The sequence below is a fragment of the Paraburkholderia dipogonis genome (assembly GCF_046027395.1).
In the GTDB taxonomy this organism is placed as follows: Bacteria; Pseudomonadota; Gammaproteobacteria; order Burkholderiales; family Burkholderiaceae; genus Paraburkholderia; species Paraburkholderia dipogonis_A.
The window spans coordinates 115,343-173,013 of the sequence record NZ_JAQQEG010000005.1 but is presented as its reverse complement, the minus strand read 5'-3'; the positions used below and the strand labels follow the sequence as shown (position 1 = coordinate 173,013).

43 protein-coding genes (1 of these 43 cut by a window edge) are annotated in these 57,671 nt (G+C 61.2%); 22 read left to right on the top strand and 21 right to left on the bottom strand.

The window, feature by feature from the left end; genetic code table 11:
- Positions 1-639: 639 nt before the first annotated feature.
- A complete protein-coding gene (locus PQR32_RS07460; RefSeq protein WP_408223802.1) occupies positions 640-1,320 on the bottom strand; it encodes a response regulator transcription factor in 681 nt (226 codons plus the stop codon).
- 233 nt (positions 1,321-1,553) lie between these two features.
- Between PQR32_RS07460 and PQR32_RS07455 the strand changes: the two genes are divergently transcribed.
- The 3 genes from PQR32_RS07455 (at position 1,554) to PQR32_RS07445 (ending at position 8,595) form a co-directional block, all read left to right on the top strand.
- Entirely contained in the window at positions 1,554-7,148 is a 5,595-nt protein-coding gene (locus tag PQR32_RS07455) for a trifunctional serine/threonine-protein kinase/ATP-binding protein/sensor histidine kinase (RefSeq protein WP_408223799.1), read from the top strand.
- A 209-nt stretch (positions 7,149-7,357) separates the two neighbouring features.
- Positions 7,358-7,726, top strand: a complete 369-nt coding sequence (locus PQR32_RS07450; protein ID WP_408223796.1) for a response regulator transcription factor — start codon at positions 7,358-7,360, stop codon at positions 7,724-7,726.
- 653 nt (positions 7,727-8,379) lie between these two features.
- Positions 8,380-8,595, top strand: coding sequence for a hypothetical protein (locus tag PQR32_RS07445; protein WP_408223793.1), 216 nt, complete (start codon positions 8,380-8,382; stop codon positions 8,593-8,595).
- Positions 8,596-8,745: 150 nt separating this feature from the next.
- Here PQR32_RS07445 and PQR32_RS07440 read toward each other — a convergent pair whose 3' ends face one another.
- The 6 genes from PQR32_RS07440 to PQR32_RS07415 form a co-directional block, all read right to left on the bottom strand.
- Positions 8,746-10,383, bottom strand: coding sequence for a gamma-glutamyltransferase family protein (locus PQR32_RS07440; protein ID WP_408223790.1), 1,638 nt, complete (start codon positions 10,381-10,383; stop codon positions 8,746-8,748).
- A gap of 63 nt (positions 10,384-10,446) precedes the next feature.
- Positions 10,447-11,343, bottom strand: coding sequence for an ABC transporter permease (locus PQR32_RS07435; protein WP_408223787.1), 897 nt, complete (start codon positions 11,341-11,343; stop codon positions 10,447-10,449).
- A complete protein-coding gene (locus PQR32_RS07430) occupies positions 11,343-12,287 on the bottom strand; it encodes an ABC transporter permease (protein WP_408223784.1) in 945 nt (314 codons plus the stop codon). Before PQR32_RS07430 ends, PQR32_RS07435 begins: the two co-directional genes overlap by 1 nt.
- A gap of 6 nt (positions 12,288-12,293) precedes the next feature.
- Positions 12,294-13,796: an ABC transporter substrate-binding protein gene (locus PQR32_RS07425; RefSeq protein WP_408223781.1), complete on the bottom strand. Its 1,503-nt coding sequence runs from the start codon at positions 13,794-13,796 to the stop codon at positions 12,294-12,296.
- A gap of 103 nt (positions 13,797-13,899) precedes the next feature.
- Positions 13,900-15,030, bottom strand: a complete 1,131-nt coding sequence (locus PQR32_RS07420) for an ABC transporter ATP-binding protein (RefSeq protein ID WP_408223778.1) — start codon at positions 15,028-15,030, stop codon at positions 13,900-13,902.
- A complete protein-coding gene (locus PQR32_RS07415; RefSeq protein WP_408223775.1) occupies positions 15,027-16,049 on the bottom strand; it encodes an ABC transporter ATP-binding protein in 1,023 nt (340 codons plus the stop codon). The genes PQR32_RS07420 and PQR32_RS07415 overlap by 4 nt, the downstream gene beginning before the upstream one ends.
- A gap of 128 nt (positions 16,050-16,177) precedes the next feature.
- Between PQR32_RS07415 and PQR32_RS07410 the strand changes: the two genes are divergently transcribed.
- The 3 genes from PQR32_RS07410 to PQR32_RS07400 all read left to right on the top strand — a co-directional run bounded on the left by PQR32_RS07410 (position 16,178) and on the right by PQR32_RS07400 (position 18,886).
- Positions 16,178-17,044: a LysR substrate-binding domain-containing protein gene (locus tag PQR32_RS07410; protein WP_408223772.1), complete on the top strand. Its 867-nt coding sequence runs from the start codon at positions 16,178-16,180 to the stop codon at positions 17,042-17,044.
- A gap of 91 nt (positions 17,045-17,135) precedes the next feature.
- Entirely contained in the window at positions 17,136-18,095 is a 960-nt protein-coding gene (locus tag PQR32_RS07405) for a helix-turn-helix transcriptional regulator (RefSeq protein WP_408224036.1), read from the top strand.
- An 89-nt stretch (positions 18,096-18,184) separates the two neighbouring features.
- Positions 18,185-18,886: a fumarylacetoacetate hydrolase family protein gene (locus tag PQR32_RS07400; RefSeq protein ID WP_408223769.1), complete on the top strand. Its 702-nt coding sequence runs from the start codon at positions 18,185-18,187 to the stop codon at positions 18,884-18,886.
- A gap of 203 nt (positions 18,887-19,089) precedes the next feature.
- Here the strand turns inward: PQR32_RS07400 and PQR32_RS07395 are convergent, their stop codons facing one another.
- The 3 genes from PQR32_RS07395 to PQR32_RS07385 are packed head-to-tail and all read right to left on the bottom strand — an operon-like array spanning position 19,090 to position 22,465.
- A complete protein-coding gene (locus PQR32_RS07395; RefSeq protein ID WP_408223766.1) occupies positions 19,090-19,896 on the bottom strand; it encodes an NAD-dependent epimerase/dehydratase family protein in 807 nt (268 codons plus the stop codon).
- A gap of 32 nt (positions 19,897-19,928) precedes the next feature.
- Positions 19,929-20,672 (bottom strand): GntR family transcriptional regulator, encoded by a 744-nt coding sequence (locus PQR32_RS07390; protein ID WP_408223763.1) that lies wholly within the window; start codon positions 20,670-20,672, stop codon positions 19,929-19,931.
- 53 nt (positions 20,673-20,725) lie between these two features.
- Positions 20,726-22,465: an IlvD/Edd family dehydratase gene (locus PQR32_RS07385; RefSeq protein ID WP_408224033.1), complete on the bottom strand. Its 1,740-nt coding sequence runs from the start codon at positions 22,463-22,465 to the stop codon at positions 20,726-20,728.
- A gap of 144 nt (positions 22,466-22,609) precedes the next feature.
- Here PQR32_RS07385 and PQR32_RS07380 point away from each other — a divergent pair, with 144 nt between their 5' ends.
- Both PQR32_RS07380 and PQR32_RS07375 read left to right on the top strand, forming a co-directional pair.
- Complete coding sequence (locus tag PQR32_RS07380) at positions 22,610-23,608, top strand: 2-hydroxyacid dehydrogenase (RefSeq protein WP_408223760.1); 999 nt, start codon at positions 22,610-22,612, stop codon at positions 23,606-23,608.
- A 41-nt stretch (positions 23,609-23,649) separates the two neighbouring features.
- Positions 23,650-24,579: a dihydrodipicolinate synthase family protein gene (locus PQR32_RS07375; RefSeq protein WP_408223757.1), complete on the top strand. Its 930-nt coding sequence runs from the start codon at positions 23,650-23,652 to the stop codon at positions 24,577-24,579.
- Positions 24,580-24,644: 65 nt separating this feature from the next.
- Here PQR32_RS07375 and PQR32_RS07370 read toward each other — a convergent pair whose 3' ends face one another.
- From PQR32_RS07370 to PQR32_RS07355, 4 genes are all read right to left on the bottom strand, one after another.
- The gene (locus PQR32_RS07370) at positions 24,645-25,811 is read right to left on the bottom strand and encodes a mandelate racemase/muconate lactonizing enzyme family protein (protein ID WP_408223754.1); all 1,167 of its coding nucleotides are present in this window, start codon (positions 25,809-25,811) and stop codon (positions 24,645-24,647) included.
- Positions 25,812-25,911: 100 nt separating this feature from the next.
- On the bottom strand, positions 25,912-27,204 hold the full coding sequence (locus PQR32_RS07365; RefSeq protein ID WP_408223751.1) for an MFS transporter: 1,293 nt from the start codon (positions 27,202-27,204) through the stop codon (positions 25,912-25,914).
- Positions 27,205-27,275: 71 nt separating this feature from the next.
- Positions 27,276-28,583, bottom strand: a complete 1,308-nt coding sequence (locus tag PQR32_RS07360; protein ID WP_408223748.1) for an MFS transporter — start codon at positions 28,581-28,583, stop codon at positions 27,276-27,278.
- A 100-nt stretch (positions 28,584-28,683) separates the two neighbouring features.
- The gene (locus tag PQR32_RS07355; protein ID WP_408223745.1) at positions 28,684-30,231 is read right to left on the bottom strand and encodes a UxaA family hydrolase; all 1,548 of its coding nucleotides are present in this window, start codon (positions 30,229-30,231) and stop codon (positions 28,684-28,686) included.
- Between the two features lie 235 nt (positions 30,232-30,466).
- On the opposite strand from PQR32_RS07355, the gene PQR32_RS07350 reads away from it, so the two are divergent.
- From PQR32_RS07350 to PQR32_RS07340, 3 genes are all read left to right on the top strand, one after another.
- Positions 30,467-31,405 carry an SMP-30/gluconolactonase/LRE family protein gene (locus PQR32_RS07350; protein ID WP_408223742.1) on the top strand — a complete coding sequence of 313 codons (939 nt, stop codon included), beginning with the start codon at positions 30,467-30,469 and terminating at the stop codon, positions 31,403-31,405.
- An 86-nt stretch (positions 31,406-31,491) separates the two neighbouring features.
- On the top strand, positions 31,492-31,896 hold the full coding sequence (locus PQR32_RS07345) for a heme-binding protein (RefSeq protein WP_408223739.1): 405 nt from the start codon (positions 31,492-31,494) through the stop codon (positions 31,894-31,896).
- A 33-nt stretch (positions 31,897-31,929) separates the two neighbouring features.
- On the top strand, positions 31,930-34,098 hold the full coding sequence (locus PQR32_RS07340) for a malate synthase G (protein ID WP_408223737.1): 2,169 nt from the start codon (positions 31,930-31,932) through the stop codon (positions 34,096-34,098).
- Positions 34,099-34,458: 360 nt separating this feature from the next.
- On the opposite strand, the gene PQR32_RS07335 is transcribed toward PQR32_RS07340, so the two are convergent.
- From PQR32_RS07335 to PQR32_RS07325, 3 genes are all read right to left on the bottom strand, one after another.
- Entirely contained in the window at positions 34,459-34,737 is a 279-nt protein-coding gene (locus PQR32_RS07335) for an HU family DNA-binding protein (RefSeq protein ID WP_408223734.1), read from the bottom strand.
- 3,843 nt (positions 34,738-38,580) lie between these two features.
- Positions 38,581-39,555 carry a ParB/RepB/Spo0J family partition protein gene (locus PQR32_RS07330; RefSeq protein ID WP_408223731.1) on the bottom strand — a complete coding sequence of 325 codons (975 nt, stop codon included), beginning with the start codon at positions 39,553-39,555 and terminating at the stop codon, positions 38,581-38,583.
- Positions 39,552-40,769 carry a ParA family protein gene (locus PQR32_RS07325; protein ID WP_408224030.1) on the bottom strand — a complete coding sequence of 406 codons (1,218 nt, stop codon included), beginning with the start codon at positions 40,767-40,769 and terminating at the stop codon, positions 39,552-39,554. The genes PQR32_RS07330 and PQR32_RS07325 overlap by 4 nt, the downstream gene beginning before the upstream one ends.
- Positions 40,770-42,010: 1,241 nt before the next feature.
- On the opposite strand from PQR32_RS07325, the gene PQR32_RS07320 reads away from it, so the two are divergent.
- On the top strand, positions 42,011-43,507 hold the full coding sequence (locus PQR32_RS07320; RefSeq protein WP_408223728.1) for a replication initiation protein: 1,497 nt from the start codon (positions 42,011-42,013) through the stop codon (positions 43,505-43,507).
- Between the two features lie 419 nt (positions 43,508-43,926).
- On the top strand, positions 43,927-44,235 hold the full coding sequence (locus PQR32_RS07315; protein ID WP_408223725.1) for a putative quinol monooxygenase: 309 nt from the start codon (positions 43,927-43,929) through the stop codon (positions 44,233-44,235).
- Positions 44,236-44,541: 306 nt separating this feature from the next.
- Here PQR32_RS07315 and PQR32_RS07310 read toward each other — a convergent pair whose 3' ends face one another.
- The 3 genes from PQR32_RS07310 to PQR32_RS07300 form a co-directional block, all read right to left on the bottom strand.
- Positions 44,542-44,817, bottom strand: coding sequence for an MFS transporter (locus PQR32_RS07310; RefSeq protein WP_408223722.1), 276 nt, complete (start codon positions 44,815-44,817; stop codon positions 44,542-44,544).
- A 28-nt stretch (positions 44,818-44,845) separates the two neighbouring features.
- The gene (locus tag PQR32_RS07305; RefSeq protein ID WP_408223719.1) at positions 44,846-45,613 is read right to left on the bottom strand and encodes an N-acyl homoserine lactonase family protein; all 768 of its coding nucleotides are present in this window, start codon (positions 45,611-45,613) and stop codon (positions 44,846-44,848) included.
- Positions 45,614-45,909: 296 nt separating this feature from the next.
- Positions 45,910-46,275 (bottom strand): hypothetical protein, encoded by a 366-nt coding sequence (locus PQR32_RS07300; protein WP_408223717.1) that lies wholly within the window; start codon positions 46,273-46,275, stop codon positions 45,910-45,912.
- A gap of 388 nt (positions 46,276-46,663) precedes the next feature.
- On the opposite strand from PQR32_RS07300, the gene PQR32_RS07295 reads away from it, so the two are divergent.
- From PQR32_RS07295 to PQR32_RS07255, 9 genes are all read left to right on the top strand, one after another.
- Positions 46,664-47,656 (top strand): LacI family DNA-binding transcriptional regulator, encoded by a 993-nt coding sequence (locus PQR32_RS07295; RefSeq protein ID WP_408223714.1) that lies wholly within the window; start codon positions 46,664-46,666, stop codon positions 47,654-47,656.
- A gap of 473 nt (positions 47,657-48,129) precedes the next feature.
- The gene (locus PQR32_RS07290) at positions 48,130-49,071 is read left to right on the top strand and encodes a MurR/RpiR family transcriptional regulator (RefSeq protein WP_408223711.1); all 942 of its coding nucleotides are present in this window, start codon (positions 48,130-48,132) and stop codon (positions 49,069-49,071) included.
- 392 nt (positions 49,072-49,463) lie between these two features.
- Positions 49,464-50,927 carry an N-acyl-D-amino-acid deacylase family protein gene (locus tag PQR32_RS07285; protein ID WP_408223708.1) on the top strand — a complete coding sequence of 488 codons (1,464 nt, stop codon included), beginning with the start codon at positions 49,464-49,466 and terminating at the stop codon, positions 50,925-50,927.
- Positions 50,924-51,862 (top strand): carbohydrate ABC transporter permease, encoded by a 939-nt coding sequence (locus tag PQR32_RS07280; protein WP_408223705.1) that lies wholly within the window; start codon positions 50,924-50,926, stop codon positions 51,860-51,862. Before PQR32_RS07285 ends, PQR32_RS07280 begins: the two co-directional genes overlap by 4 nt.
- Positions 51,859-52,758 (top strand): carbohydrate ABC transporter permease, encoded by a 900-nt coding sequence (locus PQR32_RS07275; protein WP_408223702.1) that lies wholly within the window; start codon positions 51,859-51,861, stop codon positions 52,756-52,758. Before PQR32_RS07280 ends, PQR32_RS07275 begins: the two co-directional genes overlap by 4 nt.
- Before the next feature lie 48 nt (positions 52,759-52,806).
- Entirely contained in the window at positions 52,807-54,153 is a 1,347-nt protein-coding gene (locus PQR32_RS07270; RefSeq protein WP_408223699.1) for an extracellular solute-binding protein, read from the top strand.
- On the top strand, positions 54,153-54,944 hold the full coding sequence (locus PQR32_RS07265; RefSeq protein ID WP_408223696.1) for an alpha/beta fold hydrolase: 792 nt from the start codon (positions 54,153-54,155) through the stop codon (positions 54,942-54,944). The genes PQR32_RS07270 and PQR32_RS07265 overlap by 1 nt, the downstream gene beginning before the upstream one ends.
- Positions 54,945-54,966: 22 nt before the next feature.
- Positions 54,967-55,731 (top strand): SDR family NAD(P)-dependent oxidoreductase, encoded by a 765-nt coding sequence (locus tag PQR32_RS07260; RefSeq protein WP_408224027.1) that lies wholly within the window; start codon positions 54,967-54,969, stop codon positions 55,729-55,731.
- A gap of 45 nt (positions 55,732-55,776) precedes the next feature.
- Entirely contained in the window at positions 55,777-56,868 is a 1,092-nt protein-coding gene (locus tag PQR32_RS07255; protein WP_408223693.1) for an ABC transporter ATP-binding protein, read from the top strand.
- 62 nt (positions 56,869-56,930) lie between these two features.
- Here the strand turns inward: PQR32_RS07255 and PQR32_RS07250 are convergent, their stop codons facing one another.
- A protein-coding gene (locus PQR32_RS07250) for a LysR family transcriptional regulator (protein ID WP_408223690.1) crosses the window boundary here: on the bottom strand, positions 56,931-57,671 show its 3' portion. 159 nt of this gene lie beyond the right edge of the window; only the last 741 of its 900 coding nucleotides appear in the window; its start codon lies off the right edge, out of view; it ends in the stop codon at positions 56,931-56,933.

Sequence of the window (57,671 nt, the reverse complement as noted above, 5' to 3'; positions counted from 1 at the left end):
CGGGCGTCGTCGTCCACGGGTCTCGAACGTCGGGCGCTGAAGTGAGTCGGTCCGGCTGATGCGATGATGGATGATGGGATGAGGACAGCGCAGGGAAAGCAGGTGCATGACAAGATTCACTTTCTGGCAGGATGTCTGAAGTCGTATTGTGTTCAGCGTTCAAGATCGTTTGCGCTCCTTACCAAAGAGTGAAACAGCAGTCGAACAACGCCCGACTTGCGGCTACTGGATGCATATGGTGGAGAAGTCGACTGTGCGGCGATAGACGGTCCTGCCGAGCCACGGCACGAACGTGTACTCGCCATATGAGTTGCTTCCGATATGGATCCAGCTACGTAGAACATGTGACACGATGATTCCTTGGACACGTTAAGAAGGGAACCGGTCGGGCGGCCATCCGAAAGTGCCATGGGGTCGTCGGGCCGAACCGCGGGCTTTGCGCTGCAATAACAGCAAGCGTGCCGCGATGAGAGAAGAGTAGGTTTAGCCGGAGGGCGAGTCTACTCTACGGTTGGATATGCCGATGCCGCATTAGCGTAACCGGCTTATACGGATGTATAAGCGCGGCAAGGAGACTTCACTGAGCTTGCTCCGTCAAGCGAATCTCCTGTTGAGCGGCAAACGCAAGCAGATCCGCGTTCAGGAATGACGGCCGTCGGGCAGACAGGGCTTGATACCAAGCGACTCGGCCTTGCGCACGAGGTCTGGCATCGAGCGTGCGTTCATTTTTCGCATGACTTGTCCGCGGTGGACCTTGACCGTGATCTCGCTCAAGTTCATCTCAGAGGCAATCTGCTTGTTCATCAGACCGGACAAGACAAAGGCCATCACCTCTTTCTCGCGCGGCGAAAGAGACTGGTAGGCAGCGCGCAGACCGGCTAACGCGGCTTCTGCCGTGAGCCGTTCGCTGTCTCGCGCCAAGGCTTGAGCAACCGCGTCGAGCATGTCCTGGTCTTTGAATGGCTTCGCAAAGAAATCGAGCGCGCCAGCCTTCATCGCCTTCACCCCCATCTCGATGTCTCCATGACCGGTCATGAATACGACGGGAATACGCATACCGCTATTGACGATTTCCTGGTGAAAAGCCATGCCGCTTTTGCCGCGCAGTCGCACGTCCAGGATGAGGCAGCTCGGTCCCGAGGAGTGAGGAAACCGGAGAAATTCGTCCGGCGACTCGAACGTTTCGACGCGCAAGCCTACGGAGCGCAAAAGCAGGTCAAGGGCCCGACGGATGCCTTCGTCGTCGTCGACGACGTAGATAACGGAACCGTCAGTTGCTTGGGATTTGTCCGTTGTTTGGCGGGTCGGTCTAGTAGTCATGTTGACACCTCGCGAAGCCGGAATGCGGTCGTACCCCGCTGGCATGGACCCATTTTCAACTTGCCAATGCACCTGCACCTCATTGGCAACCGAGTAAACTGATTGTAAATCGTTGCAGTCACCACGTGATCACTTTGGATGAGGCCAACGTCCGTGAGGGGCCTGGACTCCATTCAACAGCGGAATGCAAAGTGCAGGTGTCGGGCCAGGTCGCCGCCAGACAAGGGGGGGCAATGATTATCGCGAATTGTCAGACCATTGATCGGATCTACGTGACTGCGGGCTCGGCCCTCTACCGTGCCCGCCGCCTGACGGATGGAATGCAGGTGCTTCTCAAACTACTTCCTGAACACGCCGACGCAGCCCAATCCGCTCGGTTCAAGCGCGAATACCTGCTCCTTCACACGTTGAACATCGCTGGCGTTGCCAAGCCGCTTGCCCTGATCGATGACCGCGGACACCTGGTGTCGATTCTGGAAGACTTCTCAGGCGAGTCGCTCGAGACCGAGTTGTGTCGCAGCCCGCGCCCGGACCTGCCTCGCTGCCTCGCTATCGCCCATCACCTGGCCGATGCATTGGCGGGTATCGATGCCGCCCACGTCATCCATCGAGATCTGCGGCCGGCCAATATTCTGGTCGCGCCAGAAACTGGCCATGTTCTGCTGGTGGATTTCAGTCTCGCGACGACCCAGGAAGACATCGTCTCGCCAGAGGACGTTGTCGTATCCATGGGCGAGTGGGCGTATATGTCCCCCGAGCAAACCGGCCGCATGAATCGTCCGGTCGATTACCGGACCGATTGCTATTCGATGGGCGTGTTGCTCTATCGCATGCTGACCGGTCAGTTGCCGTTCCAGGCGAGCGATCCGCTGGAATGGACACATTGCCATATCGCCCGTATGCCGCCCCCGCCGTGCGATATTGCGCCCGCGATGCCGCAACCGGTGTCGGACATCGTCATGAAGCTGTTGGCCAAACTACCGGAGGATCGGTATCAAAGCATGCGCGGCGTGCAATCCGATCTCGAGCGCTGTCTCGCGCAATGGCGCGCCGGCGGCCGGATTGAGCCGTTCCGGCTCGGCACGGACGATCTGTCGGATCGCTTCCAGATTCCACACAGACTGTACGGGCGCGATCAGGAATCGAATGCGCTCCTCGGTGTATTCGAACTCATGGCGGCCACCGGCCGGGCGGCGCTTGCCACCGTGTCCGGGTACTCGGGCATCGGCAAGTCGTCGCTGGTCGACGCCTTACGCAAGCCGATTGTCACGAAGCATGGCTACTTCATTTCAGGCAAATTCGATCAGTACCAGCGCGACATTCCCTATGCCACCCTTACGCAAGCGTTTGGCGAGTTGGTGCAGCAACTGCTGGGCGAAAGTGCCGCACGCATCGCCGGCTGGCGACAAGAACTGCAGGCTGCGGTCGGGGTCAATGGCCAACTCATTCTCGATGTGCTGCCCAAAGTCGAGTTGATCATCGGCACCCAAGCGCCGGTACCGGCGCTGCCGCCGGCGGAGGCCCAAAACCGGTTCCGCCTGGTCTTCCGGCAATTCGTGACCGTGTTCACGAGCAAGGCACACCCGCTAGTCCTCTTCCTGGATGACCTGCAGTGGATCGACGCGGCCAGCCTGGCGCTCGTCGAGCACCTGCTCACCCACCCCGACACCTGTTATCTGCTGCTGATCGGCGCCTATCGCGACAACGAAGTGAGCGCGACGCATCCGCTTATGAAAAGCCTCGATGCGATCCATCACAGTGGCACGCCGGTGGTCGACATCCAGCTCGCGCCGTTGTCCGGCGCGCATCTGAATCAGTTGGTGGCCGACACGCTGCATGCGCCACCCGCGAGCTGCGAGCCGCTCACACATCTCATTTGTGAGCGCACCGAGAGCAACCCGTTTTTCTTTATCCAGTTCCTGGATGCACTGCACAAGGAGGGGTTGCTACGGCGTGACGCACAGATCCAGGCATGGCGGTGGGACCTGGAACAGATCAAAGCGAAAGACTTCGCCGATAACGTCGTCGATCTGATGTTGGGCAAGTTACGGCAACTGCCGACCCCGGCACAGGAAGCGCTGCAGCTGGCCGCTTGCCTCGGCAACAAGTTCGACCTGCGGACTCTCGCGCTGGTCAGCGGCCAAGCCGAGGTTGAGCAACACCTTGCGCCTGCAGTGCGCGAGAAATTGGTCTTACGCACCCACGGCAGCGGTAAGTTTCTGCACGACCGGATCCAGCAAGCGGCTTATTCACTGATTCCCGAAGGACGCCGCAGTGAAGTACATCTGCGCATTGGCCGCCTGCTCCTCTCGAACATGACGGCCAACGAGCTCGCCGACCATCTGTTCGATGTGGCAAACCAGTTCAATCGAGGCACCGCGCTAATCACGGCGCAGGAGGAGCGCGAGCGCGTAGCTGAACTTAATCTCACCGCTGGCATGCGTGCCAAGGCAGCGACGGCCTACGCAGCGGCACTGGCCTACTTCACTGCCGGCGACGCACTGGTGACAGAGGATGGCACGGAGCGGCGCGACGCGCTCACGTTCTCGCTCGGTTTTCAGCGTGCCGAATGCGAATTCCTGAACAGCTACCTGACGACGGCGGAACAACGACTCTCGATACTTTCAAACCGCGCAGCAAACCTCATCGAAAAAGCCGCCGTCACGTGCCTGCGCATGGCCCTTTATATGAACGCGGGACAAGCCGACCGCGCCGTTGAAGTGAGCCTCGAATATCTCCGTGCTGTCGGCGTCACGTGGTCGGCGCACCCGAGCAAGGAGGCGGTGCAGCAGGAATACGAGCAATTGTGGCAACGGATGGGCAGCCGCTCGATCGAGCAGCTCCTCGAATTGCCTTTGATGACCGATCCCGTGTGTCGTGCCACTCTGGACGTGCTAACAGCCGTCCAGCCGCCCGCTCATGCCACCGACATGAACCTGTATTGCCTCATCGCCGGCCGCATGGCGAACCTGAGCCTCGAGCATGGAAACAGCGACGGATCGGGATTCGCCTATGTCATGCTCGGCATGACCCTCGGCCCGCAATTCGGCGATTACCGGGCCGGGTTCCGGTTCGGCAAGCTCGGTGTGGATCTCGTCGAGAAGTACAGGATGGATCGCTTCAAAGCCCGCGTCTACGCAGGCTTTGGCGCCTTCATCGTTCCCTGGACGGCGCACATACGTGCGGGTCGTGCCGTATTGCGGCTCGCCTTTGACACGGCCAACCAAACCGGCGACCTTACGTTTTCGGGCTATTGCGGCAACAACCTGATCACCAATTTTCTAGCGGCCGGAGATCCGCTCGGTGATGTGCAGCGAGAAGCCGAAAGCGGCCTCGAGTTCGCACGCAAAATGCGGTTCGAATTCGTCGCCGACGTCATGACTGCGCAACTCAGGCTGATCAATGGGCTCCGCGGTCTGACGCCCGATTTCGGCTCGTTCAACGACGCTGCGTTCGACGAAGACCGGTTCGAGCAGCATTTGGGCGCAGATCCGGGGCTGGCACTTGTGGCTTGCTGGTACTGGATCCGCAAGTTGCAAGCGCGCTTCCATGCGGGTGACTACGCTTGCGCCATCGCAGCGGCATCGAATGCTGAACCGTTGCTGTGGACGTCGCCATTCTGCTTCGAGGTGGCGGAATATCATTTCTACGACGCGCTGGCGCGCGCGGCACAATGCGACTCGGTATCGGCTGACCAACGACCCGCGCTTCTGGAGGCGCTGTTCGCTCACCATAAACGGTTCGAGATGTGGGCTGGCAATTGCCCCGAGAATTTTTCTGACCGCGCCGCCCTGATAGCCGCGGAGATTGCTCGTCTCGAAGCTCGCGACTCCGATTCCATGCGACTTTACGAACAGGCCATTCGATCAGCACGCGAGTACCACTTCGTCCAGAACGAGGCAATCGCTTATGAGCGCGCATCCGCGTTCTACCGCACGCGTGGATTCGAGACAATTGCCGACGCCTACATGCGAAAGGCGCGCGACTGCTTTGCGCGCTGGGGCGCCGACGGCAAGGTCAGGCAGATCGACGCGCGCACGCCGCAACTGCGCGAAGAGCCGGCTTCATCGACGTCCAGTACGTTCGGCAACGTTGAGCAACTGGATCTGCTCTCGGTCACCAAGGCCTCCCAGGCCATCTCTGGCCAGATCGTGCTCGAGGATCTCGTCGACACGCTGATGCACATCCTGCTTGAAAATGCCGGAGCGCAGACCTGCTATTTGCTGCTCGCACGCAACGAGGACCTGGTCCTCGCGGCCGAAGCGAGCGTCGAGCAACAGACGATCCAGGTACGGCGGCATCTGGGCCGGGCGCGGCCCGCACAGGCGTTGCCGGCATCGTCCATAAGCGAATCGGTGCTGCCCGCGTCCATCATCAATTACGTGCGCCGCTGCCAGGAGCGGGTATTGCTGACGGATGCGATGCAATCGAATCCCTTTGCGGCAGACGATTACTTCGCCCGCCGGCGACCGAAGTCGGTGCTGTGCCTGCCGATCATGCGGCGCTCTGCGTTGATCGGGCTGTTGTATCTGGAGAACAACCTGGCCACGCATGCTTTCCCGCCCGAACGCGTAACCGTGCTGGAACTGCTGGCCTCGCAGGCCGCGATCTCGCTGGAGAACGCGCTGCTCTATGCCGACCTGCAGCGCGAGAACAGCGAGCGCAAGCTGGCCGAGGAGGAGCTACGCGTGCGCGAAGCACGCATCCGGCGGCTGGTCGAGTCGAACATCATCGGAGTGTTCTTCTGGAACGTGGCCGGTATCGCCACCGACGCGAACGACGCGTTTCTCCGGATCGTCGGCTATACACGACAGGATCTGCTGTCCGGCCAAGTCCAATGGGCCACCATGACGCCTCCGGAATATCGCGCCGCCGACGCGCGGGCGGTTGAAGAACTACGGCGGTACGGGAGTTCCCAGCCCTACGAAAAGGAATATATCCGCAAGGACGGCGGTCGCATCCCGGTTCTGGTCGGCGGCGCACTAATGGAGGGCTCGGAGGAAAACGGCGTGGCGTTCGTGCTCGACCTGACCGAACAGAAGGAGGCCGAGGCGGAACTCGCAGCGCGGCGAACCGCGGCCAAACAGGCGGAGGAACAGTTGCAATCATTACAGGTGGAACTGGCTCATGCAACTCGCGTAACAACGCTTGGGGAACTGAGTGCATCCATCGCCCACGAAGTCAGCCAGCCGCTCGGCGCGATCGTGACCAGTGGCGAAGCCTGCCTGCGATGGCTCGGCCACAGGGAGCCGCAGCCGGAAGAGGTGCGGGGCTGTGTGCAGCATATGATCGGCGAAGGTAGGCGCGCGAGCGAAATTGTCCGGCGTATCCGCACGCTCACCAGGAAGGCTGCCCCGCGGAAGACACAGCTGGAACTCAACGATGTGATCAATGACATCGTAGCCCTGGTTCAGCGCGAAGTCTTCAATCATCGCGTTTCGTTGCGCCTCGAGCTTGCCTCCGGGTTGCCTCCGTTGCTCGGTGATCGGGTCCAGCTTCAGCAAGTGCTCATCAATCTGGTCATAAACGGTATCCAGGCGATGGCTGACATCGGCGACGCTCCGCGTGAACTACTGATCGAGTCCCATCGGGATAACGATGGGCACGTCGTGGTCGCTGTGCAGGACTCTGGCCCCGGCATCGATCCGGAAAGCGCAAATCGGCTGTTCGACGCTTTCTTCACCACGAAGGCCGAAGGAATGGGCATGGGATTGTCGATCTGCCGTTCGATCATCGAAGCCCACGGAGGACAGGTGTGGGCGTCCAACCATGCCGGGCGCGGGGCCATTTTCCAGTTCAGTCTGCCTTCGGATAGCGAAGCGTCCTGAAGGACAATCCGGCGTGATACACAGAGCAATAACCGGTAATGCTTGAGAGCACGATCGAGACGCATCCGGATCGACGCCACGTTCATGAACCGTTTATACATTCGTATCATTTCCGTGCGGCGGCTTCCGGGCTACGATTGATTTGAGTCGCATGCCACACGATTCCGTCTGGCGCGGCTCCGCTTTCAGTGTGCCGAGGCCCGTCGCTTGTGTCTTCTCAAATTGTTTCCATCGTCGATGACGATGAGGGTGCCCGGGTGGCGACCGCGAGTCTGGTTCGTTCGCTGGGGTGGCAGGCACGAGTGTTTGCATCGGCGGAAGAATTTCTGGAGTCGGGGTTAATCGGCGAAACGTCATGCCTGATTTCGGATATACGGATGTCGGGCCTGTCCGGAATCGAACTGCACGACCACCTGCTGGCCCTCGGGTACGCAATTCCGATCATTTTCGTCACGGGATTCCCGACTGTCACCCTTCAGGCCAAAATCCAGGCCAGAGGTGCGCCCCCTTTCCTCGAGAAGCCCGTTGATGCCACCACGGTCGAGCGATTGCTCAATCTTGCGCTGGGTCAACCATAGCGCGTTGGCAGCTCATCAGAAGATTGCCGTCGCGCCGGGCCACGCAATCCAGGCCCTCAAAGCTTCAGTTCCCCTGCGTCGTCCGGACGATTTGTGCCTGCACGGCTTCGCGCCATGGACATTGCCTGTCGAACAGGAACTTCATCGCGACGGACACATTTCATCGCCGCCAGCAATTGCGCGAGTTATACGCGGGTATGAGATTCCTATCTATATGCACCGGCGTTCGAGCCGTTCGTAGAATGGTTTCGTGTGCCTCGGACCTGTACATTGTTTTCAAGGCCAATGTGCAAGCGTGATGCGCCTGACAGGGCCAGTCTTATTCATCACCAGTTCGCTCGATCAATACGCGAACCTGAGTCCGGTTTCTTGACGATTGATGCTCGCCACCTGGGCGCGCATCGTAGCCCATGCTGTCAGCCGGTGGCGGCCGCTGTAATTGCGGCCTATCTGAAGGAGGAGCAACCGATGATGACCATCGTGCTTATCTACATGTCCGGCTTCCTTGTCGTCGTGGCGACTGCGCTTGTCGCAATGATCAAGACCATCGCGCGTCCAAATCGTTGAAACGAGGAAATGTCGTATCTATCCGCTGCCGTTATTCGCATCTGCGTGATTCGACCACGCCCATGTTCGATGTTGTGGAGGTTGTCATGTTCATCCAGTCCAGCCAGATAGCACTGCCTTTTTCGTTCGAACGCGACCTGTGCGCATGGGCAAACGCCGTGTACGAAAAAGCCGTCGGAGAGGGCTTCATTCGCGTGCCCTGGGAGCCGGACGATGCGATCGTCCGGCGATTGCAGGCTTACTTCCACAGTGGCCTGTCGCCTGCCGAAGCTGCGAGCGCATGCTTCTGTCTGAACCACTGATGATCGCGCCTGGCGCTGAGCCTGAGATCGCCCGCGTGTCCCGACCGATCAAATCGCACACGGGTGCGTGGCAACTTTAAGCCCGAGCGCCGCAAGCAGCGGGTCGCCACCTGCGAGGCTCAGGCATCTTGTACCGTACGGCTGCCCGGATCAGAAACCGGCGGCCAGTCCGTCGCGCCGGGTGTCGCTCGCGGCGACATAACCGCGCTCGGGATCGTTGCGATCGAGCTTCCAGATGTACTGCCCGGAACCGAAGTCCATATACGGATCCTCGACCGACTTGATCGTATGGCCGAGACCCTCGAGCGCGCGCACCGTGTCCCCATCGAGCGTCGCTTCGACGTCGACCGTGAAGTCGCGATTGACCTTCCAGCGCGGCGCGTCGCACGCGGCCTGCGGCTGCTGACCGTAGTCGAGCATTCGCACAATGGATTGCAGATGCCCTTGCGGCTGCATGTCGCCGCCCATCACGCCGAAGCTCATCACCGCTTCCTGGCGGCCGTCGACCTGCTGGGTCAGGAAAGCAGGGATGATCGTATGGAACGGTCGCTTGCCGCCTTCGACCACGTTCGCCGACTTCGGATCCATCGAGAACCCGTAACCGCGGTTCTGCAGCGAAATGCCAGAGTCCGGCACGACGATGCCCGAGCCGAAGCCCATGTAGTTCGACTGGATGAAGCTGACCATCATGCCGCGCTCATCGGCGACCGACATGTAGATCGTGCCGCCCGCCTTCGGCATACCGAAATCGAAATGCGTGGCACGCTTCGGGTCGATCAACTTCGCGCGCGACTTCAGGTACGCGTCGTCGAGCATCTGTTCGGGCGTGACCTCCATCGAGCGCGGATCGGCGACGTACTGGTAGACGTCGGCGAAGGCGAGCTTCATCGCTTCAATCTGCAAATGCTGCGATTCGATGCCGTCAACTGGCAGCGCGCCCAGCTCGAACTGTTCGAGAATGCCGAGCGCGATTAGCGCGGCAATGCCCTGGCCGTTCGGCGGAATTTCGTGCACCGTGTGGCCGCGATAGTCCTTGCTGATCGGCTCGACCCAGTCGACGCGGTAGTTGCGCAGGTCGTCCATCGTGAGCGCGCCGCCGCCCTGGCGCGAGAACGCGGCGATCTGTTCTGCGATCTCGCCTTCGTAGTACGCGCGCGGGCCCTGCTCGGCCAGCTTACGCAGCGTCTTCGCGTGGCCCGGAAAGCGCACCAGTTCACTCACTTCCGGCGCGCGGCCACGCGGCATGAACGTGTCGGCGAAGCCCGGCTGGTCCTTCAGTTCCGGCACGGCGGCCGCCCACTTGTATGCAACGACGCTCGCCACCGCATGGCCGCGATCGGCGATCTCGATGGCCGGCTCCATCAGGTCGGCGAACGGCAGCGAGCCGAACTTCTGATGCAGCGCCTCCCAGCCGGCGATCACGCCCGGCACCGTCACCGCATCCCAGCCGCGCTTGGGGTGCTTCGCGAGACCGTTTTCCTCACCGTACTTACGCTTGAAGTAATCGACATTCCACGCGGCGGGCGACACGCCCGACGCGTTCAGCCCATGCAGCTTCGCGCCGTCCCAGACGAGCGCGAACGCGTCGCTGCCGAGGCCGTTAGAGACCGGCTCGACGACCGTGATCGCCGCGGCCGCGGCAATCGCCGCATCGACGGCATTTCCGCCTTTCCACAACATGCGCAAGCCGGCTTGTGCGGCAAGCGGATGGGACGTCGAAACGATGTTGCGCGCGAACACGGGCAACCGGGGTGTTGGATACGGGTTTTGCCAATTGAAACGTGTCATTGAAAAACTCAAACGAAAGTAATGTGGGGGCGGTCGGCCCATTGAGGCGGCGACGAAATCCGGTTACGACTCGCGCGGATCGAGCGCATCGCGCAGACCGTCGCCGAGCAGGTTGAAACCGAGCACGGCCAGAAAGATCGCGATGCCTGGGAAAATCGACATCCACGGCGCCTGACTGACAAAATCCTTCGCGGTGTTGAGCATCGAACCCCACGACGGCGACGGCGGCAGTTGGCCGAGCCCGAGGAACGACAGGCTCGCTTCGGCGATGATCGCGGTCGCGATCGTCAGGCTTGCCTGCACGATGATCGGCGGCAGCACGTTCGGCAGGATGTACCGCACGATGATCCGTGCGTGGCCGAGGCCGATTGCCCGCGCGCCTTCGACATATTCCTCGGCCTTCACGGTGATCGCCTGGCCGCGCGTCAGCCGGACGAAGCGCGGCATGGCGGAGATGCCGATCGCCGCCATCGCGTTGGTCAGGCTCGGTCCGAGGAATGCGGCGAGCGCGATGGCGAGGATCAGGAATGGAATCGACAGCAACGCGTCGGCGATTCGCGAGATCACGCCGTCGACGAGCTTGCCGAAATAGCCGGCCAGCAAGCCGAGCGGCACGCCGATCACGACCGCGATGCAGACCGACACGACGCCCGCCAGCAGCGACGCGCGCGCGCCCCATAGCAGACGGCTCAGCACGTCGCGGCCGAGTTCGTCGGTGCCGAACCAGTGCACGGCCGAAGGCGCCTGCCGCACGGTCATGAAGCTGGCCTGCACCGGGTCGTAATGCGACAGCCACGGCGCGAATACCGCCATCAGGACGATAAGCAGCACGAGCGCCGCGCCGAACACGGCGGCGCGATTGCGCATGAACTTCGCGATTCCGCGGTGCTTGCGGCGCGGCAGTACGGCCGTCTGCGACGCAGCGGCCGACGCCTGAACGGGGGAGGCGGAAGTAGCCATCAGCTGCGTCTCAGTCGGGGATTGAGTAGGACGTACAACACGTCGGCGCACAGGTTCACGACGATGAAGCACAGCGCGGTGACGAGCACGACACCCTGCACGACCGCGTAGTCGCGATTGAACACAGCATCGACGATGAGCTTGCCGAAGCCGGGGATCGTGAAAACCTGCTCGGTCAGCACCGCACCCGCGAGCAGTTCGCCGAACAGCAGCGCGAGCACGGTGACGATCGGCACCAGCGCGTTGCGAAAAGCGTGCTTGACGACGACGGTGCCGCGCAGCAGCCCTTTGGCGCGCGCGGTCCGAATATAGTCGGTGCGCAGCACGCTCAGCATCGCGCTGCGCGTGTGGCGCATCAATTGCGCGCCGAGCGAGGCGCCGAGCACGAACGCGGGCATCAGCATGGTCTTGATGCTGAGCCAGAAGTCTTCGGCCGGCGACACGTAGCCGGACGACGGCAGCAGATGCCAGCGCACCGAGACGATGAAGATCAGCATGATGCCGAGCCAGAAGTTCGGGATCGACATGCCGGACAACGCGAAGACGTTCGCGCCGTAATCGAGCGCGCCGCCGCGGCTTGCGGCGGAGATGACGCCGGCCGGAATGCCGATGCCGATCGCGAAGATCATCGCCATCGCCGCGAGCTGCAGTGTGACCGGCAACTTCTGCGCGATCAGCGACGTCACCGGCACGTCGGTGCGCAGCGACGCGCCGAGATCGCCGTGCACGACGTCGCGAACCCACAGCGCGTACTGCGTCGGCACCGGTTCGTCGAGGTGGTACTTGACGCGCAACGACGCGATCAACTGTGGATCCTGATCTTCCCCGGCCATTGCCATCACCGGATCGCCGGGCAGCAGCTTCTGCAGGCCAAAGATCAGCATCGACACGAGAATCAGCGTCGGAATGGCGACCAGCACGCGATTTGCAACGATCTGCAGCATGATCGGTCAGCCCTTGACACTGACGCCGCGCAGGCGGATCAGGCCGTCGGGATAGGGCGTGAAGCCTTGCACCTTCTTCGACAACTCGAACGGCCACGGCTGGCTATAGACATAGATGATCGGATCGTCGTCGGCGAGCAGCTTCGACGCCGCGTCGTACTGCGTTTTGCGGTCAGCGGCGGTCAGCTTCACGCGCGCCGCGTCGAGCAGCTGGTCGACTTGGGGGTTGCAGTAATGCGCGTAATTGAGGTTGCCGGCGCACGTATTGAACTGATGCAGGTTGCCGTCCGGATCGACACGGCCCGACCAGCCGAGGTACATCGCCTCGAAGTCGCCGCTGTGCGCGGCATTGAGCTCGGTCGCATAGTCGGTCGGCCGCAGCTTCAGGTTGAAGCCGGCTTCGCCGACCATCGCCTGCATCATCTGCACGATCTGGCTCGACACCGTGTTGTTCGGGTAAGTGAACTCGATGTCGACGTGCTCGTGGCCCGCCGCCTTCAGCAGCGCCTTCGCCTTCGCGACGTCGCGATGCGGCATCGGCAGCGACGCGTTGTAGTACGGGCTCGACTTCGGCACCGCCTGATTCGCCGGCGCGAAGATGCCCGCGCCGATCACCTGGTTGATCGCGTCACGGTCGATCGCGAGTTCGAACGCCTGCCGCACGCGCTTGTCTTTCAGCAGCGCGTTGCTGCGCTTGCCGTTGCCGATGTTGAACGTAACGTAGTAATAGCCGAAGCCGCTGACCGGCGCGAACTTGTAGCTCGCGTCGCTCTTGACCGACGCGACATCGGACGGCGCGAGGCGCTCAAGCATGTCGAGCGAACCCGAACGCAGGTTTGCGAGGCGCACGGTGCTGTCCGGAATCGGCAGGAAGATCACGCGCTGGACCGGGTATTTGTCGGCGTCCCAGTAGCCTGGGAATTTCTCCAGCACGACGCGATCGTTCTGCACGCGCTGAACGAACTTGTACGGGCCCGAACACACAGGATGCGCGGCGACGCCAGCCGGATCGGCCAGCGTCTTCGGCGCGAGCATCATGCCGGCGCGGTCGGTCAGCGTTGCGAGCAGCGCGGCGTCTGGCTGCTTCAACGCGATTGCGACCGTGTAGTCGTCGATCACGTCGACGTGATCGACCGACGCCAGTTCGCTCTTGCGGTTGCTCGTCGGCAACGTGCGGTCGCGGTCGAGGTTCGCCTTGACCGCGGCCGCGTTGAACGGCTCGTCGTCCTGGAACTTCACCCCTTGACGCAGCTTGAACGTCAGCGTCTTGCCGTCGGCGCTCGTCGTCCACGACGTCGCCAGCATCGGCACGATCTTCAGGTCGGGCGTGATATCGACCAGCGCGTTGCACAGCGACGCAAATACGATCCGGTCGACGAGCTGCACGCTGCGTGCGGGGTCGAGCGAACCGATGTCGTCCTGCAAGCCGATCCGTATCGTCTGGCTGGTCTGGGCCATTGCGCCGGTAGCGCTGAGTGCGAGCGCCACGGCAATCAACATTCTTCGCATGAGGACTTCCCTTTGTTTTCCAATTCACAAAACGGTTTGGTGAGCAGGCAGCGCAGCGGCGCCAGCTCGATTCTTCACATCGATTTTCATCTCGACCACCGGCTCAATCGCCGCTGGCGGCCAGCGTCGCCTGGCGGTCGCGGTAGATCGCGAGCCGCTCGATCAATTTCGGGCTGACGCTCGTCGCCAGCGGTGCGCCGCCGCCGGCGTTCTGGATCTCGCGCCAGAAGTGGCATGCGACTTGCCGTCCGTCCTCGAGGCGCTCGCTGATCGGCCGCGCTTGCGCGCAGTACGGCTTCGCATGCGGACAGCGCGTATGGAAACGGCAACCGGAAGGCGGCGCGGTCGGACTCGGCAGATCGCCGGACAATGCAGGCTTCGCACGCCGCTCGTGCGGGCTGCTCGCCGGAATCGCGCGCAGCAGCGCTTGCGTGTACGGATGCAGCGGCGCGTCGAACAGTGCATCGACATCGGCCAGCTCGACGATCTCGCCGAGATACATCACGGCAACGCGGTCGCTCATATGGCGGATCACCGCGAGGTCGTGCGCGACCATGATCAGCGTGAGGCCGAGATCCTGTTTCAGTGTCTCGAGAAGATTGATCACCTGCGCCTGCACCGAGACGTCGAGCGCCGACACCGGCTCATCGCCGACGATCAGCTTCGGCTCGCCAGCCAACGCGCGCGCGATGCCGATCCGTTGCCGCTGGCCGCCGGAGAATTCGTGCGGGTAACGGTCCGCGTAAGCCGGTTGCAGGCCAACCGTGCGCAGCAGTTGCGCGACGCGCTCGCGATGCTCGGCGCCGTTGCTCGCGAGTCCGTGCAGCGCGATCGGCTCGCCGACGATCTGGCCGATCGTCATGCCCGGATTCAGCGACGCGAACGGATCCTGAAAGATGATCTGCATTTCGCGGCGCAGCCGCCGCAGCGGTGCGCCTTGCTGATGCGTGATGTCCTTGCCTTGATAGAACACGCGGCCGTCGGTCGAATCGATCAAACGGAGCAGCAGGCGGCCCAGCGTGGACTTGCCGCAGCCCGATTCGCCGACGATCGCGAACGTCTCGCCGGGGTCGACCGCGAACGACACGTCGTTGACTGCGTAGACGGTTGGCGTGCGCGTGAAGAGATGCCGCGTACCGCCAAAATGCTTCGTCAACGCGCGCGCCTCGATGATCGGCGTCTGCGAATTCGAGGCCAGGTGTGCGTGCGGCGTCGGTGTAGTGGGCGTCGTCATGCAATTTCCTTGCTCAACAGCGGCGCGGCGACCTGTTCGACCGGAGCGAGCCAGCACGCGACGCGATGCACGCCCGCTATCACCTTGTCGGGCGGCGCGGCGTCGATACAGCGTTGCTCGGCGAATGGGCAGCGCGGCGCGAAGCGACAGCCGTTCGGCATCAACTCGGGCGACGGCACCGAACCGCGGATCGTCGCGAGCGCGCCTTCGCGCTTACCGACCGACGGAATCGCACCCATCAGGCCGATCGTGTAGGGATGCTGCGGGTCGTCGAACAGATCGGCAACGGTGCCGTATTCGACGATGCGGCCCGCGTACATCACCGCGACGTGGTCGGCGACTTCCGCGACGACGCCGAGGTCGTGCGTGATCAACACCATCGCGGTACCGGTCTCGGCCTGCAGATTTTTCACGAGCGCCAGCACCTGCGCCTGGATCGTCACGTCGAGCGCGGTCGTCGGCTCGTCGGCGATCAACAGGCGCGGGCGGTTCGCGAGCGCCATCGCGATCATTACGCGTTGGCGCATGCCGCCGGAGAGCTGATGCGGGTACGCATCGAGCCGGGTTTCCGGCGCCGGGATCCGCACGAGCCGCAGCATCTCGAGCGCTTGCTCGCGCGCCTGCCCGCGCTCGACATCGCGATGCCGCCGGATGCTTTCGCCGATCTGTTCGCCGACCGTGAACGCCGGGTTCAGCGACGTCATCGGCTCCTGAAAGATCATCGACAGCCGGTTGCCGCGAATATCAGCCAGTTCGCGCTCGGATAGCGCGAACAGGTCCTTGCCTTCGAAATGCGCGGTGCCGGCGACGCGTTGCGCAGGCGGGCTCGCGAGCAGACCCATCAGCGCGAGCGACGTCACGCTCTTGCCGCAGCCCGATTCGCCGACGATGCAGAGTGTCTCGCCAGTGCCGACCGAGAACGACACGTCATGAACGAGGTTCGGCACCTCGGCAGCGCGCGAGAACTTCAACGAAAAGCCGCGCACCTCCAGAACCGGTCGGCGGGCGGCATCGGTCATGCTGGGAAACTCCATATCGAGCTGCTAGTCCTGTTCAAGGCTGTCCTTGCAGCGATTATGTGGTGCGCTTAACCACAGAAAATATTAATATTTCTTACCGGTACTTAATTTTTTCTTGGGAATGAGCGATGCCGACTTTGCGCATGTTGAGAACCTTTCGGGCCGTCGCGCGCACCGGATCATTCGCGGCAGCGGCCGGGAGCGTCGCGCTGACCCAGGCGGCGGTTAGCTTGCAGATGCGCGGGCTCGAACAGGCGCTAGGCCGCCAGCTCTTCGACCGCAGCGGCCGGCAGATCATGCTGAGCCGCCACGGACAAGATATCTGGCCGAAGGTCGAGCAGATTTTCGACCTCCTGGCCGAACTCGAAGCGACGCCGGCGGATTCGATGGTCGGGCCGGTGACCATCGGCGCGGTGGTGTCGGTGATCGGCGCGCTGTCGCTGGTCATCGCGCGTTTGAAGGCCGCGCATCCGCAACTGGATGTGCGGCTGCTGTCGTCGCGCTCCGACGAACTGGCGCGGATGGTCGAGGCGGGTGAGGTCGATATCGCGGCGGTCGTCGCGCATGCCGACACGACGCTGCCTGACACGCTGAAGTGGACGACGCTATACACGGAGCCGCTGATGTTGGTGGTCAGCCGCGAAATCGGTGACAACGATCCGCGGCGGATTCTGCGCAACCACCCCTTTCTGCGCTTCGACCGGCGGGTGCGCACCGGGCGCGTCGTCGAGCATGCACTGCAGACCGTCGGCCTGACGGTCAACGAATACCTCGAACTCAACTCGATCGAGACGATCGCCGCGCTGGTGCGCGAAAATGTCGGCGTCGCGGTGCTACCGCTTCTGCATCGCGGCAGCTGGCACAACGATCCGTTACTACGCGTGCTGCCGATTTCGAATCCGCCGGTGCTGCGCACGGTCGGCATGATCCAGCGCGCGTCATATGACCGGCGCGGCATCACGCAGGCGATTATCGACACGCTGCACAACGACTGAGCGGCCTGTGCCCACCGCTTCACGGCGTTACGTCTGCACATGACGACTTATGGTCTGATACAGTACCCTGAATCAATTGGAGCACGCAGCCATGAAGGCTTCACGGGCGGCGGCATCACGCACTTATGCGATGCCTGAGCGAAGCGACCGCCTCGATTTCTACATACGCGATCAAGCCTCACGCCCCGCGATTGAAGAGCCGCACAAGCACGAATATTTTCAAATTCAGATCAACCTCGGCGGCGATACCGAACAGCACATCGGCGGGGTACGCCGACCGTTTCCCGCGGGTGCGGTCGCTTTTATCCTGCCGTATCGCTTGCATCTGATACCGCACCCCGCGCATTCGCGCTTCATTGTCATCAACTTTACGCAAGCGTTTCTACGCACCAATACGGACGGAGTCGCGGGTCCCCTGGACCTCGAGGATGTGTCGATTACGCAGGCCCCCGAACTCGCGCCGTTCAGGCTTCAGGAGTACATCGACTTCATTCTGGAGGAGGCCGATCTCGCCGAAATCGGGCCGGTTTTGTCACGCATGCTGGAGGTCGATGAGACGCGGCGCTTCGGTGCGACCGCCCTCCTGCGCGGGTATCTTCTTCAGCTTATCGGGATCGTATGCCAGCGGCACGCGGATCAGTTGCTTCGGCTTTCCTCGCGTAACGTACAACGACTCGGCCGACGGGACGCTCTGGTCCGCGTGGACCGTCATGTCAATGCGCATCTCGCGAGCGACGCACTGTCTCTGACCTCGGCCGCCGCCGCTGCGTTTCTATCGCCGAACTACCTTACGCATCTGATCAAGAAAGAGACGGGCCGGACATTTGTCGAGTGGGTGACCGAGCGACGCATCGCACGTGCAAAGGAACTGTTGGCAAACGACAACCGGCGCATCAAGGACATCGCGTCTCTGGTCGGCTATCGCGACGAGGCCTATTTTTCGAGGCGGTTTCGTCAGTCGGTCGGTCAGTCTCCGAGCGACTTTCGCGACATGCACCGGAGTGCGGGTCAACGAAACGGCGGCCCGACCGCGCGCAACAGCGCACCGTAAGATCGTCCTGGTGTTCGGCGGATTTGTCCTGCATGGTGCGTTCGCAGGGCGATATCGTAGGTAGGCCAATACTACTCGCGAGGCTTACCATGACCGAATACTCGGTGACACCCCCCACGATCACCTCCGTTGCTGTCAGCGGCTCGACGAGCCGCTTTCCCGTGCGCCGCGTCTTCTGTGTCGGGCGCAACTACGCCGACCATGCGCGCGAAATGGGCGCCAACCCGGACCGCGATCCTCCGTTCTTTTTCTCCAAGCCTGCCGATGCCGTCGTGCCGGCGACCGGTGTGCTGCCGTACCCTCCCCTTACCTCCGACTTGCATCATGAGATTGAGCTCGTCATTGCGGTCGGCAAGGAAGGCAAAGCCATCGCCCCGGAAAACGCACTCGATTTTGTCTGGGGTTATGGCGTTGGCGTCGATCTGACACGTCGGGATCTTCAGGCGACCGCGAAGAAACTGAGCCGCCCGTGGGACTGGGCGAAAGGCTTCGACGCGTCTGCGCCGGTGAGCGAGATCAAACCGGCGTCCGAGCTGGGGCATCCGTCCAGCGGACGGATATGGTTGTCCGTGAATGGCGAAGTCCGTCAGCAAGGCGATCTCAGCGAGATGATCTGGCCTGTCGCGGACATCATCAGTTACGTGTCTCAGAGTGTCACTGTGAAGCCGGGAGACCTTATCTTCAGCGGAACACCCGCTGGCGTCGGCGCACTACGCCAAGGCGACAAGGTCACAGGCGGCGTGGACGGCGTTGCAACCTTCAGTTTCGAGGTGGGCCCGCTGGCCGGCTGAACGAGGCGCGGGAAATTCGCCGCAAGGTCTAGCCTGCGAACAGGTGCGTCCGGCGCGAACCGGGCGCTTTTCGCAGGCAGACGCGAGTGTGGACGCGAACGTTCAACGTCCACCCGCTTTTTGTCCCAGGGTCTTGAAGGATGCCAGTTCACGACCGCCTGCTTTGACGCGGCCCAATCGTCCCAACGACGGACCGCCCACGCTCAATCGATCCGCAGCGGTTCAGCGTCGAATTCGACCATGCAGCCAGGGCCGCCATGAAACAGCGCTTCGCGCGCATCTTCCACCTTTCCCGTTGCCGCGATCTCAGCCGCGTACAGTTCGGCATCATCTTCCGGCACGTACCCGAGATAGCGCACGTTGGCATTGTCCCAGCGATTGCGCGCGTTATTGGATACGCCATACACGACCGCAAAGTGGAAGTCCGGATAGTCGATACAGCGGCGCGCCACCTGCACCATGTCGCGATGGCTGATCCATGTGAAGAGGTGGCGCGGTACGGTTGGCCTGTCGTCCGGGCGAAACGAGCCGATACGGATGCAGGCAACCGACATGCCATGCTTGTCGGCGTACATCCGGCCTAACGCCTCGCCGAACACCTTCGAGATGCCGTAACGGCTATCAGGGCGCGGCACGACGCTGTTGTCGATCATCCGGTCGCGACGATGAAAACCCACTGCATGGTTCGAACTCGCGAACACGACGCGCTTGACGCCTGCTTGCCGCGCCGCTTCGAACACGTTGTAGCAACCCTCGATGTTCATATCACGGATGCGCTCCCAGCGATCCTCGTCAGGAATGCCGGCGAGATGCACGACGACGTCGACGCCCTCCATGACCGGCAGAAGATCCTCTAGCCGCGTGATGTCCGCGGTCACGATTTCCTCGCCTGCCCGCGCCTCCGCCTGCGGCGCAATATCGGCGAGGCGCAGCGCATAGTGGCCCTGGAAACCAGCGCGGAGCACGCGCCCAATGTGACCGGCCGCGCCGGTGATCAGTACTCGAGTCATTGATACCCTCTGTGTGATTCAGGTAAAAACAGTTAATCGGTTTCGCCTTTCTGTATGGCGTAGCCAGCCGAGCGGCGATGATGCGCTTCGAGATACGCATCGCGCGACGGCACCAGGTGGTCCCGGCATAACCTGATCAACGATTCGCGGTCGCCGGTCCGGAGCGCCTCGATCATCTGATGATGCTCGGCACGAGCCTTCTCCAGATACTGAGGAAACACGATAGATACTGAACGGATCGCATGCGTGCGGCGTTCATACTCGCGAATCGCCTCAGTGAGAACCTGGCTTTCCGACAACGCAAAGAACGCATGGTGAAAAGCCATGTTCGCGCGGAACACGCGCCGCAGGTCGCTGGCGATGGCCGCTTCGTCGTGCTCTGCCTGAATTGCCGTTAACCCATCGAGCGCCTCGCTACTGACCGGAAAAACGATGCGTCTCGCCGCGTCTGCTTCCAGCAACTCGCGTAGCGCATACAGTTCAGTGACCTCGCGCGGTGTAAACGACTTGACCAGCGCACCTACATTCTTGCGGCGCTCCACCAGGCCGCGCCGCTCCACCTCCGCCAGCACCAGACGTGCGACGTGGCGCTTCAGGTTGAAGCGCTCGCACAGATCGTCTTCGACGAGCCGTTCGCGCGGATGCAGAACGCCAAGGACGATCTGCTCCTCGAGCTCGTCTGAGACGCTGCGCAGCGTCTCGTCGATATTGCGATCGCGCTCGACCGTCTTCGCAGTGGGTGCATCGGAGCGTTTGGGCTTGGCAGCGTTGCTCATAAAAAGGATCCGCAAAATGATCTAAGCCGCGAGCCTATACGAAAATATGATCTTTAACCCTTGTTTCCGTTGCCGGGAACGGTCGCGGTAATCCGGGTAGCTTGCAGAAAGTCAAAGTCGCAGCCCTGGTCGGCCTGAGTGATCGTGGTCAGAAAGAGCTTGCGATAACCACGCTCGTCGGGATCGGCCTGGCGGGCCGGCAACGCAGCGAGGCGAGCCGCAATTTCCTCGTCACTGAGGGCAAGTTCGATAGACCGTTCTGCCACGCTCAGGCGAATCCGGTCGCCAGTTTGTACGACCGCGAGAGGACCGCCGATAGCCGCTTCAGGTGTGACGTGCAGGACCACTGTACCGGACGCCGTGCCGCTCATGCGGCCATCCGAAATGCGCACCATGTCTTTGACACCCTGGCGGCCGAGCTTGCGCGGGATCGGAATGTAGCCCGCTTCCGGCATCCCGGGAGCACCGACCGGGCCGATCCGCTTGAGCACGAGTACATCATGTGCTTCAACGTCCAGTTCCGGATCGTCGATACGGCGAGCCAGATCCTCCGCGTCCTCGAAGACGACGGCGCGCCCTTCGTGCTCCATCAAGCTGGCGCTCGCCGCTGACTGCTTGATGATCGCGCCGCCCGGCGCCAGATTGCCACGCAGCACCGCAATACCACCTTGCGGAAAGATCGGGCGGTCAAACGGGCGGACAACTTCTTGCGGGAAGCTCGCCGGGGCGGCATCCAGCTCCTCGCCGAGCGTGCGGCCGGTCACAGTGAGCGCGTCGAGATGCAGCAGGCCTTTCATCTCGCGCATGACCGTGGTCAGCCCGCCGGCACGATGCAAGTCTTCCATGTAGTGCTGTCCAGACGGCTTCAGATCGACGAGGACGGGCGTCTCGCGCGCCATCCGGTCGAGCTGCTCAAGGTCGATGCGAATCCCGAGGCGGCCCGCAATCGCCGTGAGGTGAATGATGCCGTTGGTCGAGCCGCCGATTGCGAGCAGCACCCGCAACGCGTTTTCGATCGCCTTGGGCGTCAGGATGGTCGCCGGACTCAGGTCCCGACCGATCATCGCCACAGCCTGCGTGCCGGTGCGCTCCGCGATGCGGATGCGATCGGCGGTCACGGCAGGCGCAGACGCGCCGCCCGGCAGCATCATGCCCAAGGCTTCCGCAATGCAGGCCATGGTGCTTGCCGTTCCCATCACCGAACAGGTCCCGACCGTTGCGACGAGCTGATTGTTCACCGCTTCGATCTCGGCTTCGTCAATCTGGTCGCCGCGAAAACTTGCCCAGAAACGACGGCAGTCCGTACATGCCCCCACCCGTTCACCGCGATGCGAGCCCGTGAGCATGGCACCCGTCACCAGCTGAATAGCGGGAACGCCCGCCGCCGCCGCACCCATCAATTGGGCCGGGACGGTTTTGTCGCAGCCGCCGATCAGCACCACTGCGTCCATCGGCTGGGCCCGGATCATCTCTTCCGTGTCCATCGACATCAGGTTGCGCAGGTACATGCTGGTCGGATGCGAAAAGCTCTCGGCGATCGAAATCGTCGGGAATTCGACAGGCAGCCCGCCAGCCAGCATCACGCCGCGTTTTACCGCCTCGATCAACTGCGGCGCGTTGCCATGGCATGGGTTGTAGGCACTCCCCGTGTTCGCGATGGCCACGATGGGACGCGACAGCGCGTCGTCGGTATAGCCCGCACCCTTGATGAACGCCTTACGCAGAAAAAGCGAGAAACCTTCATCGCCGTAGTTCGTCAGCCCCTGCCGCAAGCCGCTTTTCTTCTCGTTCATTGTCGCTCCTAAATCGTCGATGAGATTATCAATAATCTTGACGGGAATGTTACCGATACTTATAGTCTCTCCGCAAGCGATTCTTTTTTGTTGCGGTCGATGCCGCATATCAACTCTCTCCAACAGCCTTCCGCCGAGGTCTTCATGAAGCATGTCGTGGCCTATCGTTCGTTGCCTCCTGCCGTGCTGGGGCTTCTTCGTGAGCACTGTTCCGTCGAGCTGGTCGACGTTTCCTCTGGCGACCTCGCGCCGTTCAGGCACGCCTTGGGCGCGGCTCACGCAATGGTCGGCAACAATCTCAAGATAACGCCTGAGATCCTCGATGCGGCGCCTTTACTCGAGGTCGCGTCCACCATTTCGGCCGGCTTCGACGCGTTCGATGTCGCCGAACTCTCGCGCCGCGGCATCGTTCTGACGAATACGCAGGAAGAAGTCACCGAAACCACCGCCGACCTCGTGTTCGGCCTGATCCTCGCGACCGCCCGGCGCATCTCGGAACTTGCCGACTGGACGCGGCGCGGCCAGTGGAAGCGTACCGTCGGCGAGGCGCAATTCGGTGTCGACGTGCATCACAAAACGCTCGGAATCGTCGGGTTGGGGCGCATTGGCAGCGCGGTTGCCAGGCGCGCCGCCCTAGGCTTCGGCATGGACGTGATCTATTCCAACCGCTCCCGCAACCCGGAAGCAGAGGAGCGCTACGGCGCGCAATGGCGGCCGCTTCCCGAATTGCTCGCGACTGCGGACTTCGTTTGCGTGCTTGTGCCGCTATCGCCCGCCACCGAGCGACTGATCGGCAGCGCCGAGCTCGGGACCATGAAGCCGTCGGCCATCCTCATCAACTGCGCTCGCGGCCAGGTCGTCGACGAAGTCGCCCTCATCGAACACCTTCGTGAAGGCCGCATTCGCGGCGCCGGTCTCGATGTGTTCGAACGCGAACCGGTGTCGCCGGACTCGCCGCTGCTCCAGTTACCGAACGTGGTAGCGGTGCCGCATATCGGTTCCGCTACGCAACAGACGCGCGAAAACATGGCCATGCGCGCGGTACGCAATCTCATCGACGCACTCGACGGCCAACTCTCGTCGACCTGTGTCAATCCCGAAGCGCTCCACGCCCGCTCGTCTGCGCAACAGATCCCGGGCTGAATGGCGCGAAACACGCTCACTTCAATCAAAAGGAACACGCGATGACTTCAGTCAACCGACCCCGCGGCGTTTACTCGCCCGTGGTCACGCCGTTCACAAGAGACCTTCTTCCGGATCACGACCGCTATGTCCGTCATTGCCGATGGCTGATCGATCAGGACGTCGGACTCGCTGTTTTCGGCACCAACTCGGAAGCGAACTCGCTCGCAGTCCGCGAGAAAATGAAGCTGCTCGAAACGTTGGTTGGCGCAGACATTCCGCTCGATCGTCTGATGCCGGGCACAGGCTGCTCGGCCCTCACCGACACAGTCGAACTGACACGCCATGCGCTGTCGCTGGGCGTGAACCATGTGCTGACGCTGCCGCCGTTCTTCTACAAGGGCGTCACCGACGAAGGTTTGTTCCGCAGCTATGCGCAGATCATCGAACGCGTGGGTTCCGACGCACTGCGCATTTATCTGTATCACATCCCGCCCGTGTCCCAGGTACCGCTCAGCCTCGCGCTCATCGAGCGGCTGCTCGCTGCATTCCCGGGCGTGATCGCCGGCGTGAAGGACAGTTCGGGCGACTGGAGCAACACGCAGGCCATGCTCGAGCGCTTCCAGCCGCATGGCTTCGATGTGTTCGCCGGCAGCGAGACCTTCCTGCTGGCCACCCTGCGGGCGGGCGGCGTTGGCTGCATCACGGCAACCGGCAACGTCAATCCGGCGGCTATCGTGCAGTTGTATCGTGACTGGCAATCGGCCGACGCCGATGCCCGTCAGGCAGCACTGGATGCCACGCGTGCGGTGTTCGCCAGGTTCCCGATGATCCCTGCGCTCAAGGCAGCGATCGGCGTGTATTCGAACGATCCCGACTGGGGCGTCGTACGTCCTCCTCTCGTCGATCTGACACCCGTGCAATGCGATGCGCTCGCCGCCGCACTCCGCGAAATCGGCTTCTCGATGCCGGGGGTCGAAGTCACCGCCTGACGCCTTGAAGAAAATCCGCCGGTTGCATACGCAACCGGCGTTTCTAGCTATTCAGTGCTTCGGCTTCACGCCCAATCGTCCAGCGCGTATTCGTTCAGCGCGGCTTCATCGAAGTCGAATCCGAGGCCTGGACGAGTCGGCACGGTCAGGTTGCCGTCTGCGAACGACAGTTGCGTATCCACCAGCCGGCGGAAATTCAGCACCTGATCGTCAGGGAAAAATTCGACATAGCGCGCATTGGCCGTCGACGCCACCAGATGCACGTGCAGATCGTGGAACCAGTGCGGACACATCGTCACACCCACGGCCGCGGCCGACGCCGCAATCCGTCGCCATTCGCTGATCCCGCCGCAAACCGCCGCGTCCGACTGAAGGATCATGGCCGCGCGCTTGTCGAGCAGCTCCTGATGCCGCCAACGCCCCGCTTCTATCTCACCGGTCGCAACGGTCACCGGCGTGCGTCGGCTCAGTTGCGCATGACTTTCGATGTCGTCAGGACTGAACGGCTCTTCGATCCAGTACGGGTTGAACGGCTCGTACCGGCGCATGTATTCGAGCGCGGTCGGAACGTCGGACCAGGCGTTGTTGGCGTCGAGCATCAGCAGCACGTCGTCGCCGACCGCTTCGCGGGCGGCCCTGATCCGCGCTTCCTCGCTGCGCGGATCAAGCCGTCCTACCTTCATCTTCACCGCGCGAAACCCCAGCGCCACATAGCCCGCCATTTCCTCGCCGAGATGCTCGGGTGTCTTGCCTTCGAGGTAGTAACCACCGCTGGCATAGGCCGGCACGGTGGCGCTAGATGTGCCGCCGAGATAGCGGCTCAACGGCAGGCCCGCAGCGCGTGCATTGCGGTCCCACAAGGCGATGTCGAGGATAGACAGCGCCCGCATGACCGAGCCCGCACGCCCTTGCAGCAGTGACTCGTCGTACATGGCGCACCACGAGCCTTCGACATCGAGCGCGGAGCGCCCACGCAACAGCGGCGCAAACAGTTCGCGCACGGCATACGTGACCAGCATGCCGGCGCGGTTGCCGCTGTAGCAAAAGCCGATGCCGTAATGGTCATCGGCTGTCGTGACGCGCACCACCGTGTAGTCGCGGGCAGTGACGAGGCGGGTCGAGAATGCAGTGTGGCGGTCAAGCGGCACGCGGATGGTGCGCGCCTCCACCGAAACGATCCGCGAACGTGTCTGATAATCGGTTTGCTCGGCTTCAACGATGACGTGTTTCATGGCAGTAGATCGACTCGAAAAAAACGACGATACCCGCGCGGCCGCGGGCGGGTGCCTCCGCCTGCGCCGCCCCGACTCCTTGCGTGGCGGGACGGACCGTTTATGCGGCGGTGGTATGCGTCCCGGCTGTCTCGCCTGCCGCGCGCCGGCCGATGACCAGCAGCATGGCCAGCACGCCGACCAGATCGACCGCCGCGCCGAGCATGAAGCCGCTGCTGTAACCGCCGAAGTACTGGACCGCTATCCCCATCATGGTCGGACCGACGATGCCCGAGATGTTGCTAATCAGGTGAACAAAGCCGCTTACGCCGCCAAGATGCCTGCCCGGCACAAGCTCGTGCATGGTGGCCCAGCACGCCTGCGACGAAGCCGTCAGGAACAGCACGGCGAACGCGACAAGCAGGACGGCGGGCGTCACGGAATCGACCATGCTGACGCCCACCAGAGCGAGACCCGACAGCGCGAGCGGCACGATCGCCGAGACCTTGCGCGCCAGCAGTTTGTTGCTCATGCGCTTGAAACACGCGTCGGCGACCAGGCCGCCGCCGAAGTATCCGATCCCGCCGCATGCCCATGGCACTGCGCTCAGAAAGCTCATGTGCTTCATGTCGAGATGCAGCGCGTTGGTGAAATAGCTCGGCATCCACGAAATGAACACGAACAGCGTGTAGTTCACCGCGAACAGGCCGACGCCAAGTGCGAGCGTGCTCGGACGAAACAGGTAGCTGCGCAGCGGCGTGCTTTCATCGCCGCCTTCCGCCGGATGGGCCGCACTGCGGCTCGCTTCGACCATCTGGCGTTCGGCCTCGCCGACCCGCGTGCTTTGCGCCGGCTTGTCGGTCGCGAACATGCGCCAGGCGACGATCCACACCAGCCCGAACGCCGCGATAATCACAAACGACGTGCGCCAGCCGTAGGCAATGGCGATCAATCCGACCACCGGCCCGGCAATCGCACTGCCTACCGTCTGGCCCGAAAACGTAAAGCCGACCATGGTCGCGGTTTCATGCCGGGGAAACCAGTTGGTGATGGTCCGGTTGGTTGTCGAATTCATCGGACCTTCGCCGAAGCCGAACAGCGCCCGGGAGATCAGCAGCGTGCCGAATCCAGTCGCGGCCGCAGTCAACCCGCAGAGAATGGACCACGCCCCCATCGCCCAGGAGAAGACCCGGCGCGGTCCATACTTGTCGGCGAGTTGTCCGCCGACGAATGCGAAGATGGAATAGCCGAAGAAAAAACTGCTGAACACCACGCCGAGTTGCGACGGTGAAAGATCCAGCTCCTTGTTGAGAACAGGCGCGACCACGCCAAGCGCCGCGCGGTCCATGTAATTGATCGCGCCCGCGACAAACAGCAGCAAGGCGACAACGTAGCGATACTTCCCAGTCTTCATGTTGTCTCTATTCCATGTAATTGAGGATACCGAATTGCTATCTGGCACTTCTCTCGAGTGCCATGCAGGTACTACTTGTTGACAAGCCTGGCGGGAAGCTGCGTCAAGATGAGACATGCGGAGACAATCAGCGACCCCGCAATCAGGAACAGGCTCGAATCAAGTGAATGCGTGACCGTCTTTAGCCACCCGACGAGCGCAGGGCTTACGAAGCCTGCGAGATTGCCCGTCGAATTGATCAATGCAATGCCGGCGGCCGCACCAGTGCCGCCGAGGAAGGAAGTGGGCAAGGCCCAGAACATGGGTAAGGCCGTAATCACGCCCGAAGCGGCAAGCGTCAGGCCAAGCAACGCAATATACGTATTGTTGCCCGCGTAGGCGCACATCACGAAACCCACAGCCGCCATGCATTGCGGCAACACGACGTGCCAGCGGCGTTCACGCGTGCGGTCCGCGTGGCGGCCGACCACAATCATCAGAATCAAGGCGGCAAGATAAGGCACGACGGTGAGCAGGCCGATGGTGAAGGCGTCCGTGATTCCGGAACTCTTTATGATGGTTGGCTGCCAGAAGCCAACCGCATAGGAGCCCATCACGATACCGAAGAGTATCGTGCACAAGGTCCAGACTTTGAGCGACGTGAAGACCTCGCGCACGGAACCGTGGCTTTTGGTGCGTGCTTCCGCGTCGATTTCCGACGCAATGAAGTCGCGGTCTTGAACCGGCAGCCACTTGGCGTCCTTCACCCGGTCATCGAGGAACCAGAAAATGACGGCTGCCAGGATCAGCGCGGGGACGGCTTCCAGAATGAACAGCCACTGCCAGCCGGCAAGCCCCGCGTTTCCCGCGAGGCGCTGCATGATAAAGCCCGAAATCGGGCCGCCGACAATGCCCGCCACCGGATTGCCCGCCATCAGGAAGGCAATCATCTTGCCGCGCCGATGCGATGGAAACCAGTAGGTGAGATACAGCACCAGCCCCGGGAAAAAGCCCGCTTCGGCCACGCCCAGAAAGAAACGCAATACGTAGAACATCGTGGGCGTGGTGACCCACGCGGTCGCGGCCGAGAGCACGGCCCACGTGAGCATGATCCGGGCGATCCAGCGCCGCGCGCCGAGCCGGTGCAGCAGCAAGTTGCTCGGCACCTCGAAGAAGAAATAACCGATGAAAAAGATGCCGGCGCCGAAGCCATACATCGCCTCGCTGAAGTTCAGATCGCTGAGCATCTGGAGCTTGGCGAAGCCCACGTTGACCCGATCCAGATACGCCACCACGTAGCAGACGAACAGCAAGGGCATGAAGCGCCAGGTCACTCGCGTGTAGATCGAGTTGCTTGCCGCGCTGTCAGGTAGTTGTATTGCCGGGGTTTGGGTACTCACGGGCTGTCTCCGCTATTTTGTTCGACTACCTACAGGCGGCGGTTTTACTTATAGGTGTAAATGGCCGTTCGCCCTCGCAATGCGCTGAGCCACTGCGGACTCAACTCATGATGCCGATCTGCCACGGCACGAATTCGTGATCACCTAGCCCGAGCATTTCGCTTTTTGTGCGCTCGCCCGACGCGGCTGCAAGAATCGCGTCGAAGATTTTCTGACCCGTACTCTGGATCGACGCAATGCCATCCAGGATCCCACCGCAGTTCAGATCCATGTCTTCGGTCAGACGGGTGTACATCGGTGTGTTGGTGGCGAGCTTCAGCGATGGCACGGGCTTGGCGCCGAACATCGAACCGCGCCCCGTGGTGAAGGCAATAAGATTTGCGCCGCCTGCAATCTGACCTGTCGCGGAGACGGGGTCGAAACCGGGGGTGTCCATGAATACGAGTCCAGGTTGCTTCACCAGCTCGGCATATCGATACACTTGCATCAGCGGCCCGGTGCCGCCTTTCATCGCTGACCCAATCGACTTTTCGAAGATGTTCGCCAGTCCGCCCACCTGATTGCCAGGGCTGACCTGGCCGTTGATCTGAACGTCTCGACCGACCGAATACTCGTCTTTCCACCAGCGGATCCGCTCAACCAGTTTCTCGCCGACTTCGCGGCTGACCGCACGCCGCGTGAGCGTATGCTCCACGCCGTAGATTTCGGGTGTTTCGGAGAGGATGGCGGTGCCGCCATGACGGACCAGAAAGTCCATCGCCGCACCAAGCGAAGGATTGGCGGTGATCGAGGAAAAGCCGTCCGAGCCGCCGCATTGCAAACCGATTTTCAGGTGGCTTGCGGGAACCGTCGTGCGCTTCACGCGATTGGCGTCGGGTAACAGCGCCTGGACCGCAGCTACGCCGGCCTCGATGGTCCGACGGGTGCCGCCGTTCTCCTGCATGATGAATGTGTGCAGCCGCGAATCAGCCTTCAGACCTTCCTGATCCATCAGTCCGGCCAGTTGGTTGCGCTCGCATCCCAGCCCGACAACCAGCGCCGCGGCAAGATTGGGATGCCGCGCGTAACCCGCCATTGTTCGGCGCAGCAGCGCCATCGGCTCACCGCTCATTTCCATGCCGCAACCGATCGAGTGCGTGAACGCGACCACACCGTCTACGTTGGGGTACTCCGCCAGCCGTTCCGGCGTGAACCATTCGGCGATCCTGTGCGCGACCGTGGCGGAACAATTGACTGTCGACAACACGCCGATGTAGTTGCGCGTGGCAACCTCGCCGTTATCCCGCACGATGCCCTGGAACGTGGCGCGCTCGGCTTCGGGCACCATCTCGACGGGCCGGTAGTCCGCGCCAAATGCGTAGTCCCGGTCGAACTCACGGAACTCGACGTTATGGCTATGGACCATCGTGCCTGGCGCAATATCCGTCGCGGCGAAGCCGATCACCACGTTGTATTTGCGAACCGGCTCGCCCTTTTTAATGGGCGTCGCCGCGATCTTATAGCCTGCGGCCACCTGGCTGCGGCAAACAAAATCTTCCGCTGGAACCGGTGTACCGATTGCGACGTCGATGCGCGCAATGACCACATTGTCAGCGGGATGCAACCGAATCACTGGCCCGGTTACGTTCTTGCTCGTCATCTCAGTCATCAGGCATTGCCCTTCTAAAAATTTGCGCCGGGCGGTCAAAAAGGCATGAAACGAGTAATCGCTTTCTTACATAACCGCTACGGCCGATGCATCACGGCTCGAAGCTCTGGAATTTCAAGCATCTTATGGCACTTCATTCCCGAATTCAAGAGAAAGCGCTTACTCATTTCCCTTTATACTACCGCTCGTGCCGCCGCAATAGGCGGAAATGCCGGGTCCTGAACAGGAGAGTGAGATGTGGCAACAAGCTGAGCGATACCCCGACCCGCGGGTGATTTCGCTAGACCCTTCCTTCGATAAATACCGCGTGGCCTTTTCGGCTGTCGAACGGCTGGCCACCGGTTACCGGTGGACCGAAGGTCCGGTATGGTTCGGCGATGGACGTTACCTGCTCTGGAGCGACATTCCGAACAATCAGATGCTGAAATGGGAGGAGGAAACGGGCGTAGTCAGCGTGTTCCGGAAGCCTTCCAACTACGCGAATGGCAACACCCGCGACAGACAGGGGCGGCTCGTTACGTGCGAGCACGGCCGCCGCGTCACACGCACTGAGTACGACGGCAGCATCACCGTCCTTCTCGATTCCTTTGAAGGCAAACCGCTTAATTCCCCCAACGACCTGGTAGTGAAGTCGGACGGTTCTATCTGGTTCACTGATCCGCCGATGGGCATTTCAGGACACTACGAAGGAATCAAGGCAGAGCAGGAACTCCCCCACTCCGTATATCGGATCGATGGCGTGACGGGCGAAGCGTCCGTAGTCACTCGCGACTTGAAAGGGCCGAACGGCCTGTGCTTTTCGCCCGACGAGAAGCTGCTCTACATCATCGAATCGCGCGGTGTGCCCAACCGGATGATCCACGCCTATGAAGTAGACGCGGATGGCCGCGGAATCGGCAAAGGCCGGATGTTTTACGACGCGGGCGCCGGCACGATCGACGGAATGCGCGCGGACATCGACGGCAATTTGTGGTGCGGCTGGGGCATGGGCAATGACGAGCTCGATGGCGTCATGGTTATTTCGCCACAAGGAAAGATGATTGGCCGGATCGCCCTGCCCGAGCGCTGCGCGAATTTGTGCTTTGGCGGACGCGCGCGTAACCGGCTGTTCATGGCGTCGTCGCAGTCCATTTATGCGGTGCACGTCAACACGCAGGGCGCGCTGGGTGGATAGCCCCGTTCGCCACGAAACGTATCACGACTACCGGCATGCGCCGGTGGCGACACTTCACTTCGAAATACTGACTTGATAACCCTGACATGCAAAGCAAACCCGTATTGACCGTTGTAGAAGCTACGCGAATCCTGGAAGCCGCGCGCGCGGAAGCAGAGAAAAACCAGTGGGCAGTAACCATCGCGGTCGTGGATGACGGGGGTCATCTGCTGGCCCTGCTCCGCCTCGACGGCTGTGCGCCGATAGGCGCTTACATCGCGACCGAAAAGGCGCGTACCTCCGCGCTCGGTCGACGTGAATCGAAGCAGTACGAAGACATGATCAACGGCGGCCGCACCGCGTTCCTGAGCGCCCCGCTAGCCGGCACGCTCGAGGGCGGCGTCCCGGTCGTGGTCGACGGAAACGTTGTGGGTGCAGTCGGCGTGTCCGGTGTCAAACCGGATCAGGATTCGCAAGTGGCCAGAACCGCTGCAAACAGCCTCAACGGCTGATCGATTGATATTTGAAAACTGTTGGAGCAAATGATGGGTGAAATGATCGAGAGAAACGGGCTGCGTGTCGCGGCTGTTCTCAGCAAATTTGTCGACGATGAGGCGTTGAGTGGGACTGGCATCGACAGCGAAGCCTTCTGGAAAGGCTTCGCCGTCCTCGTCCACGACCTCGCCCCCAGGAACCGCGCGCTGCTCGCGGAACGCGATCGCCTGCAGACGGAACTGGACCAGTGGCACCGCGCGCATCCGGGGCCCGTGCGCGATCTGAAGGCATACCGCGCATTTCTCGAAGGCATCGGCTATATCGTACCGGTGAGCGCAGCTGTCAAGGCGACGACCCAGAATGTCGACACCGAAATCGCCGGGCAAGCCGGACCGCAACTCGTCGTGCCACTGTCGAACCCGCGCTACGCGCTCAACGCCGCGAATGCGCGCTGGGGCAGCCTCTACGATGCACTCTACGGCACCGACGCGATCCCCGAAACCGACGGCGCCGAGCGCACCGCTTACTTCAATCCGGTCCGCGGTGCGCGCGTGGTCGCGCGCGCTCGCGCATTCCTCGATGAAGCCGCGCCGCTCGCCAACGGCTCGCACGTCGACGCCATCGCATACCGCGTGGAATGCGGCAAGCTCGCCGTCACGCTCAGGAACGGCTCGTCGGCGTTGAAGGTTCCCGCGCAGTTCATCGGCTATCAGGGCGACGCAGGCTCCCCTTCCGCCGTCCTGCTCAAACATCACGGTCTGCACTTCGAGATCCAGATCGACGCAACGCACTCCATCGGCAAGACCGACGCTGCGCGCGTGAAGGACGTGCTGATGGAAGCGGCCGTCTCGACGATTATCGATTGCGAAGACTCGGTTGCCGCTGTCGATGCCGCCGAAAAGGTCGAGCTTTACCGCAACTGGACCGGCCTCGCGAAAGGCGATCTGTCTGAGCAACTCACGAAGAACGGCAAGACCTTCACGCGTCGCCTGAACGCCGACCGCACATACACCGCGCCCGATGGCTCGTCCGTGAAACTGCATGGCCGCTCGTTGCTGTTCATCCGCAATGTCGGGCATTTGATGACGAATCCGGCGATCGTCGATCGTGAGGGTCGTGAGATTCCCGAAGGCATTCTGGATGCCGTGATGACATCGCTGGGCGCGATGCACGACCTGCAAAACAAGCTCAATTCGCGGACCGGATCGATTTACATCGTCAAGCCGAAGATGCACGGCCCGGCCGAAGTCGCGTTTTCCAATGAACTGTTCAACCGCGTCGAAGATCTGCTGGGGCTGCCGCGTCATACCATCAAGATGGGCATCATGGACGAGGAGCGTCGCACGAGCGTCAATTTGCAGGCGTGCATTGCGGCGGCATCGGCGCGCGTGGCGTTCATCAATACGGGCTTCCTGGATCGCACCGGCGACGAGATGCACAGCGCAATGGAAGCCGGTCCGATGATGCGCAAGGGCGATATGAAATCATCCGCGTGGATCGCGGCTTACGAGCGCAATAACGTGCTGGCCGGCTTGAGCTCAGGATTGCGCGGACGCGCGCAGATCGGCAAAGGCATGTGGGCGATGCCCGACCTGATGCATGCAATGCTCGAACAGAAAATCGCGCATCCCGAAGCGGGCGCGAACACGGCGTGGGTGCCGTCGCCGACTGCCGCGACGCTGCACGCGCTGCACTACCATCAAGTTGACGTTCAGGCCGTGCAGCAAGAGTTGGAAGAGACAGCCTACGACAGCGTACGCGATGAACTGCTCGATGGCTTGCTGACGATTCCTGTCGTCGAAGAGGCGCAGTGGTCAGATGAGGAAATCCGCAAGGAGATCGAGAACAACGCGCAAGGGATTCTGGGTTACGTGGTGCGCTGGATCGATCAGGGCGTCGGCTGCTCGAAGGTGCCGGATATACACGATATCGGTCTGATGGAAGACCGAGCGACGCTGCGCATTTCGAGCCAGCACATTGCGAACTGGCTGCATCACGGGGTGGTGTCGGAGGCGCTGGTGAACGAAACGTTCAAGCGCATGGCGAAGGTGGTGGATGCGCAGAACGCCAACGACCCGCAGTACCAGCCAATGACCGGTCGCCTGGACACATCGCTCGCGTTCAAGGCGGCGAAGGCGCTGGTTTTTGAAGGGCGGTCGCAGCCTAGCGGGTATACGGAGCCATTGCTGCACAAGTTCCGACTTGGCGCGAAGTGGTAGGCGCCGCATACCGCAGTCGAAACCGCGAGTGATTCAGCATGCATCGCGGGCGGCCGGCGGCGTCCCGCGCGCACGTGCTTGGCAACTCGCGGCTGTGGTGTACATAGCCGCATTGACGACATGTACCTTTTAGTGAGGATACCCAAGCGTTTGGACGCGAGGCATTCCGGAGTGCGGGCGCTTCCGTATTCGAGTTCGGCGTCGTGCTGATCGACCGCACGCTAAAACAGGTAGGTTCGCCAGGAGTAGTGGTGACGCCGACGCCAACCCGCGTAGTCCGCGGAACATGTCGGCCGCCGGCGAAGTGTTCCGCAACGGTCAGCCGCCGGCATGTCACCGACCGGCGGCTGTCGCACGCTGTCAGGATCTGTTCACGGCATCCTTGAACGCCTTGCCGGCCGCGAACTTGACGGTCTTCGCTGCGGGAATCTGGATTTCGGCGCCGGTCGCCGGGTTGCGGCCCACGCGTGCGGCGCGGGCTCCCGTTGAAAACGACCCGAAGCCGATGAGTTGAACCGTGTCGCCCTTCCTGACGGCGCTCGTGATTGCGCCGATGAACGCATCGATCGCTTCGCCTGTTGCCGCCTTGCTCGCGCCAGTCGCCGTAGCGACCGCGTCCACCAGTTCCTGTTTGTTCATTGTCGATCCGTTGTTTTCTTTGTGGAACTGTCACCCTACCCGATCGCCGCACGTTCGCGCAATGACAAACGGCGCGCGATCCTCTTCGCGCCTCGGGAGTCATCGTGAGATTGGCACACGAGACGAGAACTACAGAATACGTAACATTTGATACATGTCGGTTTGCGAAGGTATTACCCACTGATATCTGCTATCGCTTGTCGATTTCGCAGCCTTGGAATGCGCCCCGTCGTGAAACACAAGGGAGACCGTGCGTCGAAAGCGTTCCAAGTCATTGTTTGTGCGCCGTTTTTTCTCTCCTGCATTGTCCGTTTAATTGTTTCACGAAAATCTGTCCTAGTGGATGTCCGAAGCCCGCTTCTTGAGTACCGTCCGTGCAAGCTCCGGCCGTTGCCAAGCGTGCGAGCGGCTCGTGGAGGTGCTCGTAAAGCTCCGTGCTGCTGGCACCCTCCCCCTATCAGCACGAAAGCTGCTTCTGCCGCCGTGGGGTTGGAGCCTTCCGCGGGACACTGCACGCACTGTCGCGCGCCTCTTCGCTGACGACTAAACCGGAGTGATCGAAGGTGTTGCTGCCTCAATGTGGGCGTCGCTAAGGATGGGTGTGCGCGGCTTGGCCCTGACGTCCGGCTAGCTCAGGCAACAGTCGGGGGATGAACTTGAAGATTTGCTGCCGATCAGCGGACAGTGTTCACTCGAAGCGAGACAGATTGTGAAAGTATATTGAAAGAAACGGTAGGTACTTTGCCTTTGCGCCGAGTTGAGACGCGTACAGCGCTCCCTTTCTCAGGATGCGCATTCGGGACTTTTCGATTAAGCGAGGACATGCAACACGGCGATTTTCGGCTATTAATAATTTAAATCGATAGTCATTTCATATTGATCTAGTCATTTTTCGTCGGTGCATTGTCTGTCTAACGGTTCCACAAGAAGGCACAAGACGTAAACGGTGACTGTGATAATCATCTCCTGTGAATAGCGGCGCGACGTCAACAAGCACAAGTACGTCCCCGGTCGTGATGCCGTTTTGTGTGTGCTTGACGAGAGCCCAACTGGCACGGCGACATCACGCTAGGCCGGGAGCCCTTTGCTGCGAAGCGAAACGTTTGCCTGACCTGACGGACCAGTCTACGTTTCGAGTCAAAAATATCGAGCCCAACTCGAGTGGCTTCCTCTGAAACAATCAATTTGCCGCGTGGGACTTGTACGGCCTGTCCGACGAATTCCGGCCGAAGCGGCTGCGACAGTTGATGCAATATATCGAGCGCGCAGAGGAACATGACGCGTGGTGGCCACCGCATAAGATTGATGGCGGCACCCGCTTGGCCCGCCATTTTTTGACGTAGCTGTCTCCTTTCAGGGAGACCGCCGCCGGGCTCTTCTTTACGGTGTTGTGCGCTGGCTACTACCAGCCGGCAGGGGCCAGAATGCTCACTTGAGTCTTATTCATCGCCCGACACAATAAGATCGCCGACTGGGCGGCGCAGCGCGCCGGCGGACCTGACCGCTCGTTGTCTCCGTATCGACGGGGTTCCAACACCTCCGAGTTGCACCAACGTCTAATCCAGGAGCCGCCCTCATGACGAACCGCATTAGAGGACGGCCGGGCTGGAAGCATCGCTCGCCGAGATGCGCGATCATCTACACGAGCGCTGAGTAACCTACTTGTCTAAAAACCTTGTGGACGCGCGAAGATTCGATCGCCGGCCGAAGTCGATGACCGGTTTTTTTGGTGAAGGGCACGGCCACGACGACTGAATTCCGGAGAGGAAGGCTCGACTTCGGCATGGTTTCGGGAAATCGTCTATCAGACGGCCCGTCAGCAGCAAAGTAAAGACGCTAGCCCGAATGGCAGGCCTGCATCGAACTGTGCGGCTGGCCGCCGACGCGGCGACGCTGAAACGGCAATTCGGGTCCGGGGAGTAGCGCACGGACCTCGTGTCGTTCAATCCGAACGCAAATCGCTCGTGGTGTCGCTTTAGGCGGATTGCTGAGTCGCGCGACGGCAGCCGGGGCCGCAGTCGCACGCCCGGCTTTGACCCCATCCTTGGTCTCTCCCGTAAAACGACGTCGAAGCGATGCTGACACATCTGCCCTGTTCCGCGACGGCGCGCCCTCACGACCAGAAGGGGCTTGAACGCTTCCTCTCGTCAGCGTCTGGAAGGTGGTGGCTTCGATGGCATTGTGCAGGCGCGGACGGATTTCTCACGCAGCCGGATCCAGAGTGGAGCGGCACAAAGGCGCTCCAGATATCTACGCACTGGGGCCGTTTGCCGGAGCATTCGTCGCCGATCTGCGGTACAAGGCCTTTTTGTACTGTACGAATTTTCGCGTTGTCGTTAGCGTACGCTGCATTGGCGGCAACCTATTTCTGGACAATCACGGGGCCGGTGACAGAAACGAAAAACCGCCTATTGCCGCCGCCGACAGAGGCTGCCGAAGATGCACCGGGAGCCGTTCATGCACGGCGACGGCATCCTCTGCCCGACTGCGCGAAGTTCATCCACTCACCGTGCACCATAAGGCTGGAAGTCAACGACCCCGCGGCACCAGGTGCAGAGTATCGCCTCGCGCGGGCAGAGGTCCTTCCGATGGGCTTCACCAGTATGCAGCGGGATGATTCTTTCCACACTATCCGTGTCCTCCGCCCGGCCCGGGACCGAGCAGCACGAAGAAGCAGGTATCACTGGAAGGTCGCGATTCTGTGGGACCCAAAGTGGAGCACGGGACCCCTTCGTATCTGGTCGTCGAAGCACTACGCGCTCACGGCCGATCGCGACCATGGTTATGCGGATGCGAAAACGCGAGAGGTCCCGGTGATCCCAACCACGAAGGTCACCTGGGCAAAGCATCTGCTCACTCTGTTGATCGGTAGTGGATTTGCGGCAACGGGTTATGCCAGGTCGTGACGCGGACACCGCTGCGCCTCGCGGAGAACGAAGCCGTGGCGCTGAATGGGCGGGAATGGCGCGCTTGGCTCGAAGCACAATGTCGCCGTATATTTGCCCGCCTAGGGTCGAAAGGTAGGTGAACGTGTGTCAGCAATGTTGACACCTCTACACGAAGACGTTGGGGGGATCGAAGGAACGCGGCTGTCGAACGCGAGTGTCAGTAATACCGACACTTCGAACAGAGCGCCTTATCGAGGCACTGTTGCAAACTATCTGCACACTCGTGGCTCCCTCGTCGAGTGGTTGCGCAAATTCCAGTGCATATAAACCCTCCGCCCACACAGTCATGCCATCAAACCGGTCCCTCACATTCGCAAGAGGAAATACTGTGACCCCACGCAACGCCGACCGGACGGGACGGCGGTGTCCGCGACTACACCGGACGCCACCCTTGAAAGCACATCGAGGAGCAGGTGTGGCGTACGTCGAGACCCGCATCGATGACCGCAGTCCAGTCCCTCTGCCGGGCGTCGCTGCGGGCCAGGCTTTGTCCTCAATCGGATGCAAGCTCGCAGCTGAATCGCGCTGAGAAGACGGCCTCAAGACAGTTAAGGTTTTCTGCTTACAGTCTGTTTTGTCCAATTCAAAGTGTCAGTAATACCGACACTGCCCCCCCGCAGGGCCAGGTCGGCCGCACGTCCACGACTGGAAGCATTGCCCGTCGTACGCAATACGGTATTGGTACGTGCCAGTTTCACTGCCCGTGTGCGTCCACTGTTGCGCCTCGCCCAAACAGAACGCGGATCGCAGACACCGCCACTATCGCCCTCCCGCCCCCCGGCGATCAAACGCAACATTTCGCTTTCAGAGCCCGGTGTCAGTATTACTGACACCCCGCGTCGGCCCACAAAAAAGCCCGCTCGTCGCGGGCTCCTTTGTCGCGAGAAAAGCTAAGTCACCGCGGCTCGCCCTTGTACAGTTCACCGATAAGCTGCCGAATTCGCGCCTCCTGGGCCTCGGTCAAAGCCGCCGCCTTGATTTTCAACGTAAAGCTGTTGACGTCCTTGGTGATGCTTCCCGCCTGATCTTTTCCGGCGAAGAATTTCTCGATAAGCCTCTCCCGAGCGGTCGTCCCCGACGCACGACGAGTGACCATCGCGATAATCGCCGGCGCAAGCTTGCCTTGGGCCAGCTCTCCCTTGACCACATCTGGCCAGAGCTCGCGTGCAGCCACCTCGGCTTCGCCGCCGTGCTTCTTAAGGGCTGAGACAATTTCCTCGGCAGCGTTACAGCCGAGTAGGGCAGGCTGCAAATCAAGGTCCTTCTTCATGAAGTCCGGCAGATTTTCGAACGCAAGAAATTGGTATAGCCCGGTACGTGAGAGGCCCACTGCCTCTGCCAGCCTTTTGCGGCTAGGAAACTCGCTCTCAGACCGACGAAGCGAGATGGCCACTTCATAATCGGTGAGGTCGTCGCGGTCCATATTCTCGACCAGCGCCAGCACAATCATGTCCTGGTCGGAGCACTCGATGACCACGGTCTTGATGTACTCCGCCCCGAGTATCTTGTGTGCTCGCCAGCGCCGCTCCCCTGCCACAATCTGGTAGGCCGATTCAACCCGACGAACCACGATGGGTTGCATTAGCCCGACTTCGCGAATCGACTCTGCCAGCTCGGACAACTTGGCTTCATTGAATACCCGACGCGGCTGCCAAGGATTAGGAACAATTTCCGTCACCGGCAACTGCGACGTCGTCCCCGACGACTCAAGCTCCTGCACCCTCAACTGTGCGGCCGCCAACGCTCCCGCCATTCCTGGTGCTGTCTCTGTCCGACTCCCGCGACGGCTTGCATCGGGGGTTCGTTCCGCTGTTGACCGAAGATTTGCGGTCTTGGCCAACATCTGATCACGGATATTGTTGGTGCTCATTGTGCTGGCCTCCATTGTTTGACGAACATGTCATCGACCCACCGGCAATAGTCAATTAGCGGCTGCTTGACGCGCGCTAAGGATTTCGCCTGGCTATGAGAGCTGCTGATGTCAAAAACGGTCGTAAATGCCAGAGCACCTGAACTCATGACCGAACTGGCAGGAACCTCAAACGGGTCCAGCCAGTGACGATACGCGCCTTGTGCCCACGTGCGCACAACGGGTGCCGCGGAAGTGCTGTTGTAGTTCACGCGGGTCAGCAATACGGAAACGAAATCGTACTTTTTGTTAGCTTCGTATTTGATGAACGACTTGGCGACGTCCGAGAAAAGTCGCCAGAAGGAAAGCGAGCTGAAGAAGTCGAGATTCTCCGGGACCATCGGCATGACCATTGCGTCCGCTGCCATCAATGCGTTCAGGTTGAGGTAAGACAGGGAGGGCGAGGTATCCAGAATGATGTAGTCATAGTGCTTGCGCAACGGCGCTAGTCCATCCCGGAGCACCTGCCAGAACTTGAATCCTGCAAGCTTCATCTGCATCGCGGGAAGGTGATACTCAGCCCCGACCAGTTCTGTATGCGCCGGGATGATATCCAACCCATCCCAGTACGTTGGCTGCACCCTGGAGAGCAGACCTCCTTCGACCTTTTGGTCGTAGACAAAAGGAAGCACTGTATCGTCCGGAGATACCTCTTTTTCCGCGTACAGTCCACATAGCTCCGAAAGCGATGCTTGGGGGTCAAGGTCGACAACGAGAACCTTTCGCCCGCGCAGGCTCAACCCTTGGGCAAGGCACATCGACGTTGTGGTTTTAGCCGAGCCCCCCTTCAGCTGCGACGTGATAAGCACTTTGCCTTCGAAATCGCTCGGTCCAGCTACCAGCGGCGTCTGGTAGATGTCCGACACCTGCTGTACCCAATTTCGGGCTTCAGCTAGCGTAAATAGCCGACTGCGGCTTCGTCCTGTCCCGGTGGACTGCCCTTCCGGCAGCACGCCATCCCCCTTCGTTGCCAGGTATTGCACCTGCTGACGCGTCAGGCCGCAGAGCTCTGCGACTTCTCCAGTCGTAAACACCGGCGCTTCCTTGCGCGGGCGCGGCGCGAGAATTTGGTCTCGCAACTCAGTTGCATAATCGGTGACGACGTCCGCGAAATCTGAGATTTCCTCAAGCGTCACGGTTCGGTCTATCGGCATCGGTTGGCTGACATTGGCCATTTCGGAGTTTTCCCTGGAAATTGAAGCTAAACGGAGAATACAGGAAAAACGCAAAAACAGCTTTATATTGTCGTCCAGTTTCTCAAATATCCGTCGTAAGCCACTGTTTTTTATGCCTTCAACGGAATCGGTGCCAGCCCATATGAACGAAATCTCCCGCACAAAATCTCTCACCTTTGGAAGCATATGGCGGCCGCCGGGGAAGAGTTATGGATAAAAGGTGAGAGTTTTTATCCACTGACCCGCTGGATCGAGCAGAGGCAACGGCTGAGAGGGTTAGCGTTCAAGCGGTCTCATAGCGATGAGCACGCGCACGCGGACGATTACATTACGTTTTGATTTCGTTTGGTGGAAGGAGGGGCAAAGGTGAGAGATAGTGTGCATCCACGCAAATGCCAATATCGGACGAGCCTGTCCGCATGCACAAAATCCCTCACCCTACGACCATCGACATTAACGCTGGGACTTGTGCGTAGGACGACAGTCGCGGCGCAGCTGAATGCGACAGATGGTCTGCACCGAAGACCTTGCGTGTATCCGCCAGCAGAAGATGTTGCACACAATCTCTCACCTTTGAAGGCACGAAGAACATCACCGAGAAGCGTCCCGAACACATGTGAGGCGGCACCGCTTCACATCTCCCTGATTCGAAAAGCACCATCGTCCTCGCCGTACGCTCCCAAGCGGCGGACACTCTGTCTCACTGACTAAAGCGCGCAGAGTTGCGAGGCCTATTAGATTCGACTGCACATCGGGTCTTTGAGATCGACTCCTGCTGTCTACTGCGGGGCCATCCAGGCAGCCGCCTACGTTGCCGAACGGTTTGTTGGTTGTTTTAAATAAAAAAACGAACTAACAAACTTACAGAAGAAATACAATTCCTTTGTTATCAAACAGTTAATACCGGAGAGGTGAGACTCAATGTGCCAAAGGTGAGAGAAAATGTGCATCTCAGGTGAGACATCCAGGCGCAGAAGGGGAGATTTATGGTGTGTCGAGGTGAGAGACAAAAGCGCGTTTTACTGGAGGTGAGAGATTTTCCCGCGTCGCCTGTGGATAACCGGCTGAAACCCTTTACCATTATGGGCTTGGGCTCCGACGTCTTCACTAGTGGTGAGAGATGGTGTGCCGAAGGTGAGGGATGATGTGCAGGCTGTTCGTCTCAGCGCCAGAGGTGAGACTTTCTTATTGACATCTCACCTTTGTATGCCTAGAGTCTGCTGAATTTCTAGGGAACAGGCATGTCCAGCAGCGTCGACCGACGGGTCACCCCTCTTCAATTTGCACTGGACCTATTCGTGGAGATGGCGCCGGCGCAAAGGTCCATCGATGAGGCTAGTCCAGACAAAGATATCGGTTATCAAAAGAACCGGGTCTTTGCGCGCATTATCGGATTAGGACTGTCCGCCAGACGCTTTGTGGATGCCGCTTACTTCATCGTCGCGCAGGACCCTGAAATTCAGGAAACCTATGACGTGACGCTCAGTTTTTTTAAATGGCTGATGCGCTATGACAGCAGGAATAAGAAACATTTTTCCAGCGTCATTCGCAGCGTCAAATCTTCGATGCTCGAAGTGATGAGTGCACCGGTAGTGTCCGTAGATTCGAAAGGACGCATGCTGGAGGAACCTGTCGAACCCGGTGAAGAGGGCAGCGCCGGTGATGACGATGCGGATGAGGACCTGGTCGTCCAGAATGAAGACGGGGACTGGCTTGAGTTGATCGGCCGGGTCAGCGTCAGGAATGGCCGGATTCGCTTCCGGGTGCCTATCGAGTTGCAACGCCTCATCAAGGATCCTGAGAACTCGTACTGGACCAGCCTGCTAGTCACCTCGAGATTTACGCTCATCTATGCTCGAGGCATTTATGACCACGTCTTGCCGTCCGTACCCAGCGGGCTAACAGACTGGCTGTCACTCGACCTCGTTCGAAACTTGCCCGGCAAGTCATGGGCAAACAACGCTGAGTTCAAATACTTCAAGCGCGATTATCTCGAGCCGGCGGTCAATCAAATCAACGAACTGTCCGACATCGAGTTGTCGTATGAAACCCGTGCCGGAACTCCCGGCTCGCGAAAGAAAGACCAGATACGCTTCCGGCTCAAACGCAAAGAAGGGGCATTGGCATCCAAAGCGGCCATGCTGAACTCAGTCGTACTTTTCAAAATGCTTCAAGATGAATTCGGACTGTCTGAAAAGCAGTTTGAAAAAATCGCTGAGAACAGGCTCGTCTGGACAGACGAGCGCATTCAACAAGCCATCGACTACACCCGCTGGACAATCAGGCAGGGTATCAAGGTGAAAAGAGCATCCGCCTACTTGATGAGGGCTCTTTCGGACAACTACCGGGTATCCGACGCCGACAGGCAGGTCGAGTTGATTCAGGCCCAGCTTGGTGAGGCTACGATGGGGGAACAGGGGGCGAGGTCTGACAGGCAAAAGGAAGTCGAGGCCAGCCTGGCGGCAGCTAACGCGGCAGCCGATAAACGTCGACAGGAGGAGATTCGTCTGGCGCGCGAATTCTTCGACACAGCGGACAAGAAGACACGGGAGGACCTCGTCCGCAAGTTTGTCGCGTCAAGCACGATGGGACTGCGCGCTATTGAGCGTCAAATGCTCAAACCGGCTAACGTCACTGAGGCCAACATTCTGAATCTGCCAGACGTTGCCAATACGTTCAGCTCATACGTCGCCGGCGAAATCAGAAAAGCAGCGCGTGTGCGTGCGCGGAACCCATAATGTTCCGCAAGGCTATCAGCAATCCGGGGCCTCACGGTGGAAGTTGCCAGTGACATTGACCACGATACCTGCGAGGTTCGGCTGGCCCACGCCATCGACGACTCCGTGGCGAACGCTACCCGTCGTAGAGTGCGGTCGTCTACCGCCTTCTGAGCGGCTGCACGGCGCGCCACCGTTGCGGCGTTTCCTCCTTGATGTGGCAGCGCCGTACTCGGCGATGCGCCGCTTGGGAAAATCGCAGTGCCCCTTTCAGCCTCCATCGCTTTGCCAGGCGGGCTCTATCAGCATCAACGCTGCGCGCGCCGCGCGTCGGGAGCCCGACCGGAACCGCACGGTGAGGCCCTGTCAGCAAGCATGTCCAAATGCGGCTATTATTTCGCGCGGCGATCGGCGCCGAAACAGGAAAGGAAAAAATCCGGATGATCCATGTCATTGCAACGATCACTACCCAGCCCGGTCAACGCGAAGCCGTGCTGGCGCTCTTCAACAAGAACCGTCCGGCGGTGCTGGCGGAAGAGGGGTGCATTAGCTACGAGGCCGTGGTCGACGTACCGGACTTCGGGACGATCCAGACACCACTCGGCACTGACACCTTTGCTGTAATCGAACGCTGGGAAAGCGCGCAAGCGTTAAAGGCACATGCGGCCTCCGCGCATATGGCCGAGTACGGACGCAATACTCGTCCGTTGCTCGTGAGCCGCGTCATCAACGTGCTGCAGGCTTGCTGAAGGGCTGGGCGCGTGCAGCCCTGCGTTTGATGAGCAGGGAATGTCTCGAGCAGTCAGGCACCTAAACGATCAATGATGCGGTGAATGCGTTCGCAGCATATTGGCTGCGACGGCGCGACGCAAACAGCGTGCGCTTGGCTACCGCTGCGCAACGGAAGCCTAACCAGTTGCGCGCGGATCTGGGAACGGCACGACGCTGGTACTTGTCGCCCGCCTACAGGGCGCGAATCCGTTCTTCACGAACAGCAGGAAGGTCGGGAAGATGCCCTTTTCGAACAGACCGATTGCAAAACGTACGGCCGCCCCTTACGACGCGTGATGGACCATGCTCTGCGATAGTTCGGCGATGCTCCACAGCACCCGCGTCACGGCGATGAGCGCCTTGCCGAATCTGTGGTCGGTGAACCAGCCCCAGATCGCCTGCGCGATGCCATAGCCGGAAAACAGCACGCCGGAGGCGAAATCGAGTACCGCCGGGGTCGACGCCAGCTTGCTGCCCATGCTTGGTATCGCGAAGCCCAAGTTGATGCGATCCATGAACTGATCGTCGTCGCCCTGCAGCCGGAACCCTCTCTGCTTCATCGCCTCTTTCCGTGGCAATACCGACCGCTTACCGGATCTGCGGCGGGGGATACACCTTACAATCGAAAACCTGTGGCTCATGGGCCGGCAGCACTCTCGCTCCAAGCGCCGCGATGCGGCGGAAGCTTTCGTCGTAAGCGCGCAGGTCCGTGTGGTTGCCGTTCGGGACCGGCTCGCTGCCGTCCTCCGGCCAGTTCTCGTAGAGTGGAATGAGATCGCCTGCGATGAGATACGGTCCTGCCTGCGTGTCGACCAGCACACCCTGTGAGCCCGCCGTATGTCCCGGCAGGCGCAATACGCGGATGCCGGCCATCACGTCGGCGTCACCGAACGCCACGTCCATCCGGTCGAGAATGTCCACCCACGGTGGAGTGCGGCCGCGCTGGTTGGTTTCGTAGATCGGACGCTGGAACGGCACCGGCCAGATCGCCTCTTTCAACTCCGCTTCCTGGACATGAAAGCGTGCGTTCGTGAACAACCGCGCGCCGCCGACGTGGTCGTTATGCAGATGAGTGAGAATGACCAGTTCGACGGAAGCCGGATCGACGCCTTCGCGCGCCAGACCGTACTGCAGCAAGTCGTCGATTCCGGCATCCGTCTCGGTGTAGCACTGCGGTGCGCGCGAGCGGGAACCCGGTCCGGCATCGACGACGATCGTATGGCGAGCGCTGCGCAGCAACCACGCGATGCACGGCGCGTGCAGGCGCGCGGAACCGCAGTTCTTGCGGTACAAAAAGCACGAGCGCTCATGATTGACGATATCGCCGCAGCGGATCGGTACGATGGTGAATGCCATGTTCGAGGTTCGCTTCACTGTTTTATGGTGCTGACGCCGGGAGCCCGCTTGAAGGGCCGGACCTTGGCCGAATCTGGGCCGGTGATCAGATAAACGGTCGTGCCGCGCGTTCGATGGTTCCTTTCAACCAATTCATGAGCAAGGTGATGCTGCCATCGTAGCCGGTGCACATGACCCCGCCGCGCGCATTCGCAGGCGCTAAGGTGCGTTGTGGCGGTCGCCGATATGGCCGCTCGGAAGGCACAGTATAGATCAAATGAGTAAGCGCTTTCTCTTGAATTGGTCGGAATTTGCTCTTAAACTACGCTGGAAAATTGGGTAATTTTATTAGATATCGAGGGAAATATCGAATGCCAGAGAAAGCGATTACTTAAATTGATATTTGGTGAACGCCGACCGGTGTTTGCCTCCTTGACTCCGGTCTCCGCCGCGCCGACGTCAAACGCGCGGTGTTCACGAACTCGAATCACGCGGTGGGATTTCATTGGCGCGACGGGGTGATCGCGAATGCGCTCGGCTAGATGGACGCGTAACAGGCACGACGTATCGGTCGAATGCATGCGGATCGACTGGTTTCGTCCCGGCAATACGCCGACGGCGCCGCGCCGCCTCTTCGTATTGCGCAGCCATCGCGACATGATGCAACTGACAAAGCGCTGCATCGATTACCCCGACTACCACTTCGCGAGCGTGCCCGGTGTGTTGGGCAATGCGCGCAACCGCCAGGACAAAACGTACGGCAGTTCGGCTATGGCGAGATATGACGCGCGACGGAGTGCCGTGCAGATAGCGGTCACAGGGGCGGGTAGAGGATGGGCGTGAAGCACTGTTTCCAGCGGCTTCGACTGACTCGCGCAGTCTGTCTGACGCGAACGCTGAACGAACCGGGCAGGCGAAGGCCCGAGCCCAGCGGTGGCCATTTCTCAAGGTGCCGCGTTATAGTATGCCGCAAAGGGAAGGCGCGATGGTGCGCCTCGACATCGGGCAGGGTGCAAGTTGACCAACGAGGCAAAGAAAAGAGCGCCGCGTCGTAAATCGAATGCGATTTCCGTGATAGATGTCGCGCGCGCGGCAGGGGTATCGACCGCGACCGTTTCGCGCGTGTTGAACGGCAACGCAAAGGTAGCGGCTGAACTGCAGAACCGCGTGCGTGACATCGCGCAGGAACTCGGCTACACACCGCACGCCGCGGCGCGTGCGCTGGCATCTCAGCGCTCGAAAACGATCGGCGCGGTGATCCCATCGCTGGAAAACCAGAACTTCGCGATCGGCGTGTTCGCGCTGCAAAAGCGCATCGGGGAAGCCGGCTATACATTGCTGCTCGGATGCTCGTACTACGACCAGGAAGACGAACTGAAGCAGGTCCGTGCCCTTATCGCGGACGGCATCGCCGGGTTGATGCTCGTGGGCCGCAGCCACTCGCCTGCGCTCTACGAACTGATCAGAAAGGAACAGATTCCGCTCGTCAATGGCTGGACAGTCGATCACGACTACCCGTATGTCGGCTTCGACAACGTAGCGGTCGGCCGTCGCCTCGCCGACTATCTGCTCGATCTTGGGCACACGCGCTTCGGCATGATTACGCAAATGACGCAGCACAGCGATCGTGCGGCTGATCGCATCATCGGCGTGCGCGCGGCGTTGCAGTCGCGCGGACTGCAGTTGCGCCACGAGCATCTGATCGAGATGCCGCACAAGATCATTGAAGGGCAGATGGCGATGAAGGCGTTGATGAACGGCCCTGAGCGACCGACCGCCGTAATTTGCGGCACCGATCTGCTTGCAATCGGCGCGCTCGCCGAGGCGCGCGAGTCGGGTATCGACGTGCCGGGCGACCTGTCGATCGCGGGCATCAACGACATCGAATTTTCCAGCTTCACGTCGCCGCCGCTAACGACCATGCGGCTCGCCGCTGATGAAATCGGCGCGCGCAGCGCCGAGTATCTGCTCGCACGGATCGAAGGACGGCCCGTGAGTTCGCAGTACATCGTACCAACCGACCTGATCGTGCGCGGCACGACGGCGCGTCCTCGCAACACCTAGATCGCCGGCGCGCGGTGCGGCGCGTCATGGAAAAAAGCAAAGTCGGGCGAGCACGCAACGCGGCGCGTTGAGCGATGACGGGCCGGCGATTCGTGGGTCCGGACAGACGGCTCAGATTCTCACTGACTCCGACACCAACTGCGTGGCTCATGCCTACTCCGCAGCATGCGCGGACTCAGCACGCAACCAGTGCGGCTGCATTTGCTTCGGCGGCAGTGCGCGCCTCAGATTTGCCGGACACCAACCGCAAGAATGCCCATTTAGCGACCTGCGCTGGCAAGTTCGATGCACGACAACGTGTAATCCAGTTTCTCCCAACGTCGCAACTCGCCGTTGCAGCCGCTCGTGAAGCTGACGCCGAACTATTCCTGCGCGCGCTCGTGAAATTTGTTTACACTGGCTAGTGCAAAAGCGTTGCCGGGAAAAACTGCGTGCGGGAGTCAAGCGTGCGCACAAAATCAGCGAACTGAAGCATGGATAACCTGCAAGTAGTACCTCACACCACGACCGATACTCTGGCGAGAGTCCGGGCGATTTCAGACTCCCTGCCTGACGCGCAGCAACAGGTGGGAAAAGCGATACTTGCTGAGCCGGAGTGGTCGGTGCGAGCCAATGTCGCGGAGATTGCGCACCGCGCCGGTGTCAGCGCACCGACCGTCGTCCGATTCTGCCGCGCTGTGGGTTTCGAAGGTTTGAGCGACTTCAAGCTGCAGCTTGCGCAGAGCCTGGCGGTAGGCACGCCGTACCTTCATCGAGCGGTCAACGCCAAAGATGACGTACCGAGCCTCGTCCACAAAATCCTCTACGGAGCCGCCGCCGTGCTGACCGGTCTTGAGAGCCAGCTCGATGCCGACACGATCGGTCACGCCATCGAAAAGCTCGCCGCGGCCAGCCGGATCGACTGCTATAGCGTGGGCAGTGTGTCGACTTTTCTCGCCAACGACGCCCAGTCGCGCTTCGCGCGCCTGGGGCTCACATCGAACGCTTATTTCGATCCGCATATGCAGGTCATCTCGGCAGCAGCGCTGTCGCCCCGGGATGTCGTGCTCGCGATTTCACACGTCGGACGCATGCCGACCTTGCTGGAAGCGGTAGCGCTCGCGCGCGAACAAGGTGCGACAGTGATCGGCATTACCCGGCCGGACACACCGCTGGCGAAGCAGTGCACTATTCCGATCGGAATGATCGTGCCCGAGGACGCCGCTGCGCGTGTGGGCACGGAGGCGTACCTCGCGGGCCAGATACTCATCGAGGTTCTGATGGTCGGCGTTGGCTTGCGGCTCGGACCAACGGCGCTCGAGCGGCTCAAGCGAGTCCGATCCGTGCTGCGCGAGAGGGGTGTCGATAGCGACGTCCACCCGGCGTTGCAGCGCGCCTGGTCAGAAGCAGAGCGCGACGCGCTCGGCGACAACTAGATCCGTCTACGCTGACGGAATAGCGCCGCGCGGTTGGCCGCCGTGATCGGCTAGCACCCACTCAAAATTTACTTTTTTTCTTTTTGACATCAAAGGACCAAAGCTTTACGCTTGGTTCTGAAATTTAGTTACATCAAGAGGTGTCTCCACGCAGGGAGGGGTGATGGTTGATCGATACACGAAGGTTCCATTTCAATAGGACTACAAATTGATTTAATGACGTAAACGGCTACGTTACAGTGCGTTTCGTGCTCAGTCCATTGAGGCGCCGGGCGGCCGGCGGAGCGGATGGTGTTCTTTTTTGGCGGCGTATAGCGACGATACCGGGCCTTGAAAATGAAATTTACTTACATCTCATCCACAGCAGCATTTGCCTTGGCGAAACGGGACCTATGAACGCAACACGGGAGGCGCACGGCTCCGCGCATTGGCTGTTTCAGGGCGGTGTCGTGATCGATGGCAGCGGAGCGTCCCGTTTTCGCGCTGACGTGCGCGTCGAAAACGGCCGCATCAGTGAAATCGGCGCGGACCTCGGACTGCGCGGGGCGACGCGCATCGACGCGTCGGGGCGCGTCGTCGCGCCCGGCTTTATCGACGTGCATACCCACGACGACGAATGCGTGCTGTCGGCGCCGCAGATGCTCTCCAAGATCAGCCAGGGCGTGACCACCGTTGTGGTAGGCAATTGCGGGATCAGTCTCGCGCCGCTCGTGCACTCGAATGTGCCGCCGCCGCTGACCTTGCTGGGCGGCTCGGACAAGCACGTCTTTCCGACGATGCAGGCCTACGCGCAAGCCGTGGATGCTGCGCGTCCAGCGGTCAATGTCGCGGCCCTCGTCGGCCACTCGACATTGCGCGTCGCGACAATGGCCGACCCTTACCGCGCCGCGACGCGCGCGGAGCAGGCGAAGATGGCGGACCTGATGCGCGAAGCGATGGCCGCGGGCGCGACGGGGCTCAGCACGGGCCTTTTCTACGACACCAACGCGGCGGCAGACGTTGCCGAGGTCACCATGCTGGCGCGTATCGCCGCCGAAGCGGGTGGCGTGTATACCGCGCACATCCGCAACGAAGCCGAGGATGTGATCGCGTCACTGGACGAAGCGTTCACGGCCGCGCGAGATGCCGCTCTGCCCGTGGTGATTTCACATCACAAGTGCGCGGGGCCCGCCAACTGGGGACGCTCCGTCGAAACACTCGCACATATCGACGCCGCGCGGCGCGCGCAGCCGATCGGGCTCGACGCGTACCCGTATGTCGCCGGCTCGACCATCCTGCGCCCGGACCTGGTGGACGGCATCATCGAAATCATGGTGACGTGGTCGGAGCCTTACCCTGAAATGAGCGGGCGCTCGCTGGCCGATATCGCGCAGGAGTGGCAATGCAGCCAGAGAGAAGCTTGCGAGCGCCTACAGCCGGGCGGCGCGAGTTACTTCCAGATGCGTGAGGATGACGTGCGCCGCGTCCTGCAATACGAGGCGACGATGATCGGCTCAGACGGCCTGCCGCACGATCGTCATCCGCACCCCCGGCTGTGGGGGACCTTTCCGCGCGTGTTAGGCCATTACGCCCGTGAACTGGGTTTGTTCACGCTGGAGGAAGCCGTGCGTCGCATGACCAGCCTGTCCGCACACCGTTTCAATCTGCTGGATCGCGGCGAGATCGCGGTTGGCAAGCACGCGGATCTGGTCGTGTTCGATCCGGATTTCGTGATTGACCGCGCCACCTACGCGCAGCCGACCACGCCGGCCGCCGGCATCGACAGCGTCATGGTGAGCGGTTCGATGACTTACCACGCACAAGGTCCTACCGGCATTCGGGCCGGCAGGTTCCTGCGTCTCGGGACCCGCTCATGAGACCGTCACTGTCGTTGTCGTCCGGCAACCAGCGCTTTCGCAGCAAACGTATCGGCTACGATCGCCGCGCGTTCGCCTGGCTGCTCAACACACCTGCGCTCCTAGCGATCGTCCTGCTTTCCGCGTTCCCGATAGCCTACTCGGCGTGGATCAGCCTGCACCGGTACAACCTCCAGCGTCCGCGGGCTTTCAAGTTCGTCGGCCTGTCGAACTACAGCGACATACTGCAGTCGTCCGAGTTCTGGACCGCCCTGCGGATCACCGCCGTGTACACGGTGCTGGTGGTCCTGCTGGTGGTGGTGTTCGGCATCCTGATTGCGCTGCTGCTCAACCGCGAGTTTCCCGGCCGCGCGCTGGTGCGCACGCTGGTCCTGCTACCGTGGGCCATTCCGCCCGTGGTGAATGGCCTGATGTGGCAATGGATCTATGACGCCAAGGTGGGCGCGCTCAACGGGCTGCTGGTCAGCCTTGGCTTGATCGACCAGTATCGCGGCTGGCTGTCGACTCCCACTTCGGCCTTGCTCGCGCTGGTGTTCTCGGAAGTCTGGAGCCTCCTGCCGCTCGCGGTGATCCTGTTGCTCTCCGCGCTACAGCGCATTCCCGCGGAGCTTTACGAGGCGGCAGGCATGGACGGCGCCAGCAGGTTCCAGCTGTTCCGGTACATCACGTTGCCCTGGCTTTCGCAGTCGCTGCTCGTCGTATTGATCCTGCAGACGATGTCCGCGCTCCGGGCGTTCGACATCATTTATGTGCTGACAGCGGGCGGCCCCGGCACGGCCACCACCACGCTCACCTGGCAGACCTACCTCACCACATTCGACAACCTCGATTTCGGCCACGGGAATGCCTACGCCTGGCTGGTAAGCCTGATTACGCTGGGGCTCGCCCTGGCCTATTTCCGAGTGCTGTACGGACGTGGGGACTTTGAAGCATGAGCGCTCTTCTCAACTCGTTGGTCACACCCGCCGGCCGCCAATCGCGGCGCACGGTGTTCCTGATCGTGGCGGGGATTGCCGTCGCGATCTACATCCTCGCGCCGTTCTGCTGGCTGCTGCTGACGAGCTTCATGCATGAGCGGGACGCGCTGACAGTGCCGACGCAGTGGATTCCCCGCCATCCGACGCTCGAGCACTACGAGATGTTCTTTCATCCATCGGGGACGAGTGCGATCGTCGGCGGCCGTGCTGCCGAGGAAATGCTTCCGGGCATGCTGAACTCGCTGATGGCCGCGCTCGGTACGGCCGCGGTCAACCTGGTGCTCGGCACGCTCGCCGGCTACAGCCTCGCTCGTCTGCGTTTTCGCGGCCAGGGCGCGCTGCTTGGTGTTTATCTCGGCTCGCGCATGGTCCCGGGTATCGCGCTGATCGTGCCGCTTTATCTGACGCTCAAGAATCTCGGCATGCTGGACCACCTGTCCGCGCTGGTCATCACGTATGTGACCTTCACGCTGCCGTTCACGATCTGGCTGCTGAAGAACTACTTTCAGACTATCCCGCGCTCGCTCGAAGAAGCCGCGCTGATGGACGGGTGCAGCTGGTTTCAGATGCTCGTCAAGGTGCTGCTGCCCGTCGCCATGCCCGGACTCGTCTCTTCGGCCATGTTTGCCTTCATGACCGCGTGGAACGACTACCTGTTCGCCGTGATCCTGACGAGCACGACGGCGTCGAAGACCCTGCCGGTAGTCGTCGCGGGCTTCGCCACCGACGTGACGACCCAGCGCACGCTGATGGCGACCGGCGGCGTTCTGGCCATCATTCCGCCTCTGGCGCTGGCATTCGTGTTCCAGCGGCTGATCGTCCAGGGACTGACAAGCGGTGCGGTGAAGGACTGACTATGGCAATCCATTCAATGCAATCTCATGGCCTCAAGGAGGACCACCATGTCGTCCAGTGAAGATTCCTATCATGCGTTGTCCCGCCGCCGGTTTCTGACGATGTCCGCGCTCGCTGGCACGGGCGCGGCGCTCGGCGGCCTCGGGCTGATGTCCCCGGCGCGCGCCGCCGATGTCTCGGTGCGATTCGCGGGCTGGGCCTTTGAGCCGCAGGTGGTCGAACAGCGCCTGCGGCAGTTCATGGCCGAGAATCCGGACATCAAGGTGAACTACTCGCCGCTCGACATGCAGTTGTACAGCGAGAAGATGATCGCCCTGTTCAATGCCGGCTCCCAGCCGGATACGTTCTACGTACGCGACACGGATCTGGGCGCATGGGTCGACGCGGGCTGGCTGCAGCCGATCGATGGCTTGCCGAAGCTCGACGAATTGAATCGCGACATCTTTCCTTTCGACCGTCAGGCGCTCTTCTACAAGGGCAAACAATACGGCACGCCCTACTATGGCGATATCTACGTCTATATCTACGATCGCGCCGCGCTCGACAAGGCGGGCGTCAAAGCGGCGCCGGTCACGCTCGATCAGCTCAAGAACGCGGCCCTGGAGGTCAAGAAAGCAGGCCTCGCCCAGTACCCGATCCTGAAGGGCTATAAAACGAACGTGGACGGGCTGAGCGAATTCTGGTCCATGGTGCTCGCATCCGGCGGCCATCTGTTCAATCCCGCGATGGACCCGGTGTTTCCCAATGAAGACAAGACCGCGCTGACGGTGCTGCAATGGATGGTCGATGCAATGCATAGCTGGCAGATCCTCGACCCGCGTGGCCTCGAACTCGACGACACCCAGGTGCGCGACGCCTTCCTGAGTGGCCAGGGCATTTTCACGTCCAATGTCGGAAACGTTTTTCCTCGCTCCAACAATCCGCAATACAGCAAGCGCGCCGGCAACATCCGCATGACGCGTTTTCCAGGCGTGAAGGATGTCGGCAAAGGACCGATGGGATGGGCGCGCCTGTATGGCATGAGCTCGCAGACCAAAGCGCGCGACGCGGCCTGGCGTCTGATGTATTTCCTTGGCGGCAAGGACGCCAGGGGTCAGTTCTCATCCGCCCAGACGTGGTATCTCAAGTACGGCGTCGGGTATCCGTTCAAGCCGCTCGACAGTGATCCGCAGATCGCGGCCTCGCAGAAACAGCTGGGCTACGAGCCGGCGATCATCCAGCAGCAAATGTCGAATGCCCGCACGCGCGAAAACATCGCCACGACCTGGTACACCGAATGGGACCGCTTTACGCAGCAGCAGATTCAGGCTGTGTTGATGCGGCAGATCACGCCGATCGCGGCATTGACCGCGTCGGCGCAAAAAGCGCAACAACTGAAGAAGGAGGCGAGTTAATGACCAATTTCACGCTTGAGCGCGACGGCGCCAGTCCCACTGCGGTTCTCCTGCACGGGTTCTGTCAGTCGTCGGCCTACTGGGAGCCGACTGCAGACCGGCTCGCCGCCGCCGGCATCGCCTGCCTCGCGCCCGATCTGCCGGGCTTCGGCGCGTCGGCGGGGGAACGCGGTCCGTACTCGATGGCCGCGCTGGCGGACTCAGTCGCGCGTTTGCTCGATGCACGCGGCCTGTCGCGCATCACGTTGATCGGCGGATCGATGGGAGGCGTCGTCGCGCAGCAGTTCGTCTTGCGCTACCCGGAGCGCGTCGCGCGTCTGCTGCTCGTCGCGACCGGCGCGATGGCCGCAGACCCCGCCGCGGCGCTAGCGAAGGCCGACGCAATGGCGGCCGCACCCTGGGACGAAGCCGCGGTCGAGCCGATCGTGAACGGGTTCTTTCTGCGCCCGCCATCGGCTCCTGATTTGGCGAGGTTCCGCAGCATCGCGCTGAGCGCGGCCCAAGCCGCCGCCGTCGATGCGGCACGTTCCAATGCATTGAATAACACGCTCGACCAACTCGCCTCCATCCGGGTTCCGACGCTGATCATCCAGGGTCGGCACGACCGCGCGCGCACGCCCGAGCATGGAGCAGAGATGCGCGCAAGGATTGCGGGCGCCGCGTTGGCCGTCATCGAGGACGCAGGCCACACGCCGCAACTCGAGCAGCCGGACGCATTTCATGACGTTGCGCTGCCTTTCCTGCTCGCCGCGCGCGTCGATCAGCCGGTCGCTGGCCGGACCTTAGCCTGAACCACGGAGAACGTAGATGATTCTGAATGAAATCGCGGACAAGGTCTGCCTGGTGACCGGTGCGAGTCGCGGGATTGGCGCGGCGGTGGCACGCGGCCTCGGCGCCCGTGGTGCGAAAGTGATGGTTCATTACCGCAGCGGGCGCGCGCAAGCCGAGGCCGTGGCCGCCGACATCGAGCAGCATGGCGGCATTGCCCGCCTCGTTGAGGGCGACATCGCGCTACACGGTACCGCCGAGCGGCTGATTCGGGAAACGGTCGAGATCTTCGGGCGGCTGGACGTGTTGATCAACAATGCCGGCGACCAGATCTCGCGCGTCGGCATTGCAGAGTTTCCCGACGAACTCTTCGAGCGTCATATGTCGATCAACGTGCGGCCTGTGTTCGCCGCATGCCGCGCGGCCGTGCGCCAGTTTCGCAGTCAGGAAAGCGGCGGCAACATCATCAACGTCAGTTCCGTCGCGGCACGCACTGGCGGCGGCGCGGGCTCCGCGGTCTATGCCGGCGCGAAGGCCTTCATGTCGACATTTTCGCGATCGATCGCAAAGGAACTCGCGCCCGAAGGCATCAGGGTGAATGTCGTCTCGCCCGGGGTGATCAAGACCGATTTGCAGGATCGCGTCACCTCGCCCGAACAACTGAAGGCCACCACCACGCAGATCCCGATGGCGCGCATCGGTGATCCGGAGGACTGCGTCGGAACCTTCCTTTACCTGTGCTCGGATCAGTTGAGCGGCTATGTGACCGGTCAGGTCGTCGAGGTCAATGGCGGTCTGCTGATGCCTTGAGGCGAGCGTCCCGCCATTCAACTATCCATTCCCGGAGTCACCGCTTTGGCAAACCTCAGCATCCACAACGTTAAAAAGTCCTACGGCTCTCACTCCGTCATTCAAGATATCAGCGTGGATATCCCGGATGGAGAATTCGCGGTGCTCGTGGGTCCTTCCGGCTGCGGCAAGTCGACATTGCTGCGAATGATCGCGGGCCTCGAGGACATCACGTCGGGACAGATCCGCGTGGCGGGGCAGGTCATGAACGACGTGTCGCCCAAGAACCGCGACATGGCGATGGTGTTTCAGAACTACGCGCTTTACCCGCACATGACGGTTGGGCAGAACATGGGATTCTCGCTGAAGATCAGCAACGTGCCGAAGGCTGAAATCGAGCAGCGCGTCGGCCGTGCCGCTGAGATTCTCGCCCTCGGTCCGCTCCTCGAACGCTATCCTCGCCAACTCTCGGGCGGGCAACGCCAGCGCGTCGCGATGGGGCGGGCGATCGTGCGCGATCCGCAAGTCTTCCTGTTCGACGAGCCGCTGTCGAACCTCGATGCCAAACTGCGCGTTGCCATGCGCACCGAGATCAAGCAGCTTCATCAACGCTTGCGGACGACGACCGTCTACGTCACTCACGACCAGGTCGAGGCGATGACGCTGGCCGACAGGATCGTGGTGATGCGCGACGGTGTCGTCGAACAGGTGGGTGCGCCGCTCGAAGTCTACGATCAGCCGCGCAACGTGTTTGTGGCAGGGTTCATCGGCTCGCCGGCCATGAATTTCTTGCGGGGCGCGCTTGTCGATGGCGACAAGGAAACCGTGTTCCGTTCTGATAGTAGTGGCTTGACGGTTCGCCTCGGCCGCCAACTCACGGCGGACCGTTCAAGACCGGTGATCCTCGGAATTCGTCCCGAGCATTTCGTCACCACAGAGGATGGCACGCCGACCGAAGTCGTGGTCGTCGAGACGACCGGCTCGGCCACTCAGGTCAATGTCCGTTACGGCAGCGACGAGATCATCTGCGAGTTTCGCGAACGCGTTCTCGCGCGACCGGGAGAGCGCCTGTGCATCGCTCCGCTACCGCACGCCATACACCTGTTCGACGCGGAAACCGGCCGACGTCTTCCAGAGTTCGACCGCTCCCTGTCCTGATGAACACGCCGTACGCCGGTCTCGCGCTGTACGGCGCGCAATAATCCACCCGCGCTCGCCGACTACCCCGGAATAAGCACGCGACTGCGCGTGAGCACCTCTTTGGCCAGCTCCACGATGGTATCCGCGCCGCTAAGACACTCTTCCTGATAGGCGACAAAGAACCCTTGCTGAGTGATTGGCCGTTCAGTGTTCAACACGTGAATCACCCCGGAATCGATCTCCGCGCGCATTATCGCGGGCGACAACACGGCTGCCGCATGTCCGGCCGCGACGAGCCGCGACATCATCGACAGGGAATTGCATGAGCTGATGTTGTCCGGATTGCAGCCTGCGCTGCGAAACCAGTTCATCACCAGCGAATGGTTCGATGACGGTTGCGAGACGGTGATGATCGGCACCGACGCAAGATCGTGAGGCGCGATGTTGTTGTTGGGCACGAGTTGCGGCGATGCCACCCAGTGCAGATCGGTGTAGCCGATGGCGGTCTCGACCACGTGGGGCGCATCGGTGGAATCATTCAGTATCGCTATGTCAAGTTCGTGCGCACCCAGCTTGCGTCCGAGCGCGACGCCCACATCGATCGTGAGTTCGATCTTCATGTGCGGATAGCGCGTCTTGAGTTGCGTCAATAGATCCGCAAGCCCGGCGTGGGCGATGGACTCGATCGCGCCGAGCCGCAGAAGCCCGTACATGGGGTCGGTACGCTTCGCGATCTGTTCGAGTTTCTCGGCGAGCTTCAGCACCTGTTCCGCATTGGCGAGCGCATCGCGGCCTGCGAGCGTGAGTTCGGAGCGCGTCCG

Excerpts from the sequence above, each read along its gene's own strand:
- PQR32_RS07385 (WP_408224033.1), bottom strand. The coding sequence starts at position 22,465 with ATGAACGAGAAGAAAAGCGGCTTGCGGCAGGGGCTGACGAACTACGGC.
- PQR32_RS07405 (WP_408224036.1), top strand. The coding sequence starts at position 17,136 with ATGAAGGCTTCACGGGCGGCGGCATCACGCACTTATGCGATGCCTGAG.
- PQR32_RS07425 (WP_408223781.1), bottom strand. The coding sequence starts at position 13,796 with ATGCGAAGAATGTTGATTGCCGTGGCGCTCGCACTCAGCGCTACCGGC.
- PQR32_RS07270 (WP_408223699.1), top strand. The coding sequence starts at position 52,807 with ATGTCGTCCAGTGAAGATTCCTATCATGCGTTGTCCCGCCGCCGGTTT.
- PQR32_RS07330 (WP_408223731.1), bottom strand. The coding sequence starts at position 39,555 with ATGAGCACCAACAATATCCGTGATCAGATGTTGGCCAAGACCGCAAAT.
- PQR32_RS07355 (WP_408223745.1), bottom strand. The coding sequence starts at position 30,231 with ATGACTGAGATGACGAGCAAGAACGTAACCGGGCCAGTGATTCGGTTG.
- PQR32_RS07420 (WP_408223778.1), bottom strand. The coding sequence starts at position 15,030 with ATGACGACGCCCACTACACCGACGCCGCACGCACACCTGGCCTCGAAT.
- PQR32_RS07290 (WP_408223711.1), top strand. The coding sequence starts at position 48,130 with ATGGATAACCTGCAAGTAGTACCTCACACCACGACCGATACTCTGGCG.
- PQR32_RS07390 (WP_408223763.1), bottom strand. The coding sequence starts at position 20,672 with ATGAGCAACGCTGCCAAGCCCAAACGCTCCGATGCACCCACTGCGAAG.
- PQR32_RS07325 (WP_408224030.1), bottom strand. The coding sequence starts at position 40,769 with ATGGCCAATGTCAGCCAACCGATGCCGATAGACCGAACCGTGACGCTT.
- PQR32_RS07335 (WP_408223734.1), bottom strand. The coding sequence starts at position 34,737 with ATGAACAAACAGGAACTGGTGGACGCGGTCGCTACGGCGACTGGCGCG.
- PQR32_RS07315 (WP_408223725.1), top strand. The coding sequence starts at position 43,927 with ATGATCCATGTCATTGCAACGATCACTACCCAGCCCGGTCAACGCGAA.
- PQR32_RS07380 (WP_408223760.1), top strand. The coding sequence starts at position 22,610 with ATGAAGCATGTCGTGGCCTATCGTTCGTTGCCTCCTGCCGTGCTGGGG.
- PQR32_RS07285 (WP_408223708.1), top strand. The coding sequence starts at position 49,464 with ATGAACGCAACACGGGAGGCGCACGGCTCCGCGCATTGGCTGTTTCAG.
- PQR32_RS07440 (WP_408223790.1), bottom strand. The coding sequence starts at position 10,383 with ATGACACGTTTCAATTGGCAAAACCCGTATCCAACACCCCGGTTGCCC.
- PQR32_RS07410 (WP_408223772.1), top strand. The coding sequence starts at position 16,178 with ATGCCGACTTTGCGCATGTTGAGAACCTTTCGGGCCGTCGCGCGCACC.
- PQR32_RS07350 (WP_408223742.1), top strand. The coding sequence starts at position 30,467 with ATGTGGCAACAAGCTGAGCGATACCCCGACCCGCGGGTGATTTCGCTA.
- PQR32_RS07460 (WP_408223802.1), bottom strand. The coding sequence starts at position 1,320 with ATGACTACTAGACCGACCCGCCAAACAACGGACAAATCCCAAGCAACT.
- PQR32_RS07320 (WP_408223728.1), top strand. The coding sequence starts at position 42,011 with ATGTCCAGCAGCGTCGACCGACGGGTCACCCCTCTTCAATTTGCACTG.
- PQR32_RS07365 (WP_408223751.1), bottom strand. The coding sequence starts at position 27,204 with ATGAAGACTGGGAAGTATCGCTACGTTGTCGCCTTGCTGCTGTTTGTC.
- PQR32_RS07265 (WP_408223696.1), top strand. The coding sequence starts at position 54,153 with ATGACCAATTTCACGCTTGAGCGCGACGGCGCCAGTCCCACTGCGGTT.
- PQR32_RS07375 (WP_408223757.1), top strand. The coding sequence starts at position 23,650 with ATGACTTCAGTCAACCGACCCCGCGGCGTTTACTCGCCCGTGGTCACG.
- PQR32_RS07340 (WP_408223737.1), top strand. The coding sequence starts at position 31,930 with ATGGGTGAAATGATCGAGAGAAACGGGCTGCGTGTCGCGGCTGTTCTC.
- PQR32_RS07430 (WP_408223784.1), bottom strand. The coding sequence starts at position 12,287 with ATGCTGCAGATCGTTGCAAATCGCGTGCTGGTCGCCATTCCGACGCTG.
- PQR32_RS07435 (WP_408223787.1), bottom strand. The coding sequence starts at position 11,343 with ATGGCTACTTCCGCCTCCCCCGTTCAGGCGTCGGCCGCTGCGTCGCAG.
- PQR32_RS07345 (WP_408223739.1), top strand. The coding sequence starts at position 31,492 with ATGCAAAGCAAACCCGTATTGACCGTTGTAGAAGCTACGCGAATCCTG.
- PQR32_RS07415 (WP_408223775.1), bottom strand. The coding sequence starts at position 16,049 with ATGACCGATGCCGCCCGCCGACCGGTTCTGGAGGTGCGCGGCTTTTCG.
- PQR32_RS07445 (WP_408223793.1), top strand. The coding sequence starts at position 8,380 with ATGTTCATCCAGTCCAGCCAGATAGCACTGCCTTTTTCGTTCGAACGC.
- PQR32_RS07395 (WP_408223766.1), bottom strand. The coding sequence starts at position 19,896 with ATGACTCGAGTACTGATCACCGGCGCGGCCGGTCACATTGGGCGCGTG.
- PQR32_RS07300 (WP_408223717.1), bottom strand. The coding sequence starts at position 46,275 with ATGCAGCGCTTTGTCAGTTGCATCATGTCGCGATGGCTGCGCAATACG.
- PQR32_RS07275 (WP_408223702.1), top strand. The coding sequence starts at position 51,859 with ATGAGCGCTCTTCTCAACTCGTTGGTCACACCCGCCGGCCGCCAATCG.
- PQR32_RS07370 (WP_408223754.1), bottom strand. The coding sequence starts at position 25,811 with ATGAAACACGTCATCGTTGAAGCCGAGCAAACCGATTATCAGACACGT.
- PQR32_RS07310 (WP_408223722.1), bottom strand. The coding sequence starts at position 44,817 with ATGAAGCAGAGAGGGTTCCGGCTGCAGGGCGACGACGATCAGTTCATG.
- PQR32_RS07305 (WP_408223719.1), bottom strand. The coding sequence starts at position 45,613 with ATGGCATTCACCATCGTACCGATCCGCTGCGGCGATATCGTCAATCAT.
- PQR32_RS07400 (WP_408223769.1), top strand. The coding sequence starts at position 18,185 with ATGACCGAATACTCGGTGACACCCCCCACGATCACCTCCGTTGCTGTC.
- PQR32_RS07280 (WP_408223705.1), top strand. The coding sequence starts at position 50,924 with ATGAGACCGTCACTGTCGTTGTCGTCCGGCAACCAGCGCTTTCGCAGC.
- PQR32_RS07455 (WP_408223799.1), top strand. The coding sequence starts at position 1,554 with ATGATTATCGCGAATTGTCAGACCATTGATCGGATCTACGTGACTGCG.